Origin of the sequence: Micromonospora arida (assembly GCF_042873195.1) — a bacterium.
Lineage (GTDB): Bacteria > Actinomycetota > Actinomycetes > Mycobacteriales > Micromonosporaceae > Micromonospora > Micromonospora arida.
The window spans coordinates 154329-211999 of sequence record NZ_JBIALC010000010.1; the positions used below are offsets into that span (position 1 = coordinate 154329).

Below are 57671 nucleotides of genomic sequence, written 5' to 3' on the forward strand. Positions count from 1 at the left end.
GGTGGTGCTCGGCGGCCTGGCGCATGCCTGCGTGCGCCGCGTCGCCCACGCCGCGCACCTGCTGCGCACCGGCCTGCGGGTGTCCGGCGAGGTCGCCGTGCTGGGCAGCTTCCGGCCGCTGTCAGAGTGGGAACGCGGGACGCTGGCCGACGCTGGCCTGCCGGCCGAGGACACCGAGGTGGACGTGCTGGACTCGGCGGTCCGGCGGGTGTTCGGGGTGGCCGCCCCGACGGAGCAGGACGGCGTGGACGCCGGCCATCCGCACCATTCCTGGTCGTCGCGGACCTACCGGCCGGCTGGTCTGCCAGCGGTGCGGGTGCTCGCCGCGCCGTCGAGCGAACCGCACCGACGGCGGGCGCACACCGCCGACACGCAACGTTTCTGGGCCGGGCACGTCCAGCTCGCCCCCGACGACGCGGTGCTGCTGGTGACCGCGCCGATCTACGTGCCGTTCCAGCACTGCGACGCGCTACGTACCCTGGCCGTGCCGTACGGCTGCGAGATCGAGACCGTCGGGGTGGACCCCACCCTGGCGGACCTGGCCAGGCTGCCGGAGCAGACGCTCAGCCCCGGCCGCTACCTACAGGAGATCCGCTCGGCCGTCCGGTCGATGCGCGCCCTGCACGCGGCGCTGGTCGCCGGCTGACCCGCGCATGGTCGAGGGCCGGCGCACGACGGATTGCCGCACACCGGCCCGCTGGATCATGGTCAGTTCACGTAGACAGCGGCGTTGCCCTTGGTGCTGTCGCGCACCGGCGAGTACGTCGCCGAGAAGTACGCGGTGCCGAAGCAGAGGGACGGGCCGGAGAACTTGGTGAACGGCTGATTGGTGAAGGTGATCGAGTTGGTGGCGTTGGCTGCCGCGCCGGTGAGGCTGTTGGTGCTGGTCCGGTAGACGCAGGTGATCGTGCCGAGCAGCGAGTTCAGCACGACGGTGCTCTGGACCGGCGCCGCCGCGGTGCCGGAGATCTTGACCACGCCGGCGCTGGTGACGGAGGTGGCGTACGGCAGGTTGTTGAGGGCGATGCTCTGCACCCCGGTGGTGCCGAACACGTTTGTGGTGCAGGTGCCGAAGCTCTGGGCGGTGAGGCTCTCGGTGGCGGTGCCCGGGGCAGTCGGGTTGGTGAGCACCTTGGCGCTGAAGCTGGACGCGGCGCACTTGATGCCGGTGGTGCCCGAGGTGGAGTTGTAGAAGGTGGCGTTGGTGCCGGCCTTGAGGCTGGCCTGGATGACGTCGTTGACGGCGACGGCGGTGCCGCCGGCCGTGGGGTAGGTCAGGACGTTGCCGGCGAGCGCGGCCGACGGGTCCGCGGAGGCTGGCGGGGCGGCTACGAGACCGGTCAGCAGCGCGAGGGCGACGAGGCCCCCGCCGATTTTTCCGTACCTGAGCATGGTGCTTCCTTCCGGTGGTGGGACGGGAACGAGCGGACCGCGCAGGCGGTCACCGCCGGGCGGGTACGCCGGGCGGCGATTGTGGCCGTCCGATGTGGACGGTGGCGGTGGTGGTGGAGGCGCCGGGCGAGGGCGCGGGTGAGGGAGGTGCCGCGGATCAGCGGGCGGGTCGGCGTGGTGCACTGCGGCGTAGCCGCGTCACCTGCGCCTTTCCGGCATTGGGAGAGCGTTCGTGTTCGGCGATAATGACAACCATCGGGCCCTCCTTCGACGAGTCGGGGTGACCACCCGCGGTGATCACCAATGGTGACGGGGAGCGAGCTGAGCGTGAGGAAAGTTATAAACCCCGGAGGGTCGCAAAGTCAACGGATCGAAAGAGGCCAATGAGTTGACCACGCAGAGCCACCCTCAGCCGGTGCCGGCGCCCTTGCCGGGCGCACGCCCGGGCCGCGACCCGGACCGCGCGATCAAGCGCGGCCCGCGACGGGTCTCCGCAGAGGTCGTGGCCGCCACCCAGCGCGACCGCCTCTTCGACGGGCTCGTGCACGAGGTGGCGACGAAGGGCTACGACAACGCCCGGGTCAGCGACATCTGCCACGCCGCCGGCGTGACCCGGCCAGCCTTCTACGCCCTGTTCACCGGCAAGGAAGATGCCTTTCTCGCCGCGTACCGGCACGGGATCGCCGTGGTGTCACAGCTGATGGAGAGCGCCTACCGCGAGGCCGGCCCGACCTGGCCGGACGCGGCACGCGCCGCGCTGCGCACCCTGCTGGAGGTGCTGGCGAGCGTGCCGGCGTTCGCCCGGATGGCGCTCGTCGAGGTCGACGCTGCCGGCCCCGATGCCCGCCGCGAGCGCGACGCGCTGCTCAACAGCTTCCGCCGATTCTTCGCCGACGCCGGCCCGGGGCCGGCGCTCGCCGACGTGGACCGCGACGAGCTCGTGTCCACGGTGGTCGGCGGCATCTACGCCACCGTCCGCGGCCGTGTGGCGCGGGGCCGGGCGGCGGAGTTGCCGCAACTGCTGTCGGTGCTCACCTACGCGGCCACGGCGCCGTTCCTGGGCACCGAGGGTGCGATTCAGGCGACCCGGCCGATCAGGCCGGACGACGGCCCGAGGACGACCGCGCCCTGCGCACCGACCCACCACTCCTGATCACACGGTCGGAAACCGCAGCGGTTTTTCACTTTGGCCGCATTTAACAAATACCGCCCAAATGGCCGCCACGTGCCGTTGACCTCCCCTTTACTCGGCGGTAACTTCGGCTCTGCGCCCTAGAAGGGCAGGCCGGAGATGCAATTCCCATTGTCGCCGATGGATTGATCTTAAGGGGAGCCGCCATGTCGAAGGAAACCACAATCGCACCCGGACCGCCGCGCAGTGGCGTGCGCTGGCGCCGGTTCGCCGCCACGTTCGGCATCGTCGTGGCGGGTGCCGCTGGCATGATCATGCTCACCGCCCAGGGCGTGCTGGGCGCGCAGTTCGCCATCTCGGGCATGCCGTTCACCGTCACCGCCGACAGGCTCAGCGGCACCGGGTTCGAGCAGTTCGCCACCCTCGACCAGATGATCCCGGACAGCCCCAACCAGGGCGACACCGGCGGGCAGGTCCTGGTGATGGTCTCGGCGATCGACAGGGCGGAGCTGACCAACCTCTGCCAGAGCATCAACCTCGGCGGCGTCTTCCTGAAGATCACCGCCGGCGGCGGCGACACACCTGTCACCGCCCGGACCCTGGTGGTCGACGGCGACGAGATCGCCGGCAACGCCGCCTTCAGGAACATCGACATCGGGCAGGACGCCAGCACCCTGGACAAGGTGCCCGGTGTGAAGGGCAACCCCGGCGTCTTCTCCCAGCAGGCAGACTCGATCGTCATCGAGAACCTGCGGCAGAACAACTACGCCACCACCGCGGCCGTCTTCAACCTGCCCAACCTGCGCATGGCGTTCACCCCCGACGGGTGCTGACATGAGCAGCGAACAACACCAAACGGCGCCGGCCGTCCGCGGATCCCGCGGGCGGTGGCGCCGCTGGCGGCGGGCCCGCCCATTCGGCGCCGCCGTACTGATCACCCTCGGAGGCGCCGAGATGCTGGTGACCCTGCGCGCGCCGCTCGGGGTGCTGCTGCACATCGGACCGCAGGGGCTCGCCGCATACCTGGTACCCACCATCCTCGTGATCTGCGGCGTACTGCTGATCACCGCCCCGCAGCAGCGGGTCTTCTACGCCGTGGTCTCGCTGGTGCTCGGGCTGGTCTCCTGGTTGACCTCGAACCTGGGCGGCTTCGTGGTCGGAATGCTGCTGGCCCTCCTCGGCGGAGCACTCGCTTTCGCCTGGACTCCGGACAAGGACCACCCTGCCACCGGGGCCCCGACGGAACCCGCGAAACCCGCGTCGCCTGAGGATGAGAACGAGGACGCCGCCGACACCATGCTGCTACCCGGGATGCAGTCACCGGACCCCAGCCCGGCCGACCGGGGGTGAGTCAGCGGGCGGTGTCGGCGACTGCCTGCGCGAACACTTCGGAGCGGTGCTCGAAGTTACGGAACCGCCCGTAGCTCGGAGCCGCCGGGGAGAGCAGCACGACGCCGCCCGCCGGAGTCAGCTTGCGCGCCAGCCCGACTGCGGCCACCAGATCCTCGGCGAGCTCGGTACGAACCGCCGGCAGCCCGGCCAGCACCTCGATGATCCGGGGGCCGCTGTCCGGGATGCCGATGACCGTGATCTCCCGCTCCGCCAGGTGCTCGGCCAACGGCGTGTAGTCCAGACCCCGGTCGTTGCCCCCGACGATCACCGTCAACGGCCGCCCGTCGTACGCGTCGATGGCGTGCATGGCCGCGTACGGGCTGGTGGCCAACGTGTCGTCGACGAACGTCAGCCCGGACGGGTCGGTGATCTCGGTGAGCCGGTGGGCCAGCCCCTGGAACTCGGCGACCGCGACGGCGAGGTGGTCCTTACCGGCCACCACGTCGACGCCAAGAGCGTCGAGCACGGCGAGCGCGACACAGAGGTTGCCCTCGTTGTGCCGGCCGACCAGCGGCAGCACCGCACGCGGGAAGAGCGGCTGATCACCGAAATGGAACCACTGCGTACCGTCGGAGCCGGTGGCGACGTGGGTGGTGTCGGGGCGACCGGCGCGGACGGCCGGCAGCTCACCCAGCTCCGCGGCGAGCCGGGGGTCGCCACCGTTGACCACTATCGCCTGCGGGTCGTGGGCGAGCAGGTTGAGCTTGTCCCGGTAGTACTCCCGTTCCCCACCGTGCGCGTCCAGGTGCTCGGGGAAGAGCGCGGTGACCACCGCCACCCGCGGCGAGTCGGTGAGGTCGCTGCACTGGTAGCTGGACAGCTCCAACACGTACAGCTCGGCGTCCGGCAGGTCCAGAGTCGGCACCCCGATGTTGCCGCCGAAGACGTTCGGCCGCCCCATCGCGGTGAGCAGGTGACTGATCAGGCTGGAGGTGGTGCTCTTGCCCTTGCTGCCGGTGACCCCGACGGTGCGCGCGGCGTGGTCGGCCATCCACAGCGCGGTGCCCTGGGTCACCAGGATTCCGCGGCGGCGCAGCTCGATCAGCCACGGGTGGGTCTGGGGCACGCCCGGGGAACGGACGACCACGTCCGCGGCGGCCAGTCGCTCGAAGCCCGCCTCGCCGGTGACCAGCGGCGCCGCCTCGGCCAGGGGGCCGTCCCAGGGCAGCGACAGGAAGTTCGCGCTGTCGTCGACGGCGACCAGCTCGGCCGGGCCGTGCGCGGCGATGGCGGTCACAGCGGCCCGGCCCTCCCGACCGGTGCCCCAGACGGCGACGGTACGTCCGCGCAGGTCAGAAAGGCGCACGGGGCTCTCCTCGTGGGTCACGGCGGCGGCAGGGCGGGCCCGGTCCGGACACGGCCGGACGAACCAGGGCCTAGTATGGCGTGTGCCCAACGAGCAGCTCCGGCGGATGGACGCCTTCACCTTCCCGTCCTACTCGATCGACTTCGCCACCGGCGAGGTGTTGTTCGACTACGCCCTGACCGGCCCGGCCGGTGAGCAGCGGTTCACCGAGGTGGTCACACTTCCGCTGCCGGCGGAGCCGCCCTCCGACGAGACGGTGGCGACCCTCAACCGGGTGCTGGAGGTGCTGCACCTCGTCGCCGGGGTCAGCTACTACAAGGCCGCCGCGCCGCCCCGGCTCGTGCTGCCGGCGCCGCTGGGCGCGGCCACCGTCGACTACGTCACGGCCGTCTACACCAGGGGCCTCGCGGAGTACGCGTACCGCAACCAACTGCCGCACGTGCTCGAGCTGCGCCCGGAGGTGCCGGCCGGCACGCCGGAGTCACCCCGGGTGTACGACGACTCGGACCGTCGCCCGCTCTCGGCGGTCGGCGGCGGTAAGGACTCGATCGTCAGCCTGGAGGCGCTGCGTCGCGCCGAGCTGGACCCGGTGCCGTTCTCGGTCAACCCGAACCACGTGATCGTCGCCGTCAACGAGGCGTCCGGGCTGGTCCCGCTGGCCGCCCGGCGGCGCATCGACCCGGTGCTGTTCGACCTGAACGCGGCCGGCGCGCTGAACGGGCACATCCCGGTCACCGCCATCAACTCCCTGATCGCGGTGGCCACCGCCGTCCTGCACGGGCTGGGCCCGGTGGTGATGTCCAACGAGCGTTCGGCCTCCGACCCGAACCTGGTCTGGAACGGCCACGAGATCAACCACCAGTGGTCCAAGGGCGTCGAGGCGGAAGGGCTGCTGCGGGCGTCGCTGGCCGAGCACGCCGGCCTGACCGACCCGTACTTCTCCCTGCTGCGTTCGCTGTCCGAGCTGCACATCGCCCGGCTGTTCGCCGAGTTCACCCGGTACGACGACGTGGTGACCAGCTGCAACCAGGCGTTCAAGCTGCGCGACGCGAGTGAGCGCTGGTGCCGTGACTGCCCGAAGTGCCGCTTCGTCTTCCTGGCCATGGCGCCGTTCATGCCGCGGGAGCGGGTCACCCACATCTTCGGCGGCGACCTGCTGGCCGACGAGTCACAGATCCCCGGCTACCGCGAGTTGCTGGGCGTGGACGGGCACAAGCCGTTCGAGTGCGTGGGCGAGGTCGAGGAGTCGGTGGTGGCGCTCGGCCTGCTCGCCGAGCAGGACCAGTGGCGCGACGCCCCGGTGGTCCAGGCCCTGGTCGACGCCGTCCCGGAGACGGCCTGGTCCGCGGTGGCCACCTCGGACGTCTTCACCCCCGGAGGCCCCAACCACATTCCCCCGAGTTACGCAAAAGCTCTGAACCACCTCATGTGACGCGCTAGACGTTCAGGCCCGCGCTCCGGCCCCCCGCGCCGGCGTTGCGCACCCCTCCCTCCGGGGGTCCCATGATCGCGACAGCTAGCCGGTGGAGTGTGTCGCGCTGCCCCTTTGGAGCTGATGTCGTAGACGAATCGAGCGAGGCGGGCCGAGCCGCGGCCGGGACACGTCGAGCCCGGACACGTCGAGCCCGGACACGTCGGGGCGGACCATGGCCGAGCGGACCCAGGGGCCGGGCCATGACCGGGCCGGGCCATGACCGGGCCGGGCCATGACCGGGCCGGGCCATGACCGGGCCGGGTAAGGCCAGGGGGATGATTCGTTTACGACATCAGCTCCAAAGCGTGCCCGACCCAGATGCCCACCCCTACGCCGAGCCGTCCGCCGTCCAATCCGCAACACGGAGCCGTGTCAGGGCGCTCGGACCGCTTCCAGGGCCAGTAGGGCTACGTGTAGGGACAGGGCGGCCTCTACCGAGTCGAGGTCCACGTCGAGGATCCGGGCGATGCGGGCGAGGCGTTCGTAGAAGGCCGGTCGGGAGAGGTGGGCGGCGGCGGCCGCGGCAGACTTGTTGCGACCCTGCTCCAGGTAGGCCCGCAGGGTGTCGAGCAGCTGCTCCCGGGGGTGCCGGGCGTCGTACTCCAGCAGCGCCCCGAGTTCGCGCTCGACGAAGGTCTGCAACCGGGGCTCGTCGCGCAGCAGGTGCAGCAGCCCGGCCAGCCCGACGTGGGGCAGCCGGAAGATCGGCAGGTCACGCCGGTCCCGGCGCGCGGCCTCGGCGATCTGCCGCGCCTCGACCAGCGACCGGCGGGCCTCCCGCGGACTGCTCACCCCCGATCCGGCGGCCACGATCACGGCACCTGGACCGCCACCCCGGAACGGATCGACACCGGACGTGGCGCGGCCGGTGCCGGCGTCGAGGCGTACCCGACGAAGGGCGCTGGCGAACGCGGACAGCGCGCGGTCCTCGGCGGCCGCGTCCGGGAGGGCCAGCAGGGCGCCCACCGAGTTGTCGTCGACGGCGCTGGTCAGCGCGGTCAGCTTCGCCTCCCGCAGGGCCTGGCCGACCGCCTCGGAGAGATCGCGCAGCCGGGCCTGGCCGGCCTCGGGGCCGATCTCCCCGGCGGGGTCGTCGGCGCGGTGCCGGACCATCACGCCGACCAGGTGCCGCCGGTCGAGCACCACGCCGAGCGCCTTGGCCCGCAGCCCCACCTCGTCCACCGGGCGGGAGTGGTCGAGCAGCGCGGTGAGCAGGGTGCGATGGATCTGCCGCTCCAGGCCCTCGGCGTCGCGGCGGATCAGCCGGCCCAGCGCGAGGGTGGACGCGGCCCGCTCGATCAGGATGGTGAGCCGGGTGGGCGAGCCCGCGTTCGGTTCGACGGCCCGGGCGCTGGGCACGTCGCCGCTGGCCGGCCAGCGCAGCAGCAGTCGGCCCCAGTCCTGCCCCCGGGCACCGACGGTGGTCACCAGCCAGCCGCTGTCCGGGTCGTACGCGGTCCGCCCGGCCGGGCGGATCCGCCGGGAGTGCTGCTCCCAGCCGTCCAGCAGCAGCTCGGCGCTCTCGCCCGCCGGGTCGTACCCGAGCACCTGCCGGGACAGGTTCTCCAGCACCACGGGGCAACCGGACAGCTCGGCGGCCTGTCGGATCACCTCGGTGGCGTCGGCGCCCTCGACGGACAGGTCGTTGAACCGCTGGTGGATCTCCTCGGTGGCGCGCAGCTCGGTGAGCTGCGCGTCGACGATCAGCGCGTGCACCGCCTCGGTGATCCGGACGAACGGGGTGGCCCGGCGCAGCTCCACCAGGGGCAGCCCGCGCCGCTCGGCGGCGGCGGCCATGACCCGAGGCACACCGCTGACGTACCGGCGGCCCAGCTCGACGACGAGCCCGGAGACTCCGACGTCGGCGAGGTCACCGATGAACGCGCGCAACCCGGCGTCGTCCCCGGGCAGACCGATGCCTGTGGTGAGCACCAGTTCGCCACCGCCGAGCAGGGTGGCGATGTCCGGCACCTCGGCGACGTGCACCCAGCGGACGGGTCGGTCCAGCCCCTCGTCGCCGGCGACCACGCGGGGCGCACCGTGGCGGACCGGGTCCAGGGCGAGGACCTCACGGACGGTAGGGAACACGGCCGCCACGCTACCGTCCGTGACGCCGGAACTCGACTTGCCACCGGCGCGAGGGGTCAGTCGACGCCGAACTCCATCGCGGCGCGGTCGAGCGCCTCGTCCTCCGCCGAGGCGACGCCCCGGGAGGCGATGGCTTCCGCACCGCCCTCGGGCATCGCGCCGATCAACCCGGTGGAGGCGGCCTGCGCGGCCCCGATCATCCGCTGCGGGTTCCCGCCACCGACCAGGCCGAGGGAGGCGTACTGCTCCAGCTTCGACCGCGAGTCGGCGATGTCCAGGTTGCGCATGGTGAGCTGGCCGATCCGGTCCGACGGGCCGAACGCCGAGTCCTCGGTACGCTCCATCGACAGCTTGTCCGGGTGATAGCTGAACGACGGGCCGGTGGTGTCCAGGATCGAGTAGTCCTCGCCCCGGCGCAGCCGCAACGTCACCTCGCCGGTGACCGCCGTGCCGACCCACCGCTGCAACGACTCGCGCAGCATCAGCGCCTGCGGGTCCAGCCAGCGGCCCTCGTACATCAGCCGACCGAGGCGGCGACCCTCGTTGTGGTAGTTCGCCAGGGTGTCCTCGTTGTGGATGGCGTTGACCAGCCGCTCGTACGCGTAGTGCAGCAGCGCCATCCCGGGCGCCTCGTAGATGCCCCGGCTCTTGGCCTCGATGATCCGGTTCTCGATCTGGTCCGACATGCCCAGGCCGTGCCGGCCGCCGATGGCGTTGGCCTCCAGCACCAGGTCGACGGCGCTGCCGAACTCCTTGCCGTTGATCGTGACCGGGCGGCCCTGGTCGAAGCCGACGGTGACGTCCTCGGTCGGGATCTCCACCGACGGGTCCCAGAAGCGGACGCCCATGATCGGGCTGACCGTCTCGATGCCGGTGTCCAGGTGCTCCAGGGTCTTCGCCTCGTGCGTGGCGCCCCAGATGTTGGCGTCGGTCGAGTACGCCTTCTCGGTGCTGTCCCGGTAGGGCAGGCCGCGTTCGAGCAGCCACTCGGACATCTCCTTACGCCCACCCAGCTCGGTGACGAAGGCGGTGTCGAGCCACGGCTTGTAGATGCGCAGCATCGGGTTGGCCAGCAGGCCGTACCGGTAGAACCGCTCGATGTCGTTGCCCTTGAAGGTCGAGCCGTCGCCCCAGATCTGGACGTCGTCGGCGACCATCGCCCGCACCAGCAGGGTGCCGGTCACGGCGCGGCCCAGCGGAGTGGTGTTGAAGTACGCCCGCCCGCCGGTGCGGATGTGGAAGGCGCCGCAGGTCAACGCGGCCAGGCCCTCCTCGACCAGGGCGGCGCGGCAGTCGACCAGGCGGGCGACCTCGGCGCCGTAGCTGAGCGCGCGGCCGGGCACCGAGGCGATGTCGGGCTCGTCGTACTGGCCGATGTCGGCGGTGTAGGCGCAGGGAATGGCGCCCTTGTCGCGCATCCACGCGACCGCGACCGAGGTGTCGAGGCCGCCGGAGAAGGCGATGCCGACACGTTCGCCGGTGGGCAGGGAGGTGAGAACCTTGGACACGGGGAAAATTATGCAATAGAACGCATGGCCATGCAAGCCGATGCGGTCTACTCGACGCCGAACGGCGGATCGTCGCGGCCCAACTCCCAGAACGCCACCGCCGCCGCGGCGGCCACGTTCAACGAATCCACGCCGCGGCGCATCGGTAGGACCACCCGCACGTCGCTGGCGGCCTGGGCCGCCGCGGTGAGGCCGGGCCCCTCGGCGCCGAGCAGCAAGGCCGCCCGCTCGCGCTGCGCCGGGGTCAACCGCTGGATCGGTACGGCGTCCGGCGCGGGCGTCATGGCGAGCACTGTGAAGCCGGCCTCCCGTACCTGGTCCAGGCCCTCGGGCCAGCGGTCGAGCTTCGCGTACGGCATGGCGAAGACCTCACCCATGCTGACCCGGACGCTGCGCCGGTAGAGCGGGTCGGCGCAGGTCGGCGAGAGCAGCACCGCGTCGATGCCGAGCGCGGCGGCGCCCCGGAAGATCGCGCCCAGGTTGGTGTGGTTGTTCACGTCCTCCAGGACGACGACCCGGCGCGCGGTGGCGAGCACCTCGGCCGCCGTCGGCAGCGGCCGGCGGTGGAACGATGCCAGCACCCCCCGGTGTACGTGAAAGCCGGTGGCCCGCTGCAGCACGTCCTGGGTCGCGGCGTAGACCGGCGCGTCGCCGGTGTCCAGGTCGGCGAGCTGGTCGACCCGCTTGGCGTCGACCAGGTACGACCGGGCCGGGTAGCCCGCGCGCAGCGCCCGGCGCAGCACCAGCTCTCCCTCGGCGATGAACAGGCCGTGCGGTGGTTCCCAGCGGGTGCGCAGCTCGACGTCGGTGAGCGCCCGGTAGTCGGCGATCCGGTCGTCGTCAGGGTCGGTGATCTCGTGGACGGACACCCGACGATTCTGCCGGACGCGGAGCAGGGCACCTCGACGCCCGTCCGACGGGGTGTTTTGTCCGAAGAAGAAGGGGAATGACCGGCGGGGATCGGGACGCGACGGGAAGGACCAGCCAGGTGAGCGCAGACGACACCACGGCGGGCGAAGCGGGCGCCCTGCCCCGGCGTCCGACCGTCGCCGACCACATCGTGTCGCGACTGTTCAGCTGGGGCGTACACCGCTACTTCGGCTATCCCGGCGACGGCATCAACGGCCTCACCTCCGCGCTGCAACGCACCAACGGCCGCGCCCAGTTCATCCAGGTCCGCCACGAGGAGACCGCCGGCTTCGCCGCCTCCGCCCACGTCAAGTACGGCGGCGGGCCGCTGGGCTGCGCGCTGGTCACCAGCGGGCCGGGCGCCATCCACCTGCTCAACGGCCTGTACGACGCGAAGCTCGACCATCAACCGGTGGTCGCCCTGGTCGGTCACACCGCGACCACCGCCGAGGGCGGCGGCTACTACCAGGAGGTCGACCTGCTCGCCCTCTACAAGGACGTGGCAGCGGCGTTCCTGGCCCAGCTCGACCACCCGGCGCAGGTACGCCACCTGATCGACCGGGCGTGCCGGACGGCGCTGGCCCGGCGTACCGTCACCGCCCTGATCCTGCCGCTGGACCTGCAGGACGAGCCGGCCGTACCGAACCCGCCGCACGCGCACGGCTACTACCAGACCAGCAACGCGCCGAGCAGCACGCCGACGGTGCCGCCGGAGGCGGACGTGCGCCGGGCGGCCGAGGTGCTGCGCGGCGGGCAACGGGTGGCCATGCTGGTCGGCCAGGGGGCCCTCGGCGCGCGCGACGAGGTCCGCGAGATCGCTGATCGCCTCGGAGCCGGCGTGGCCACCGCGCTGCTCGGCTTCACCGCCGTCGACCACCGCGAACCGTGGGTGACCGGCGCGATCGGGCTGCTCGGCACCCGACCGAGCTGGCAGCTGATGAGCGGCTGCGACCGACTGCTGATCGTGGGCAGCAACATGCCGTACTCGGAGTTCTACCCGCAGCCCGGGCAGGCCCGCGCGGTGCAGATCGACCTGGACGGCACCCAGCTCGGGCTGCGGTACCCGACCGAGGTGAACCTGACCGGCGACGCCCGCCCCACGCTGCTGGCGTTGCTGAACGAACTGGGCCCCGGCCCCGGGCCGACCGCCTGGCGGGCGGAGGTCGCCGAGGCCACCTCGGCGTGGCGCCGGGTGCAACACGACCTGGCCGAGCAGACCGCCGACCCGGTCAACCCGCAGTTGCTCTTCCACACGCTGAACGAGCGGCTGCCCGACGACGTGCTGCTAGCGGTCGACTGCGGCACCACCACCGCCTGGTACGCCAGACACATCCAGGTACGCCCCAGCATGCTGGCCAGCCTCTCCGGCACGCTGCTGTCCATGGGCGGCGCCATGCCGTACGCGTTGAGCGCCAAGTTCGCCCACCCGGACCGGCCGCTGGTCGCACTGATCGGCGACGGCGCCATGCAGATGAACGGCGTCAACGAGCTGATCACCGTGGCGAAGTACTGGCGCAGCTGGGCCGACCCGCGCTTCGTGGTGCTGGTGCTCAACAACCGGGATCTGGCGTTCGTCAGCTGGGAACAGCGCTCCACCGAGGGGACGCCGATGTTCCCGGACAGCCAGCAGTTGCCGGACATCGCCTACCACCAGTGGGCAGAGGTGCTCGGGCTGCACGGCGAGTTGATCGACTCACCGGATCAGGTGCGCGACGTCTGGGACCGGGCCCTCACCGCCGACCGACCGGTGGTGATCAACGCCCTGGTCGATCCGGCGGAGCTGATGCTGCCACCGCACTTCACAGTCGAGCAGGCCCGCAAGACCGCCGCGGCGGTGCTGCGAGGCGACACCGACTGGGCCGGAATCATCCGCCGCGGCCTCCCGTCGACGCTCGCGAGCTACCGCCCCCGCCGCCGCAAGGACTGACCGGGACCTCCGGAGGCGCCGGCACGTTGCCGGATCAGCCGCGGCGGTCGAGCCAGCGTTGCAGGGCCGAGCGGGGGTCCTGGGTGGGCTCCTGCCGACGCTCTGGAACGGCGGGGCGCTCCACCGGGCGGCGCGCGTCGCCGGCCAGCTCACGGCTCGGTGCGACGAACGCCTTCTCCGGCTGGCCCTTCACGGCGGTGGCGATGACCCGGGCCACCGCGTCGATCACCTTGCTCTGCACCGCAGACCCCACCGAGTCGGCCGGGTCGTCCGGGTTGGCGGCGATACCCGCCACCGCTACCTGCGGGGTGAAGCCGACGAACGTCTCGGTGGAGTTCTCCTCCGAGCTACCCGTCTTACCAGCCACCGGTCGGCCGTCGAGGATGTCGTTCACACCGGTGGCGGTGCCACCGTTGCACTGCCCGAACGCCGACTGCTGACCCACCGGGCAGCGGGCCGCGTCGGTCGCGGCACGGGCGACGTCGGCGTCGAGCACCCGCTTGCAGGAGGGCTGCCCCACCGGCACCTTCGTGCCGTCCGCGCCGGTCACCGAGACCACCGGCACCGGTGTGCAGTAGGTGCCCTCGGCGGCCACCGTGGCGTACGCGTTGGCCAGGTCCAGCGGAGTGGTGGCCGCCACGCCGAGGGTGAACGAACCCCAGTCCGCGGCGTTGTTCTTGGCGAAGTTGGCGTCCGAGTCGGCGCGGAACGTGATGCCGAGCCGCTGCGCCATCTCGACCACCTTGTCCTGGCCGACCTGCTCGGCCAGCCAGACGAAGTAGGTGTTCACCGAGCGGCCGAAGCCGTCCCACATCATCCGGTACCCGTCCATCCAGTCCGGGTTGGCGTTCGCCGGGCACCAGCGGCCGTCGCAGCTGCCCGGCCCCTCGGCGGCGTACCGGGTGGGCAGCTTGGCGGGCGCGTCGAACCCGGTGGAGAGGGTACGGCCCGACTCCAGCGCGGCGAGCATCGTGAACAGCTTGAACGTGGAACCCGCCTGGTACCCGTCGACGCTGGCTCCGCCGGAGATCAGCGGGTTGACGGTGTTCGGGTGGTTCGCCTGCCCGCCCGGGTTGTCGGCGAGGCTGTAGTGCCGGTTGACCGCCATCGCCAACACCCGCCCGGTGCCCGGCTGAACCGCAGCGATCGGCAGGGCGCGCTTGTTGTCGTACCCGTAGACCTTGGTGGCCTGCTGCTGCGCGGTGGCCTGGATCTTCGGGTCCAGCGAGGTGACGACGGTGTAGCCGCCCGAGCGCAGTGCCTGCTCGCGCTCCGCGACGGTCGCCCCGAAGGCCGGCTGGGTCAGCCACCACTGGCGCAGGTAATCGCAGAAGAAGCCCCAGTCGTCGTGGCCCTGGGAGACGGCGGTGCAGCCGTTGGGCTGGGCGGTGGGGTGCAGGGCCAGCGGCTCCACCTTGGCCTGGGCGGCCTGCGCGGCGGTGATGGCGTTGGTGGCGACCATCGAGTCCAGCACGTACGACCGGCGGGCCAGCGCCTCGTCCTTGTCGCCGCTGATCGGGCTGTACGCGTCCGGGGACTGCACCAGACCGGCCAGCAGGGCCGACTCGGCGAGGGTCAACTGCGCCGGAGGCTTGCCGAAGTACCGCTGGCTGGCCGCCGCGATCCCGTACGCGCCGGAGCCGAAGTAGGCGATGTTCAGGTACCGGTCGAGGATCTCGTCCTTGCCGAGGCTCTTGTCGAGCGCGCTCGCGTACCGGATCTCCTGGATCTTGCGACCCACGGTGGGATCGGTGGCGGCGGCGCGCTCCTCGGCGGTGCGGGTGGGGTCGGTCTTGAGCACGTTACGGACGTACTGCATGGTCAGCGTCGAGCCGCCCTGCTCGGTGCCGCCACCCTTGACGTTGGCCACCAGCGCCCGGGCCAGGCCGCGCAGGTCCGCGCCACCGTGGTCGTAGAAGCGCCGGTCCTCGGCCGCCACGATGGCCTGCCGCATGACCGGGGCGATCTCCGACAGGGGGACGTCGGTGCGGTTCACGTCGTAGAACGTGGTGATCAAAGTCTTGCCGTCGTTGGCGTAGAGGTACGAACGCTGCGGCGTGGCCGGGGTCTTCAGCGAGGCCGGCAACGCGGCGTACGACCCGAGCGCGGAGCGGGCGGTGAGCCCGAGCAGCAGGTTGCCAGGCAGCGCGGCGACTGCCAGGACAAGCCCGGCCAACACGCCGGCGAGCAGCACGGTGAACAGCCGCGACAGCGGCGAGCGGGGGGCGGCCATGCTCCCCAGGATTGCCATGAAAGCCGCCAACCGACCACCCTCACCCCGCGATTGTCAGCAACTTCACGCCCACCCACCAGCCAACTCCCACCCCAGTTCCCCCGCGCCGCCCCACCCCCGCCCCGCCCGCGTGGCTCCGGTGATCATGGGGTTAGCGGGAGGTTTGATCACGGAATCGCCCGTCAACCTCATGATCACCGGAGCTGGCCGAGGGCAGGTGGGGGGCGGGGTGGGGGCCGGTGGGTGGGGTGGGTGGGTGGGGGTGGGTGGGTTAGGGGTTTGGGGTACTCAGGCTGGCGGTGGCGGCGTCTCTGGCGGTTTCGCGGGGCATCAGGCGGCCGGAGCGGTAGCCGATGCCGATGCCGGCGATCAGGACGAAGATCGCGCCGAAGGTCTGCAACGAGCCGATCAGGGCACCGCCGAGGCCGAGCAGCGGCGCGGCGATGATCAGCATGACGCCGTCGCCGAGGCTGAAGGTGCCCGAGCGGGCCACCGCCCAGCCGGTGAGGAACCAGCCCGCGCTGTAGAACGTCGCGCCGACGAGGACCAGCGACCGCGCGGTGGCGCCGAAGACCGGCGTCTGCTCCTCGAACCCGGCGAACGGCAGCATCAGCACGGTGCCGGCGATGCTGACCAGCAGGCCGGCGGCGGCCACCCGGCGGCTGCGGGTCGCGGCCAGCAGCCCGGTGAGGGCCAGCAGCGCGAGCAGGCCGAGCCACACCGCGGCCACCCAACCGATCAGGTACACCGCCCGGCCGTCGGCCGGATAGGGGTCGTTGCCCACCCCTCCGTCGCTGGCCATCGCCACCACGCCGTAGAGGATGGCGTACGCGGGCAGCAGCCAGACCGCAGCCCGCGCGAACCGACGCAACGACCAGGCCCAACTGGCGTTCGTGGCGGGGGCGCCCGGGGTCGGCTCGCCGACGAAGGGCAGTACGCCGAACCCGCCACCGCTGCGCCGGGAGCCCAGTGGGGCGACCGGGTCGTGCGCGCCGGGCACCGGGGCCGAGGACCACATCCGATTCGCCGGATCCTTCATGCGTCACCTCGCTCGTCGTCGAGCGGTGCACCGACGCGCCGGGGCGCCCCGATTGCCTGGTCACCACCCGTCCTAGGACCGATCGTGGCAGGCGTCGGAGCGCCCCATGAGTCTTTCTCGTATTTAGCCGACCGGGCGGCCGGCGTACGGGATCAGCCGCGCTCGCGCTGGTCGGCCGGGTCCTCGACGAGGCTGGTCGGCGACACCGGCTCCGGTGCGGGCAGCCCCTTCGACCCCTTGCCGCCGGTGGCCTGCGCCTCGGCGACGCGTACCTCGTCGTGGATCTGCTGGGCGGCGTCCGCCGCGGCCTGCGCCGCCTCCGCGGCCTCGCGCTCGACCTGGCTCGCCTGGTCCGCGGCCTCCGGTGCGGGCAGATCCCCCACCATCTGGCTCAGCCCACCGAGCGCGCCACCCATCCCCTCCAGGGCCTTGGTCAGCTCGGCCGGCACGATCCAGACCTTGTTGGCGCTGCCCTGGGCGATCTGCGGCAGAGCCTGCAGGTACTGGTAGGCGAGCACCTTCTGGCTCGGGTTCGCCTGGTGGATCGCGTCGAAGACCGTCCGGATCGCCTTCGCCTGACCCTCGGCCTGCAGGATCCGGGCCTGCCGGTCACCGTCGGCCCGCAGCACCGCCGACTGCTTGTCACCCTCGGCGGTGAGGATCACCGACTGCTTGTGCCCCTCGGCGGTCAGGATCGCCGCACGGCGGTCCCGCTCGGCGCGCATCTGCTTCTCCATCGAGTCGCGGATGCTGGCCGGCGGCTCGATCGCCTTGATCTCGACCCGGGTCACCTTGATGCCCCAGCGACCGGTGGTCTCGTCCAGCACACCCGAGAGGTGCCGGTTGATCTCGTCCCGGCTGGTCAGCGCCCGCTCCAGATCGAGCGAACCGATCACGTTACGCAACGTGGTGACGGTCAGCTGCTCGATGGCCTGGAGGAAGCTGGAGATCTCGTAGGTCGCCCGGACCGAGTCGACCACCTTGAAGTAGAGGACCGTGTCGATCGAGACCACCAGGTTGTCCGAGGTGATCACCGGCTGCGGCGGGAAGCTGACCACCTGCTCCCGCATGTCGACCTTGGTACGAACCGCGTCGATGAACGGCACCAGCAGGTTGAGGCCGGGGCTGAGGGTGCGCTTGTACTTGCCGAGCCGTTCCACCACGTCCTGACGTTGCTGCGGCACGATCCGCACAGCCTTGGCCAGCGTTATCACGGCGATCAACGCCACCGCGATCAGCACCACCCCGATTAAGGTCATTCCGTTCACCCTCTCGATTCCGGCAGCTCGCCGGCGGAAGAAACATCGTCCTGCCACACCAGGGCGGTAGCGCCCCGGACCTTTATCACCCGAACCCGTTGACCGGGGTCGTAGACCTGTGTCGTGTCGTACGACCGGGCGCTCCACAGCTCACCGTCGATCTTGACGAGGCCCTGCTCGGCGTCCACCCGTTCCAGCACCAGCGCCGTGGAGCCCTCGATCGCCTCCACGCCGAACGGCTGCTCGCCACTCTCCAGCGCGGAGCGGCTGTGCCGCCGGATAACCGGTCGGACCACCACCAGGCTCAACGCCGACACCACCGCGAAGACCAGCGCCTGCACGGCGACCGGCGCGCCCAGGGCGGCCGCACCGGCGGCGGCGAACGCACCGACCCCGAACATGATCAGAAATAGCGTCGTCGTGAAAATCTCGGCGACGGCCAGCAGCACACCCAAAACGATCCACACCACGGCGTCCACCACCCAATCGTGACACGTAATTGCACGCGCGACCTTCCCGGGAAGATCAGTAGGCTCTGCGAGACCCTTTCCGGCCCGTCAGAGACACCACGAATCGGCGGCCCGACCCGAGGAGATCCCGTTGAGCCTGCTCCCCGAGACCGCCCGACAGATCGAGACCCGAGTCGCCCAGGCACAGGCCGACGGTCACACCCCGTCAGTGGTGCTGGGCGTGGTCCGCGACGGCACGCTGGCGCACGTGGCCGCCGCCGGCGAACACCCCCGCCCGGATGTCGACCTGCAGTACCGGGTGGGCTCGATCAGCAAGACGATGACCGCCACCCTGATCATGCAGTTGCGCGACGCCGGCCGACTGGCCCTGGACGACCGACTGGAGCAGCACCTGCCGGGCACCGGTGTGGGCGATCTCACCCTGCGCCAACTGCTCGGCCACGCCAGCGGCATGCAACGCGAACCCGAGGGCGACTGGTGGGAGCGGGCGGCGGGCGTCGATCTGACCACCCTGCTCGCCGACGTCGGCGCCGACAAGATCGCCTACCCGCCGCACCGCGCGTACCACTACTCCAACCTGGCGTACGGGCTGCTCGGCGGGTTGCTCGAACGGCTCACCGGGACACCCTGGGCCGACCTGCTCGACGAACGGATCCTCACCCCGCTGGGCCTGCGTCGCACCACCTACGCGGCCACCGAGCCGTACGCCCGCGGCTACGTCGTCCACCCCTGGCACGGCACGCTGCGCGAGGAACCCCGGACCGACACCGGCGCCATGGCCCCCGCCGGGCAGCTCTGGTCGACGATCGAGGACCTCGGCCGCTGGGCCGCGTTCCTGGCCGACCCCGACCCGTCGGTGCTCGCCGCCGAGACGCTGACCGAGATGTGTGCCCCCGTGGTGATCAGCGACCTCGACTCCTGGACCGGCGGGCACGGCCTGGGGCTGGAGCTCTACCGCGACGGCGAGCGCGTGTACGTCGGGCACGGCGGCTCGATGCCCGGGTACGTGGCCGCCCTCGTGGTGCACCGGCCCACCCGCACCGCCGTGGTCGGCTTCGCCAACTCGTACGGCTTCCCGATCACCGGGCTCAGCCGCCAACTGCTGACCACCGTGCTGGACGCGGAGCCGGCGTTCGCGCAGCCGTGGCGGCCGGCCACCGTCGCGCCGGATGCCGAGTCGGCCGAGCTGACCGGCCGCTGGTGGTGGATGGGCACTTCGCTGGACCTGACCTGGGACGCGGGTGACCTGGTGGCCCACGTACGCGGTGAGCGGGCGAGCCGGTTCACCGCCGAGGGAACGGACCGCTGGCGGGGACGTTCCGGCCCGGAGAACGGCGAGGTCCTGTCGGTGCTGCGCGACGACAGCGGACGGGCGGCGGCGGTCGACATCGCCACGTTCGTCTTCACCCGCAGCCCGGACGAGGTCCCCTGACCCGTGGGAAGGATCGGGCGGGTCAGGGGGCTTCGGTGACGAAGTCGATAAGGCGTTCCATGGCGTTGATCAGAGGGGTCTCCACGTCGGCGAAGCTGTTCACCCGGGACAGGATGTGCCGCCACATGTCGGCCGGCTCAGCCACCCCGAGGGCCGCGCAGACCCCCTCCTTCCACGGGCGCCCCGGCGGCACCACCGGCCAGGCCGCGATGCCCAACGCGGCCGGCTTCACCGCCTGCCACACGTCCACGTAGGGGTGCCCGGTCACCAGCACGTGCGGCGAGTTCACCCGGGCGACGATCCGGCTCTCCTTGCTGCCCGGCACCAGGTGGTCGACGAGCACGCCGAGTCGGCGGGTCGGGCCGGGGCCGAAATCGCGTACCTCGGCGTCGAGGGCGTCGATGCCGTCCAGCGGCTCGACCACCACGCCCTCGATCCGTAGGTCGTCGCCCCAGATCCGCTCGACCAGAGCGGCGTCGTGGATGCCCTCCACCCAGATTCGGCTGGCCTTCGCCACCTGGGCCCGCACGTTGTCCACTGCGACCGAGCCGGACGCGGTCCGCCGACGGGCCGTCGGCACCGCCGCCCGGGTCGGGCGGCGCAGCGTCACCGGGCGGCCGTCGAGCAGGAACGCCGCCGGCAGCAGCGGGAAGTTGCGCCGTTTACCGTGCCGGTCCTCCAACACCACCGCGCCGGCCTCGAAGCCCACCACCGCTCCGCAGAACCCGGAGTCGGCATCTTCGACCACGAGATCCGGTTCGGCGTCCACCTCGGGGGTGACCTTGCGCCGTCGCCAGTCGCCCGCCAACACGTCCTCGCCGTATCGCCCCGCCATGTCGATCACGCTAAACCCAGCCCGCCCCCACCCCGGCCCCCGACACACCGCCCTGCCCTCTGACCGCCGACCACAGGGGGCGGGGATTGGGGCGAACAGGGCAGTTGGGGGCAGGCCGGGCGACCGGAGCGGCAGCCGAGACAGGGCCGGTCGTGACCACGTACCCTTTCGGCATGTCCACCCCCGCAACGGGCGCGGCCACTCTCGCGCCGCGCCGGTCCAGCCGGTTCGTTGCCTGGGTGCGCGCGTGGCGCGCCGGGTTGGTGCCCTACGACGAGGTCGCCGACGCCATCGCCGGCGACGAGGAACACCTCGTTGCGGACGCCCCGGGCACCTGGACCGACGTTCCGCTGGGCGCCGCGCTGCCCACCCTGGCCAAGCTCTCCCCGGACGAGATCCGCCTGGTGCTGCCCGCGCCGGGCGACCCGAGGGGTTTGCCCGGCCCCGGCGACTTCGCCGGTGCGGCGCTGGTCACGGGCGAGGCGGTGGTCGCCGGCGGGCTCGGGCTGATCCCCCAGGTGCGGCTGCACACCTCCGGCTCGGGAGACTGTTTCGAGACGGTGCTCTGGCGGGTCTACCCGCTGCCGGCCAACGCCCCCGCCGCGTCACTCTCGTTGCCTGGTGCCGCCGAGGCGGAGGCCGAGTTGGCCGCCGCGCTTGCCGAGACGACCGCCGTGCTGACCCGCCTCGACGTGGCCCAGTGGCGGCCCGAGCTGGCCGGTGCGCTGGCCGCGCTCCGCCGCCCGGACGGCACCACCGATCTCCCACCGGGCTTCGACCCGCGGGCCCGCCGGCTCTTCGCCCGGGCCGCGGTGCTCGACCGGGTGCTGGCGTTGGCCGGGCACGCCGCCCCGGGCGGTGCGATCAACAACTACGAGGCGCAGCAACGGGACGCGGCACTTCGCCCCCTGACCGCTGCCTGCCGGCAGGCGCTGGTGGCCGCCTGCAACGCCCCCCTGCGCCCCTGACCGGACCGTCCCCGCACGCGCCCCACCACCGGCCGTCGCCGATCTTGCAGTTTCGGTTGTCGATATAAGGGGGAATGCCCTTTGTGTCGCGACAGCAAGTGCAAGATCGCGGGACGGGGTGGGGTGGGGTGGGGTGGGTCAGATCTCGTCGAGCAGGTCCGCGACCGAGTTGATGATCCGGGACGGGCGGTACGGGTAACGCTCCGCCTCGGTGCGACTGCTGATCCCGGTGAGCACCAGGATGGTCTCCAGCCCAGCCTCCAGGCCACACAGGATGTCGGTGTCCATCCGGTCACCGATCATCGCGGTGCTCTCCGAGTGCGCGTTGATGGTGTTGAGCGCCGAGCGCATCATCATCGGGTTGGGCTTGCCCACGAAGTACGGCTCGACCCCGGTCGCCTTGGAGATCATGGCGGCGACCGAACCGGCGGCGGGTAGCGCGCCCTCCACGGACGGGCCGGTCACGTCGGGGTTGGTGCAGATGAACCGGGCACCATCGTTGATCAGGCGGACGGCCTTGGTGATCGCCTCGAAGCTGTAGGTGCGGGTCTCGCCGAGCACCACGTAGTCGGGGGCGAAGTCGGTCAGCACGTAGCCGACGGCGTGCAGGGCCGTGGTCAGCCCGGCCTCACCGATGACGTACGCGGTGCCACCCGGCCGCTGGTCGGCGAGGAACTGGCCGGTGGCCAGGGCGGAGGACCAGATCGACTCCTCCGGCACGTCCAGCCCCATCCGGCTGAGCCGGGCCGTCAGGTCCCGCGGGGTGTAGATCGAGTTGTTGGTCAGCACCAGGAACGGCTTGCCGGAGGCGCGCATCCGGTTGATGAACTCCGGCGCGCCGGGCACCGGCTGGCCCTCGTGCACCAGCACGCCGTCCATGTCGGTCAGCCAACTCTGCACGGGCTTGCGGTCATGCATGATGATCCTCAGAGGTCAGGGACGACGGGTCGGCACGCAACAGACGGTGGGGCAGGTGTCCCACATGGGCAGCTCACCCAGGCGGCGGCGTAGCTGCGCGCCGTCCGGGTCGGTCCGCTCGGTGACCAGCTCACGCACCATGGTCACGAAGCGCGGGTCGGTGCCCGGCGTGCCGGCCCGGACGAAGTCCAGGCCGAGCTGCTTCGCCGTCTCCAGCGCTTCGGTGTCCAGGTCCCACACGACCTCCAGGTGATCGGAGACGAACCCGATCGGGCTGACCACCACACCGGTGGTGCCGCCCTGCGCGAGGGTGGCCAGGTGGTCGTTGATGTCCGGTTCCAGCCACGGCACCTGCGGCGGGCCGGAGCGGCTCTGCCAGACCAGGTCGTACGCCAGGTCGGGTGCGGCGGCCGCGGCGACGAGCCGGGCGGTCTCGTGCAGCTGCGCCTCGTACCGGCCGCCGTGCGGGCCGGCGCTGGCCGCCATCGAGTTGGGGACGGAGTGGGCGGTGAAGACCAGCCGGGTGGTGTCCCGCAACGCCTGGTCGAGCTGGCCCAGGGCCGCGCGGACCGCGTCGACGTGCGGCTCGACGAAGCCGGGGTGGTCCCAGAACTGGCGCAGCTTCTCGATCACCGGGGCGTCCGGGCCGACGGCGGCACGGGCGGCGGCGATGTCCTCCTGGTACTGCCGGCAGGACGAGTAGCCGCCGTACGCGCTGGTGACGAAGGCCAACGCCCGGGTGATCCCGTCGTCGCGCATCTGGGTCACGGTGTCGGCGAGCATCGGGTCCCAGTTGCGGTTGCCCCAGTAGACGGGCAGGTCGACACCGTGCGCGGCGAAGTCGGCGCGGACGGCGGCCAGCAGGTCCCGGCACTGCTGGTTGATCGGGGACACCCCACCGAAGTGCTGGTAGTGCTCGGCGACCTCGACCAGTCGTTCGGGAGGCACACCCCGGCCCCGGGTCACGTTCTGCAGAAACGGCATCACGTCCTCGGGCCGTTCGGGCCCGCCGAAGGACACCAGCACCAGCGCGTCGTACGACATGGGGTCATTCTTGCCCCTCGGCCGGGACGACCCGGCGACGCCCCCTGGTCCGGCCACGTGGATCACGCGGACGGTGACCAGGGAGCGTCACGGTGCGGCGTCAGGAGCCGATGGCGTGGTAGCCGCCGTCGACGTGGACGATCTCGCCGGTGGTGGCCGGGAACCAGTCGGAGAGCAGCGCCAGGCAGGCCCGCGCGGCGGGCTCCTGGTCGGTGAGGCTCCAACCCAGCGGGGCACGCTCGGCCCAGGCGTCCTCGAACTGGTCGAAGCCGGGGATCGACTTCGCGGCGATGGTGCGCAGCGGCCCGGCGGCGACCAGGTTACTGCGGATGCCCTGCTTGCCCAGGTGCAGCGCCAGGTAGCGGGACGCGGACTCCAGGCCGGCCTTGGCCACGCCCATCCAGTCGTAGACCGGCCACGCCTTCGTCGCGTCGAAGGTCAGGCCGACCACCGCGCCACCGGGCGACATCAGCGGCAGCGCCGCCATGGCGAGGGACTTGTACGAGAAGGTGGACACGTGCAGGGCGGTCGCCACGTCCTCCCAGGGCGCGTCGAGGAAGCCGCCGCCCAGGCAGCTCTGCGGGGCGAAGCCGATCGAGTGCACGACGCCGTCGAGGCCGTCGACGTGCTCGCGTACCCGGTCGGCGAGGCCGGCCAGGTGCTCGGTGTTGGTGACGTCCACCTCGATGACCGGGGCGGGCTCGGGGAGCCGCTTGGCGATCCGCTCGACCAGGGAGAGCCGGCCGTAGCCGGTGAGCACGACCTGCGCGCCATTATCCTGAGCGAGCTTCGCCACCGAGAAGGCGATCGAGGCGTCGGTGATGACACCGGTGACGAGCAGTCGCTTACCGGCGAGCAGTCCGGACATCGCTGATTTCCTCCGTAGTCAAAAGGGTTAGTGACCCATGCCGAGGCCGCCGTCGACCGGGATGACGGCGCCGGAGACGTACCCGGCGCTGTCCGAGGCCAGCCAGGTGACCACGGCGGCGACCTCGTCCGGGCTGGCCATCCGGCCGGCCGGGATGGACTTGAGGATCTCCGCCTTGCGGTCGCCGGAGAGGCCGGCGGTCATGTCGGTGTCGATGAAGCCGGGCGCCACCACGTTCGCGGTGATGTTGCGGCTGCCCAGTTCCCGGGTGATCGAGCGGGCGACACCGACGAGGCCGGCCTTGCTGGCGGCGTAGTTGACCTGCCCGGCGCCGCCGGCGAGGCCGACCACCGAGGAGATGAAGATCATGCGGCCCCACTTGGCGCGGAGCATCTTGCCGGAGGCCCGCTTCGCGACCCGGAACGCACCGGTGAGGTTGGTGTCCACCACGTCGGTGAACTGCTCCTCGGACATCCGCAGCAGCAGCGTGTCGGCGGTCATGCCGGCGTTGGCGACCAGCACCTCGACCGGACCCAGCTCGGCCTCGACGGCGGCGAACGCGGCGTCGATCGAGGCGGCGTCGGTGACGTCGGCGCGGACGCCGAACAGCCCGTCGGGTGCCTCGCCGCTGCGGTGGGTGACCGCCACCCGGTCGCCCTGCTTGGCGAAGGCCTGCGCGATGGCCAGGCCGATCCCCCGGTTACCCCCGGTCACCAGCACGGTACGGGCCACTGTTCCCCCTTGCGAATGGTCAGCACGGACGCGTCGGAGCCTAGGCGTTACCGGCAGGTAAGCGCTAACGGGGATCGCGTCACACTGGGGTACGACACCGGGATCAACCCCTGGTGGCACGCCTCGCGGCGGGTCGGCCCGTAGCCTCCGGGTGGTGAACCGGCATCCGATCGCGGTGGCCTTGCGGTCCCTACGGCAGACCCTGCTCGGCCCGGACGCCCGGCCCGAACGGCCGCTGCTGGCCCGCTGGCCCCGGCTGGACCGGTACGCCGCCCCGGTCGGGCTGCTCGCCGCGCTCGGCCTCTTCCTGATCACGTTTACCGTGGAGAGCGAGTGGGGCCTGGCGCCGCCGATCGCGCTGCTGTTCGCGGCGATGACAGTGGCGCCGCTGCTGGCGCTTCCCCGGCGTCCGCTGCTGGCCTGGCGGCTGACCGTGCTGGCCCTGCTGATCTGCACGTTCAACGCGCCAGCCGACCAGTCCTGGCCGTGGACCCCGCCGCTGGCGCTGGGGTCGATCGCGGTACTGGCGGTGGTCGTCGCCCGGGTCGACCGGCCGGTGCTGCTCTGGGTGGTGGCGATCAGCACGGTGCCGGTGCTCACCCTGGTCGACCCCGACAACCGGGTGCCCGTCCTGCTGCTGCTCGGCGCGCTGGCGATCGTCGGTGACCTGATCCGGCGTAACCGGTTGTCCCGGCACGCGCTGGCGGCGCAAGCCGAGCTGAGCGAGCGGGAGCAGGAGCGTCGCGCGGTGCTGGAGGAACGCACCCGGATCGCCCGGGAACTGCACGACGTGGTGGCCCACCACATGTCGCTGATCGCGGTGCAGGCGGAGACCGCCCCGTACCGGCTGACGGACGTGCCGGCCCCGGCAGCCGCGGAGTTCGTCGCCATCGCCGCGTCGGCCCGCGACGCGCTCACCGACATGCGGCGGCTGTTGGGGGTGCTGCGCAGCGAGACGACCGGACCGCAGACCGCGCCGCAGCCGGACCTCACCGACCTTGGCGCGATGGTGGACGCGGCCCGCCGGGCCGGGCTGCCGGTGACCCTGGACGCCGAGCTGGTGGACGACGACCGGGTGCCCGCGCCGGTCGGGCTGGCCGCGTACCGCATCGTCCAGGAGGGCCTGGCCAACGCGGCCCGCCACGCTGCCGGCGCCGCGGTGCGGGTCACCGTCCGCACCAATCCGTCTGGTCTGGGGGTACGCGTCGAGAACTCCCCGGCCGACGTCCGACCGACCGCCGACGGCGGCTCCGGGCACGGGCTGACCGGCATGCGGGAACGGGCCACCTCGCTGGGCGGTACGTTCACCGCCGGGCCGCTGCCCGACGGGGGTTACGCGGTGGCGGCCGAGTTGCCGTACGACGCGGAGGGCGGGGACCGATGATCCGGGTGCTGATCGCCGACGACCAGGCGATGGTCCGGCAGGGTTTCGGCGCGCTGCTCGCCGCCCAACCGGATCTGCTGGTGGTGGGGGACGCCGCCGACGGCGCGCAGGCGGTGGCCGCCGCCCGCCACCTCGACCCGGACGTGGTGCTGATGGACGTGCGGATGCCGGTCATGGACGGGCTGGAGGCCACCCGCAAACTGCTCGGTGACCGGTCGACGCAGCGACCCCGGGTGCTCATCCTCACCACCTTCGACCTGGACGACTACGTGTACGAGGCGCTGCGCGCCGGGGCCAGCGGGTTCCTGCTCAAGGACGCCCCCGCGGCCGACCTGGTGCAGGCGGTGCGGGTGGTGGCGGCCGGGGACGCGCTGCTCGCCCCGGGGGTCACCCGTCGGCTGATCGCCGAGTTCGCGGCCCGTCCGGACCGCCGTCGCCCGCGCCCCACCGACCTGGCCGGGCTCACCCCGCGCGAGACCGAGGTGCTGCGGTTGATCGCCCGGGGCCGCAACAACGCGGAGATCGCGGGTGACCTGGTGGTGGCCGAGCAGACCGTGAAGACCCACGTCGGGCGGATCCTGGCCAAGCTGGGTCTGCGCGACCGGGCCCAGGCCGTGGTGCTGGCGTACGAGACGGGTCTGGTGGCCGCCGGCGAGTAGCCCTGTGGAGCCAGCCCGGGAACGGCTCTGCGGGACGACGACCGGGCCCCGCCCCTGGGCGCACTCTCCCTCCGGACGACATTCCGGAGGGAGAACGTGATGCGACGACGAGGTGCCAGCCGGGTGGCGATGGCCGCGCTGCTCGGCGTGAACCTGGTTCTGCCGACCCGACCCGAGCCGGCCACGGCGGCGGGGTTCGTCGAGGCGTACCCCGTGACGGCGGCGGCGATGCGCGCGGCCGGCCCCCCGTACGCGGACTGGGCGGCCGACGGACGCCGGTTCCTGCTGTTCGACGAGCGCGGTGACGGCCGCGCGGTCGAGGTGTTCGGCGACCTCGCCGACGCGGACCGGATCGCGGTGCTGGTGCCGGGGGTCGGCAGCACCCTCGCCGACTTCGACCGGGGTTTGGGCGGGGTGGCCCGGCGGGCGCCGGCGGTGCAGGCCGGGCAGCTCTACCGGGAGCTGCGGGCGACCGACCCGAAGGCGCGGGTCGCGGTGCTGGCCTGGCTCGGCTACGACCCGCCCGACGGGGTGTTGACCGCCGCCGGTGGCGTCAGCGCGCGGCGCGGCGCGGCCGGGCTGGCCACGCTGCTGCGGGAGCTGGCCGGGCGGCGTCCGGCGGCGACGATCACGCTGGTCGGGCACAGCTACGGGTCGCTGGTGGTGTCACTGGCGGCGGCGGACGCACCGTCCCAGGTCGCCGACGTGGTCAGCCTCGGCGGCGTCGGCGCCGGGGTGCAGCGCGCCGGCGACCTGCCCGGCGGGCGGCGGTTCTGGGCGGCCGAGGCGCCGACCGACTGGATCCGCCGGGTACCGCCGGTGCGCCTGCCCGGCCTGGGTTTCGGCCGGCGACCCGGTGATCCGGCGTTCGGTGCCCGACCTCTGCCGGTGGGTGGGGTAGCGGGGCACGACGGCTACCTCACGCCGGGCAGCGCCGCGCTGGTCGCGGTGGCGGCGATCGTGCTGGGCGGCGTCGACGCCGACCGGATCGGGGACGCCCGGTGAGCCGGGACCGTGCCGTCGACGCGCTGCGGGCGTACGCCATCGGCGGGGTGGTGCTGGGGCATTGGCTGGTCACCGGGTTGGTGTTGACCGGCGACGGCGGGCTGCACCAGGCCAGCCCGCTGACCGCCCTGCCCGACCTGGCGCCGATGACCTGGGTGTTGCAGACGCTCGGGTTGTTCTTCTTCACCGCCGGGTTCGGCTCGACCCGGTCGCTGGCCCGCTGTCCGGGCGGCGCGGGCGGTTGGCTCGCCGGGCGGCTGCGGCGGCTGCTGCTGCCCACCGTAGCGCTGCTCGGTGTGGGGGCCGCCGTGCTGCTCGCCGCCACCGTCCTCGGCACCTCGGACGACACGCTCGCCGTCGCGCTGCGGCTGGCGGTCAGCCCGCTGTGGTTCCTGCTACCGCTGGTGATCCTGGTCGCGCTGACCGGCCCGCTGCGCGCCGCCGTACGCCGGTGGGGGGTGGCGCGGTGCGGGGTGCCGGCGGTCGCCGTGGTGGCCGCGGTCGACCTGGCGGTCCGGCTGCTGCCGCCCGGCACCGACCTGCCCCCGGTCACCGTCCTGGCGGCCTGGTCGGTGCCGTACCTGCTGGGTGTGGCACACGCCGACGGACGGTTGGACGGCCGGCGGGCGGGCGGCACGCTGGCGGCCGGTGGGGCGGTCGCGCTGGCGGCGCTGCTGGCACTCGGCTACCCGGTGAGCGCGGTCGGCGTGCCCGGGGCCGGGGTGTCCAACCTGAACCCGCCGTCGCTGCTGGTCGTGGCGCTGGCGGTGACCCAGGTCGGGCTGGGGCTGCTCGCCCGGCCGGCACTGCACCGGCTGCTGACCCGGCCGCTGCCGGGCGCAGCGGTGACCGAGGTGAACCGGTCCGCCGTCCGGATCTACCTGTGGCACCAGCCGGTACTGGTGGCGGTGACCGCGCTCACCGCCCGCGGCGGGCTGGCCCTGCCCGGTCTGCACACCGCCCCGGACGGTCCGGGGTGGGTGCTGGCGCGCTGCTGCTGGCTGCCGTTGCTCGCCGTGGTGCTGGTCACGGTGGTGCGGGTCGGGCAGCCGAGGTCGTTCCGGCGAGGCGTACGCGCTGGTGGCGAGCGGCGTCGCCAACCGGGCGGTGGAGGGGTCGCCGGCCGGTCGGCCGAGTGCGTTCCGCCGGCACCGCACGTGTACGATCATCGACGTTCCGGCCCGCCCGACTTGCAGGAGGTGATCGCTGTGCGAGATAGCGATCCTCCCAGTCGTGGCCGGGCCGATGGTCAGTCCCGCTGAGCCACGACTCAGTCTGGTGAGCTGACCCCGCTCCGCTCCCCACCACGTCGGCAACTGCCGAGGTGAGTGCGCCGCGCCGCCCGATCCCGGGCGAGCGCCGGGAGCCGCCCGGTCACGACTTCGTGTGCGCGTCCCCACCCCCTGCGGTCCGCCCCCGCACGCGGACCGTCCAGCCGCCACCCGGAGCCGTCCATGAGCCGCTACGTCGCCCCGCTGGGCTTCACCCTCGCCGCCGTCTGGGTGGCCATCGTCTTCGTGCTCGCCGGTGGCGGTCACTGACCGCTCCGGGCCGGCCGCGGTCGCTGAGCCGCGCCACCCGGCGGTCGACGCTGCCCCGTGCCGGTAGGGGCCGCGTCGACACCGTCAACTGCGCCCGCTGACTCGGTTCGTCAACTCGGTGGCGGAGGTGTGGTCGTTACCGCCCGCCACGGTGCTCAGGGTGAGGTGGTTGGGGGCTGGTCCGCTGACGGAGAACCGCCGGGAGAGGCGCGGCGACGTGTGCGGTTCCGCAGCAGGCCGGCTCCGATGAGCGCCACGACGATCGGGACGACCACCTGCGCCAGGACCAGGACGACCCGGTCGAACGTGGACGGCCCGGCGTCGCCTTGAGTGGGCTGGGCGGCCACCTGACTCGTGGCCGGCGGGCTCGGCGAGGCAGAAACGGTCGGGCCTCCACCGGTTTCCCCAGAACTCGGCTGGGTGTTGGCCGCAACCCGCCGTGCGGTGAGCTCGATCGGGAGGTAGTCGTCGGGCACCAACGGGTTGTCACTCTGTCCGTCCAGGAGGCGAACTATCAACAACATCGTGTAGGTATCGGGCGTCTTCGCCTCCGCCTCCCAGGTCCAAACCCCGACGTCGCCAGGACCGGTCAACGGCTGCGGCTCGTCCTGGGCGGGATCAGCACCAACGACCCGGAGGTGATCGTCGGTCGAGACCAGGCGTACCTGAACACGGCCTCCGAGCAGAACCTTCCCAGCCGGGGACTGACCGACGCCCGATGGCCCAACCTCACTGGCACACCACGCCCGCTCGCGAGCCTCCGGACCGCAGAGCCCGACCCGGACCAGAAACGACCGGCCTACCTCCACCTCTCGATTGGCTGTGACATACACGTTGCCTTCGAAAAGTGCTCGCCGGCTGTCCTGCAACTTGATCTGGTACTCGAACTGCTCGGACGGGCTCGTGTTGGCGGAACCACCGGTCGGCTCGGGCGTCGGACGTTTACCAGGGTTTGGTATCAACCAGACGAGCCCGGTGGCGACGACGCTCATGATGAGCGCTGCCACTGTGAGCACCGTCTGTGAGCTTGGCCGGTGCCGGCCCTCCCTGCCCGTGGTTGCCACCGTGCGCCCCCTGAGATAGTCAAGTCGCACCAGTGTGGAGGAGGAACGCACATCCGGCGAGCAGCGGCCGACCCTGCCCGCCGCCCGCACGCACCGGCTACAGCATCCGGGACGACCAGAGCAGACTGAGTGCGCCCGCGCAGAGCGCCAGCAGCAACGCCACACCGGCGTACCACTGGGTCACCTCACGCGGCTCTGTGCGGAACCCGATCGAGCTGCCCATGTCCTGATAGACCTGCTTCAGCTCGCTCACCGAGGCCGCCTCGTAGAAGTAACCCTCGGTGGTCTCGGCCAGCTCGGCGAGGGCCAACCGGTCCACCGGGACCCGCTGTAACTGCCCGCCGATGTCGACCTGGCCGGTGTCGGTGCCGAAGGCGATGGTGGAGACCGGAACGTTGGCCGCCTGCGCGGCCGCCGCCGCCTCCTCCACCGCCCGACCGGAGGTCCGGAAGCCGTCGGAGAGCAGCACGATCCGGGCCGGCGGGATGCCCGCCGCGCCGTCGGTCGGCACCGACCGGATCGCCTCCAGGCAGGTGAAGACCGCCTCGCCGGTCGCGGTCGCCTCGGCCAGCACCAGCCCGTCGATGGCACTGGTCACCGCGTCCCGGTCCTTGCCCGGCGGCACCAGCACGTTGGCCGCCTTGGCGAACGACACGAGGCCCAGGTTGTAGCTCTCCGGCAGCTCACTGACGAACTGCTTGGCCGCCTCCTGGGCCGCCTCCAGCCGGTTCGGCGCCACGTCGTCGGCCTGCATCGACAACGACACGTCGATGGCGAGCATCACGGTGGCCCGCTCCAGCGGCTCCTTCGTGTCCACCGCGGGACGGGCCAGCGCGGTAGCCAGCACCAGCAGGCAGAGCAGGAACGCGGTCGCCGGGACGTGCCGACGCCAGCCCAGGCCCTTCGGCGCGACCGTACGCAGCAAATCCACGTTGGTGAACCGCATGGCGTACGCCCGGCGGTGCAGCTGCCGCCAGACGTAGAACGCGGCGAGTGCGAAGACCGGCAGCACAGCCAGCAGCCACCACGGTTGCAGAAAACGGATCATCGTGTCGTCCCCCGGGTACGCGCGTGCCGCTGCGCGGCCACGAATCGCACCATGTCCAGCAGCCAGTCTCGGTCGGTACGCAGACGCAGGTGGGCCGCGCCGGCGCCGCGCAGGGCGGCGGCGATCGTGGCCCGTTGGGCGGTGGCGGCCTCGGCGTAGCGCTGCCGCAGCCGCGGGTCGGCGGTCTGCACCTCGTGCAGTTCACCGCTCTCCGGGTCGACCACCGGCAACACGCCCACGTCGGGCAGCTCCAGCTCACGCGGGTCGACCACCTCGATCGCCAGCACGTCGTGGCGGACGCGCAGCTTGCGCATCGGCCGCGCCCACTGCTCGGCCGGCGCGAGGAAGTCCGAGACCACCACGGCCACCCCGCGACGGCGGGGCGGACGGTTGAGCATCTCGATCAGGGCGCCCAGATCACCACGGCCGGGCTGGATGGCGGTGCCGGCGACGGCACGCAGCAGGCCCTGCGCCTCCTTGCGCCCGGAGCGGGCCGGCAGCCGGGTGAGCACCCCGGGCCCGGACGGCGGTGGTCCACCCCGCCACCGTCGGGCCGGGGCGGACGCCCCGCCGCCGGTGCCGATCACGGCGCCGATCCGGTTACCCCCGCGCACGGTCAGGTGGGTGATGGCGGCCGCGGCGGCCACCACGACCTCCCGTTTGAGCCACTGCCCGGTCCCGAAGTCCAGGCTGGCGGAGAAATCCAGCGCGAGCCAGGTCTCCAGCTCCCGGTCGGCGACCGTACGCCGCACGTGCGGTGTGGTGGTCCGGGCCGTGACCGGCCAGTCCATCCGGCGCACGTCGTCGCCGGGGCGGTACTCCCGGGACTCACCCGCCTCACTGCCCGGTCCCGGCAGCAGGCCGGCGTAGTCGCCCTGGAGCAGACCGTCGAGCTTGCGGGTGACGAGCAGCTGAAGCCGGGACAGCACGGCCTCGCTACGGTCGGCGAGGGGGGCCGGACGAGGGGTGGGTGAGGTCACGGGCGCTGCCCGGGCCAGCCAGCGCCCGGCGGCGGCGCGATCGACGGCGGGGTGGCCTGCTGCCGGGGGGCGACCGCCGGGAGCGGGATCGTCGACATCACCCGCTGCACGATGTGGTCGGCGGGCACGTCGTCGGCGAGCGCGTCGTAGCTGAGCACCAACCGGTGCCGCAGGATGTCCGGCGCGATGTCCTGCACGTCCTGCGGCAGCGCGTAGTCACGCCCGCGCAGCAGCGCCAGGGCGCGGGTGGCCCGGACCAGACCCAGCGAGGCGCGCGGGCTGGCCCCGTACTGGATCAGTTGCGCGACGTCGGGCATGCCGTGGTCGGCCGGGGCCCGGGTGGCCAGCACCAACCGGACCGCGTAGTCGACCAGGGCGTTGTGGACGAAGACCTGGTCCGCCTTGCGTTGCAGGGCGATCAGCTCCGGGGTGTCGAACACCGCGGTCGGCTCGGGCGCGGCCACGCCCATCCGGTAGACGATCTCCCGTTCCTCCGCGTCGGTCGGGTAGCCCACCACGATCTTCATGAGGAACCGGTCCCGCTGCGCCTCCGGCAGCGGGTAGACGCCCTCCTGCTCGATCGGGTTCTGGGTGGCCATCACCAGGAACGGGTCCGGCACCCGGTGGCTCTCCCCACCGATGGACACCTGCCGCTCGCTCATGACCTCCAGCAGCGCGGACTGCACCTTCGCCGGGGCCCGGTTGATCTCGTCGGCGAGCAGGAAGTTGACGAAGACCGGGCCCAACTCGACGTCGAACTTCTCGCTCGACTGCCGGTAGATCCGGGTGCCCATGATGTCGGCGGGCACCAGGTCCGGGGTGAACTGAACCCGGGCGAAGGACCCACCGACGACCTTGGCGAGGGTCTCCACGGCGAGGGTCTTGGCCACCCCGGGCACGCCTTCGAGCAGGCAGTGACCGCGGGCGAGCAGCGCGACGAACATCCGCTCCACCATCCGGTCCTGCCCGACGATCACGCGTTTGATCTCGAACAGGCCCTTCTCCAGCAGGCTGGCGTCCTGCGCGGGGGTGGTCACCGGGGCAGGTGCCGCTCCGTTCGGCGTCGGGGCGTCGGGCATGGTCGGCTGGGCCACCGGTCCTCCACAGCGTTTGTCGGTCGTCGCGGCTCGTGCGGTATCAAGACTCGCACGCCTTGCTGAGTGTCGAGGTGGGGAGAAGCCGATTTTGACCGCGCCGTCCCCAGCAGCCGAATCCCGCATCGCGGGTATGCACGAAGCGGCCCGCCGCGTGTACGATTCACCCCGTCGCCGGGCGGCTCCCCCCGTGGTCGCCCGGCGCTCAACTTCTCCGTCCCGCCGCCCTAGACTGGCCGGGATGAGCATCCCCTCCCCCACCGACGAGGCCCTGGTCTGTTCGGCCCGGGGCTGCCGGTCCGCCGCCATCTGGGCGCTGGAGTGGAACAATCCCCGTCTGCACGACGCCGATCGGCGCAAGACCTGGTTGGCCTGCGCCCAGCACCGGGGCAGCCTCGGTGACTTCCTCGACGCTCGAGGCTTCCTGCGTGCCGTCACTCCGGTGCCCGGATCGCCTACGCTCGACCTGTGAGCGGCGACCCTCCGGCTTCCCCCGGCCCCACCTCCCCTTCCTGGCCGCCCACCCCGGCCACCGCACCACCCGGCGTCGAACCGCCGCCCGGCGCGTTCCCGGCACCCGGCACGCTCGGCCCGGAGCCCACCGCGCCGGACGTCTCGACGCCCGCGCCACTGCCACCGGGCGCGCTGCCGCCCGGTCACCGGCCGGCACCCGCCGCCGACCATCGCGCGCCCGACCTGCCGCCCCCGGGTCTCCTGCCGCCCGACCCCGCAGCGCTGCTGACGGCTGCGCCGGGTGGCCGGGGTCCGCTGGAGCCCTGGCCGGACACGGTCCACTGGCAGTCCATCTCCACCGACCTGATCTGGGTGGAGCTGATCCGGCTGGCGATCGTGGTCGCCATCGGGCTGGCGGTGACCGGAGCCGGCTGGGCGTTCAGCGGCCACTGGTTGTTCGGGCTCGCCGTGGCCGTCGTGCTGGTGCTCGGCGCGTGGCGGGCCGTCGCGATCGTCCGCGCGGTCCGGGTCTGGGGGTACGCCGAGCGGGAGAACGACCTGCTGGTCCGGCACGGCCTGCTGGTCCGCCGGCTCTCCATCGTGCCGTACTCGCGGATGCAGTTCGTCGACGTGAGCGCCGGGCCGTTGGAGCGCGCCTTCGACCTGGCCACCGTGCAGTTGCACACCGCGGCGGCGGCGAGCGACGCCCGGGTGCCCGGGCTGCGTCCGGCGGAGGCGTCCCGGCTGCGCGATCGGCTCACCGCGCTCGGCGAGGACCGGGCGGAGGGGCTGTGAGCACCCGCGCGGGCAGCCGCCGACCGCGCCGAGGGCCGCTCCGATGAGCGACGGGCCCGCCGAGCCGAGCACCCTGCCACCCACCGGCCCGACGCCACCGGGGCCGGTGCTGCCCGCTGGCTCGGCACCCGCTGGCGCGGCACCTGATCGGCGGGTGCCGCCCGGCACGCCCACGCCGTGGCCGGCGCCACCGGGCGGCGGCGAGGGCGAACCTCGGCAGCGACTGCACCCGCTCAGCCCGGTGCTGCACGGCGCCAAGTCCCTGGTCGTGGTGATCGCCGGGCTGTCCTGGTCAACGCTGTCCCGGGTGGGCTTCGGCTGGTTCGCCGCCATGGTGGCGGTGCTGGCGCTCGGCGCGACCGTGCTGTCGGTGGTCAGTTGGTACAACACCGGCTACCACGTCGTCGGCCGGGAACTACGGGTGTACGAGGGGCTGCTCTGGCGGCGTACCCGGGCCATCCCGTTGGAACGGTTGCAGGCCGTGGAGGTGGTCCGGCCGCTGCTCGCCCAGTTCACCGGCCTGGCCGAGCTGCGCCTGGAAGTGGTCGGCGGAGGCAAGACCGAGGCGCCACTGGCGTACCTCGGGGTGGCCGACGCGGCAGTGCTGCGCGAGCGTCTGCTGGCGTTGGCCGGGCGGGTGGCGCAGCAGCCCGCGCCCGGCGACGCGGTGGCCCCGGGTGCGACGGCGCCACCGGCGGCCGTGCCGGGCCGGCCACTGCACGCGGTACGCAACCAGAACCTGCTGATCAGCCAACTGCTCACCCCGCAGGCGTTCCTGCTCCCGTTCGGTGTGGCCTTCGTCGTGGTGCAGTTCCTCACCGCCGGTTCGTGGTCGTTCGTCGCGGTGGCGAGCACCCTGACCGCGATGGCGGGTGTGCTGCTGCAACCGATCCGCCGGGTCCTCGACGACTGGAACTTCCGGCTGGCCCGCGTCGGCAGCACGCTGCGGGTGCACAACGGCCTGCTGGAGACGCGGGCGCAGACCGTGCCGCTGGAGCGGGTGCAGACCGTGCGGGCCACCTGGCCGTTGCTGTGGCGGATGAAGGGCTGGCTACGGCTGCGGCTGGAGGTGGCCGGCTACTCCGTCGCGGAGGCCGACGACCGCAACCGGCCCGACCGGCTCCTGCCGGTCGGCGACCTGCCGACGGCGACGATGATCGTCGCCGAGGTGCTTCCCGGGGTACGCCTCGACACGCTCGCGCTGAGCCCGCCGCCGCGCCGGACCCGTTGGCTGCACCCGCTGGGCCGTGCCGCGTTCGGCGCGGGGCTGTTCGAGCGGGTGTTCGCCACCCGGTCCGGGCGGCTCACCCGGCAGTTGGTGATCGTGCCGTACGCCCGGATCCAGAGCGTGCGAGTGGTCCAGGGGCCTGTCCAGCGCCGTCTCGGGTTGGCCACCGTCCACGCGGACACGGCGGGCGGCTCCGGCGCCACCGCCCAGGACCGCGACCTGGCAGAGGCCTGGGCCCTGGCAGCCGACCTGACCGCAAGAGCACACCAAGCCCGCACCCAATCCTGACCCCGCCCCGGCCCCCTGGGCCTGGTGTCAGTGGTCGGCGGGGACTGCGGGGTGGGTGGTGGTGTCTGGTTCCCGTGGCGTTGGGGGCTCGGGTTGGCCGGGCGGGGGGTCGGTGGGCTGCTCCGCGGGCCGTGCCGCCTTGGCGCTCGGGTGGCGGGCCCGCCATGCCGCCCAGCCGCGCTCCGCCAGACCGACCACCAGGAAGGTCAGGCCCACGTAGGCCCAGCCGACCAGCACGTCGATCACGTAGTGCTCACCCGAGTAGACCAGGGTGAAGGTCATCGCCAGCGGGTACGCGAGCAGCAGCGGCCACCAGCGACGACGGGTGGCGGTCAGGAAGAACAGCACCACGAACAACGCCCACGCGGTGTGCAGCGACGGCATCGCGGCGACCGGGTTGGAGGCGATCTGACCGGCGTTGAGAACGTTTCCGGCGCCGTGCATGCCGAACGCCTTCCAACCCCGGGTCGAGATGCGGGCGACCTCGGTGAGCAGGCCGTTCTGCGCCGCCCACCAGGGCGGGGCGGCCGGGTAGACGAAGTAGGTGACCAGGCCGGCTGCACAGAGGAAACCCCAGCGCCTCATGTACGCGGCCCAGCGGTGCCGGTCACGCAGCCAGAGCACCGCGGCGGCGGCCAGCGCCACCACGAAGTGGGAGAAGTACACCCAGCTCGCGGCGACATCCCACCAGTGCACCTGCGGGTGGTAGAGGTGCTGCTGCAACCAGACGGTGGGCACCTCACCGCCGGTGGCCCAGCCGAACATGAACCGGTCGGCGACGATCAGCTCCATCGCGTGCGGCGTGGCCCCGTTGTCGGCGAACCCGCGCGAAAGGTTGTAGAGCACGAACAGCAGCACCACGGGCACCCAGTCCCGGGCGAAGCGCAGGTGGCTGCGCCACGGCCGCTCGCTGTTCCAGGCGATGGTCGCGAGCCAGATCCAGACGAAGGCGTACGCCGGGTCGGTGGGCAGCCCGATGGCCAGCCACGCGGCGACGAAGGCGACCGCCCAGACGGTCATGGCGACGACGCGCCGACGACCCCCGTCCGGGGACGCGGGCGGGTCGGTCCGGGCGGGGGGCTGGGGGTCAGTCACGACGGCCATCGGGGTCAAGGTTAACGACGGGGACGGCATCGACCGACGGGGACCACCCGTCGACCGTCGGGGATGGCCGCGCCCGGATCGTCGGGCGCGTGCTCGACGCGTCCGGCGAGCACCTAGGCTGACGACCATGCAGGAGCAGCCCGAGCCCGCCTTCGCACCGGGTCTGACCGCCCAGGTCGAGTTGACCGTCACCGACGCGGACACCGCCCAGGCGGTCGGTTCCGGGGACGTACCGGTGCTCGGCACTCCCCGGGTGCTGGCGCTGGCCGAGGCGGCCACCGTCGCGGCGACGGCGATCGGGATGCCGCCCGGTTCGACGACAGTGGGCACCCGGGTCGAGTTGGAGCACCTGGCGCCGACCGTGGTCGGCCGGACGGTCCGCGCGCAGGCGCTGCTGGCGACCGTCGACGGTCGCCGGCTGTCGTTCGAGGTCACGGTCAGCGACGGCGACCAGACGGTGGCCCGGGGCCGGGTGGACCGGATCCTGGTCGACCGGGGGCGCTTCGTCGAACGCGCCGGGCGGGCGTCGTGAACGCCGGTTTCGTCGAGGTCGCCGACCGGGTGCACGTGCTGGCCGAGCCGCTGCTGCGGGTCAACGTCACACTGATCGTCGGCGACGACGAGGCGCTACTGGTGGACACGCTCTCGTCGGCCGCCCAGGCCACCGAGCTGGCCACTGCCGTCCGGGCGGTCACCGACCGTCCGTTGACGCTGGTCAACACCCACCACCACTACGACCACTGCTTCGGCAACGCCGTCCTGGGCGGCGACCCGCCCCGCCCGGTGTACGCGCACGAACTGGCCGCCACCGCCCTCCGCGAGGAGTCGGAGCGGCTGCGCCGGGAGGCGTACGAGGAGTTGCGCACGGAGCACCCGGCGCTCGCCGCCGAGCTGGCCGACACCCCGCTGCTCGCCCCCACGCACACCGTGCACCTCGAGACGGCCCTCGACCTGGGCGGTCGACGGGTGCTGCTGCGCCACCCGGGGCGGGGGCACACCGAGGCCGACCTGGTGGTGCACGTGCCGGACGCCGACGTGCTGGTGGCCGGGGACCTGGTGGAGCAGAGCGGCCCGCCCGCCTTCGAGGACTCGTACCCCTTGCAGTGGCCGGACGCGGTCGCGGACCTGCTGCGACTGACCACCGCGCGCACGGTGGTGATCCCGGGCCACGGCGACCCGGTGGACGTCGACTTCGTCCGGGCCCAGCACGCGGAGCTGGCGAAGCTGGCCTGGCTGATCCGGGCCGCGCACACCGGCAGCGCCCCGCCGGAGCGGGTGGCCGCCGAGGCCCCCTTCGGGGCCCGCCCAGCCCTGGTCGCCGCCCACCGCGGCTACCTGGAACTGACCGGCACGGCCTGACCCACCCAACGTAGCTGCCGCGATCTTGCACTTTGTGCAGGGCCAAAGGCGAGCAAAGCGGACCAAACGTCGACCGAAGATGCAAGATCGGCGCGGGGGTGGGGTGAGGGCGGCGGGGGGGGTTAGGTGTTGAAGCGGTTTTGGACGGCGGCGCGGGTGGGCATGGCGGTCGCGCCGCCCGGGAATTCGCAGACCAGGCCGGCAACCCGCAGCGCGAAGGCGACCCGGTCGGTCCAGCCCGACGGGTCCTCCGGCTCACCGTCGACGAGCAGATCGGCGATCAGCGCGGCCATCACGGAGTCGCCCGCGCCGGTGGCGTCGATCGCGTTGACCTTGGGGGCCGGCACCCGGACCGGGTCGGCGTCGGCGGCGGCCAGCACCGCGCCGGCCGCGCCGAGCGTCACCACCACAGTGGCCGCCCCCAATTCACGCAGGTACGCCGCCACCCCCTCGACCGGCTCACCGGGATAGAGCAGCACCGCGTCGGCGGCGCTCAGCTTGACCAGGTGCGCGCCGGCGGCGAACTCGGCCACCACCTCGCGCAGCCCTTCCAGCGCGGCCGGCCCGTTCAGCAGCCGGGGACGTACGTTCGGGTCGAAGACCCGCAGGCCGGTGGCGAGCCCCCAGGCCCGGCGGGCGGCGGCCAGCGTGTCGGGGCGGAGCAGCACGATCGAGCCGCAGTAGAGCACGTCGGCGCCCTCCAGCAGCGCCCGGTCCAGATCGTCGGGGCCGAGCAGCCCGTAAGAGGCCGGCTCGCCGTAGAAACGGAAGTCCGGCTCCGGCCCGGCGTACGTGACCACCGCGAGTGTGGTCGGCGCCGGGACCGTGATCGCACCGGCAACCCCGACGTCGGCAGCGGTGAGAAAGGCCCTGATCCGGCCGCCCAGCGCGTCGTCACCGAGTGAGCCGACGAACTGTGCCGCACCGCCGAGTCGGGCCACCCCGACGGCGACGTTCAGTGGCCCGCCGCCGATGGCCTGCCGATAGACCCGTTCCCCGTCGAGTTCGCTGTCGAGCAGGTCGACGAGCGCTTCACCGAGCACCACCGCGTATCCCATGCCGATCCTCTCGTCGTCGCCACCGGCCGCCGATCGCCGAGCCGATCTCCGTGGCACCAGGCTGGCACAGCGCACGGCCCGATGGGCGCCGAAGGCCACGCACCGACGGGCGCGCTACCCCGGCTGGTGGATCGGCCCGTCGAGCACCGCGAGGGGGCGACCGGTGCCGCCCCACCGGGCCGCGACGATCTGCGCGGCCACACTCACGGCGGTCTCCTCGGGGGTACGACCACCGAGGTCCAACCCGATCGGGGAGGCGAGCCGGGCGAGCTGCGCCGGGCTGAGCCCCGCCTCGCTCAGCAGCTTGTGTCGCTCGTCGTGGGTGCGTCGCGAGCCCATCGCGCCGACGTACGCCAGCGGGTGGCGCAGCGCCAGCTCCAGCAACGGCACGTCGAACCTGGGGTCGTGGGTGAGCACGCACAGCACCGTCCGCTCGTCGAGCCGATCAGCCGCCAACTCGGTACGCAGGTAGCGGTGCGGCCACTGCACCACCACCTCGTCCGCCTCGGGAAAGCGCCGCGCGGTGGCGAAGACCGGCCGGGCGTCGCAGACGGTGACCCGGTAGCCGAGGAACGCGCCGATCCGGGCCACCGCGGCGGCGAAGTCGATCGCCCCGAAGACGATCATCCGGGGCGGTGTGGCGTACGCGGTCACGAAGAGGCTGATGCCGCCGCCTCGGCGCTGCCCGTGGTACCCGTACCGGAGCATGCCGCTGCGCCCGGCGGCGAGCAGCCCGAGGGCGTCGGCGCTGGCGGCGTCGTCGAGCCGGTCGTCGCCGAGCGAGCCGACGGACCGCTGGCCGGTCAGCACCAGCCGCCGGCCGAGCCGCCGGGCCGGGTCGGTCGGTCCGGTGCTGGGAGAACTGCCGGCGTCGGTGGGTGGCTCGTCGTTGACGTCGGCGGCCACGCAGGTGACGATCGCCGCCGGGTGGCCGCTGCGGCGGGCGGCGGCGACCGCGTCCAGCGCCGGCAGGGCGCTCGCGTCGACGCGTTCCACGAACACGTCGAGGATGCCGCCGCAGGTCAGGCCCACGGTGTACGCGTCGTCGTCGCTGATCCCGTAGCGGCACAGCTCGGGTTGGCCGGTGTCGAGCACACGGCGGGCCCGTTCGTAGAGATCGGCCTCGACGCAGCCGCCGGAGACGCTGCCGATGACCGTGCCGTCGGTGGTGACCACCATGGCGGCACCGGGTGGCTGCGGGGCGGAGTGCCAGGTGGCCACCACGGTGGCCAGCGCGACCGGCTCGCCGTCGCCGCACCGGCGGTGCACCTCGTCGAACACGTCCGGCACCGGCTGCCGCCTCTCCGTTCCCGCTCCCCGTACGCAGGATATGGCGTCCAGCCGCGACCGGCGGGTCTTCTCATGCATCGAGGAAGGCCTATTGCGCTCGGCCGCTGCGGCGTGGTGGGATGACGCGTACCGGGCGGTGCGAGGGCTGCGGCACCGCCGGTTGCCGGGTTGGTTAGACGCGAGGGCACCGGTCCAGGACAGGACCGTCGACGGCGCACGTCCACTGGCTGTTTCCGCCGGGGCACGTCGCCGTGATCGTCGCACCGCTCACGACAGCGGGGCGATCACGCCACATCCCACCCGATTGCGGCGGGGCGGCTCAGCCAGCGCCCCTCGCGAGTCAGGAGAACCCGTGAACCGTTCCCGTATGGCCGCGTTGCTCACCGCGGCCATGACCCTCGCGCTCGGCGCTGTCGCCCTGGCATCCACTCCACAGCCGGCCGCCGCGCACGGCGCGGCGATGACGCCCGGCAGCCGCACCTACCTGTGCTGGCAGGACGGCCTCAGTACGACCGGTGAGATCAGGCCGACCAACCCCGCGTGCTCCGCCGCCGTGGCCCAGAGCGGGACGAACTCCCTCTACAACTGGTTCAGCGTGCTGCGCTCCGACGCTGGCGGCCGGACCACCGGCTTCATCCCGGACGGGCAACTGTGCAGCGGCGGGGCCACGGGTTTCCGCGGCTACGACCTGCCCCGCACCGACTGGCCGCTGACCCACCTGACCGCCGGGGCACGGTTGGACTTCAAGTACAGCAACTGGGCGCACCACCCGGGCACGTTCTACTTCTACGTGACGAAGAACAGCTGGAGCCCGACCCGGGCCCTGGCCTGGAGTGACCTGGAGGAGCCGTTCCTGACGGTGACCAACCCGCCGCAGCGCGGCTCGGTCGGCAGCAACGACGGGCACTACTACTTCAGCGGCAACCTGCCCTCGGGCAAGAGCGGCCAGCACATCATCTACTCGCGCTGGGTCCGCTCGGACTCACAGGAGAACTTCTTCGGCTGCTCCGACGTGGTCTTCGACGGTGGCAACGGCCAGGTGACCGGCATCCGGGGTGGCACGACGTCGCCGACCCCCACGCCGACCACGCCGACGCCGGGTCCGACCGACCCGCCGCCGACCACCACCCCGCCGCCGCCGGCCGGTGGCGCCTGCACGGCCAGCTACAAGGTGACGGGTTCCTGGCAGGGTGGCTTCCAGGGCGATGTCACGATCACGAACAACGGCAGTTCGGCGTTGTCCGGCTGGACCGCAAGCTGGACCTGGCCCAACGGGCAGGCGATCAGCCAGATCTGGGGCGCGACACAGACGTCGTCCGGCTCGTCGGTGACGGCGACGAACGTGGCCTACAACGGCACTATCGCGCCGTCGGGGACCGCGACGTTCGGCTTCCTGGCCAGCTCCACAGGAACCAACAGTTCCCCCACGGTGAGTTGCGCCGGCCGCTGAGGCCCGACCCCGGCTAGATGATCAAGAGGTTTGCGTCACCTGGAGCACTCGGGTGACGCAAACCTCTTGATCAATGTTGGAGACGTTGGGCCGGGTCAGCGGACCATGGAACCGACCACCGGCTTCGTGAGCAGGGCGGACTGGTTGCGCTGGATGCCCGGGTCGAGGGTCTTGGCCACGAAGATCGCGTGCCAGATGCAGAAGATCAGCACCGTCCACACCTTGCGGGAATGGTCGGCCTCCTCCCGCTTGTGCTCGTCGAGCAGGCGCAGCGCGTACGACAGGTCGAGCAGGTCACCCGCACCCGAGGTGCTGAGCACGTGCCGGGCCCACTCGTACATCTCGCCACGCAGCCAGACCCGGGTGGGGGTCGGGAAGCCGAGCTTCTTGCGGTTGACGATGGCCGGCGGCACGACACCCTGCAACGCCTGCCGCATCGCGTACTTCGTGGCGTCGGAGCGCGGCGGCAGCTTCAGATCGACCGGAATCTTCGCCGCGACGTCGAAGACCTCCCGGTCGAGGAACGGCACCCGCACCTCCAGCGAGTGCGACATCGAGATCCGGTCGGCCTTGACCAGAATGTCGCCGCGCAGCCAGGTGTAGAGGTCGACGTACTGCATCTTGGTGACGTCGTCCAGTTCGGTGCACTCGGCGTAGATCGGGGCGGTGACGTCCGTGTAGCGCACCGAGGGGTCGTAGCGGCGCATCAGGTGCTGCTTCTCCTCCTCGGTGAACATCCGGGCGTTGCCGTAGTAACGCTCCTCGATCGGGGTGGTGCCACGCTCCAGGAAGCTCTTGCCCTTGACCCCCTGCGGGATCGCCTTGGAGACCGCGCGCAGTCCCTTCTGCACACCACCGGGCAGACCGTTGACGGTGCCCAGCGACAGCGGCTCCCGGTAGATCGTGTACCCGCCGAAGAACTCGTCCGCGCCCTCACCGGAGAGCACCACAGTGACGTGCTCGGCGGCCTTCTTTGCCACGAAGTAGAGCGGCACCAGCGCCGGGTCGGCCACCGGGTCGTCCAGGTGCCAGACGATCTTCGGCAGCGCGTCGATCATGTCCTGCGGACCGATCTTGGTGGGGATCGTGGTGACGTCCAGGTGCCGGGCCGAATCCTGGGCGACGTCGATCTCCGAGTAACCCGGCACGTCGTAGCCGACGGTGAAGGTGAGGATGTTCGGGTTGAACTCCCGCGCCAGCGCCACCACCGCGGTCGAGTCGATGCCACTGGACAGGAACGAGCCGACCGGCACGTCGGAGCGCATGTGCATGCGCACGCTCTCCCGCAGCGTCTCGCGGATCTCGTGGTAGAGCTTCTGCTCGTCGTCGACCGGCGCCGGCCGGAACACCGGCCGGTACCACCGGCGTACGTCGATCCGGCCGCCCGGGGTCCAGTTCAGGTACTCCCCGGAGCCGATCCGGCTGATGCCCTTGTGCAGGGTGCCGGGCTCGGGAACGTACTGCAGGGTCAGGTAGTGGCTCAGATTCGCCGTGTCGACGCCCGCGTCGCCCTGGTAGTTGCTGTGCGCGAACGGCAGCAGCGCCTTCTTCTCCGAGGCCAGGTAGAGGCCGTCGGCGGTCTCCAGGTAGTGCATCGGCTTGATGCCGAAGTAGTCGCGGGCACCGAACGCCCGGCGCTCCTGCCGGTCCCAGATGACGAAGGCGAACATGCCCCGAAGTCGGGTGAGCACCTGCTCACCCCAGAAGTGGTAGCCCGCGACGATCACCTCGCCGTCACCGGCGGTGGCGAACTGGGCACCGAAGTTTCTGATCAACTCCTCGCGCAGCTCGATGTAGTTGTAGATCTCGCCGTTGAAGGTCAGCAGGTAACGGCCGTTCGCGTAGGGCAGTGGCTCGTGGCTCGACGCGACGTCGATGATGGCCAGCCGCTTGTGGGCGAACACGCCGTCCGCGTACCGGCCGGAGGCGTCGCCGACCACCTCGACCCCGGTCTCGTCGGGGCCGCGGTGGTGCAGGCATTCCAACGCTCCGGCGATGTGGTCGCGATGGGCGGCGGCGTTGCCGTTCGCGCTGAAGAAGGCCAGAAGTCCGCACATGGTGGCCATCTTTCCACGCGCGCTGTCGGCCCTTGCAGCCGTCCGTCGATCCGCCCGACTCCCAGGGGGCGTCACCGCCAACCGGACGCGCGGTACCGTCGGGACCAGCAACGAAGCGGAGGGAGCGGCGCAATGACCGAGGGACAGACCGACGGTACGCCGACGGACGGTACGGAATCGCACGATCCGGACTTCCCGGAGGCGTTCCTGTCCTTCATGCGGCAGGGCTGGAGCGACACCGCGCTCCCCGTGACGCCCCGCCCGGAGACGCCCAACTACGCCAAGCGGCGGGCGGCCCTCTCGGCGGCCTTCCCCGGCGAGACGCTGGTGATCCCCACCGGCACCGAGAAGGTCCGGGCCAACGACACCGACTACCCGTTCCGGCCGGGCAGCGACTTCGCCTACCTGACCGGCGACCACGACGCCGACAGCGTGCTGGTGCTGCGCCCGAACGGCTCGGGGCACGACGCGATGCTGTACATGCGGCCCCGGTCCTCCCGCGAGACCGACGAGTTCTTCCGCAGCCGCAACGGCGAGCTGTGGGTGGGCCGGCGGCACACCCTCGGCGAGAAGTCGACCGAGCTGGGCCTGCCCACCGCCGACCTGACCGGCCTGGAGGCGACGCTCGCCGACCTGGCTCCGGGGCGTACCCGGGTGTTGCGCGGTTTCGACGCCCAGGTGGACGCGGCCGTCCGCCCCTACGACGGGCCTCGCACCGAGGGCCAGCCGGCCCGGGACCGTGAGCTGGCCATCGCCATCTCGGAGATGAAGCTGGTCAAGGACGAGTGGGAGATCGGCCAACTCCAGGAGGCGATCGACGCCACCGTACGCGGCTTCGAGGACGTCGCCCGGATCCTGCCGGCCGACCGGGCGGTCTCCGAGCGACTGCTGGAGGGCGTCTTCGCGCTGCGGGCCCGCCACGACGGCAACGACGTCGGATACAGCTCGATCGTCGGCGCCGGCGAGCACGCCACGATCCTGCACTGGGTGCACAACCACGGCGCCACCCGACCGGGTGACCTGCTGCTGATGGACATGGGTGTCGAGGGCCGCAACCTCTACACCGCCGACGTCACCCGGGTCCTGCCGGTGAGCGGCCGGTTCACCGCGCTACAGCGCCAGGTCTACGACATCGTGTACGCCTCGCAGCAGGCCGGCATCGAGGCTATCCGCCCCGGGGTGAAGTTCAAGGACGTCCACCTGACCTGCATGCGGGTGCTCGCCGAGGGCCTGTCCGAGCTGGGTCTGCTGCCGGTGAGCGTGGACGAGGCGATGGACGAGAAGTCGACCGTCTACCGGCGGTGGACGCTGCACGGCTTCGGCCACATGCTCGGCATCGACGTGCACGACTGCTCCAACGCCCGCAAGGAGACCTACCGCGACGGCGCGCTGGGCGAGGGCTACGTGCTCACCGTCGAGCCCGGTCTGTACTTCCAGCCGGAGGACGAGCTGGTCCCCGCCGAGCTGCGCGGTGTGGGCATTCGCATTGAGGACGACGTGCTGGTCACCGCCACCGGCGCGGTCAACCTGTCGGCCGGGCTGCCCCGCACCTCCGACGAGGTGGAGACCTGGCTGGCCGAGCAGCGCGAAGCCGGCCCCCGCCTGCCCAGCTGAGCTGGCTGCCTGCCGGGGCTGCCGGATCAAGCCCCGCCCCTGGCCCGCCCGCCCCTTTTGAGGGCTGGCGGGCCAGGGGCTCGGTCGTGATCCACTCGGCTTCCTTGAAGTCGCGCTATCCCGGCCGCTCGGACACCGCGTATTCAAGAAAGCCGAGTGGATCACGCCCCGGCGGCGTTCAAGGTGCGGTATCCGCACGCCGTTGGGCGTGCGAGGTGTCCAGGGTGCGGTATCCGCACGCCGCGACGGCGGCATCCGCGACAGCGGGACCCCACCACAGAATGACCTCGCCGCAGCTTGACCTCGCCGCGGGTGACCTCGCCGCGGGCTGACCTCGCCGCAGCTTGACCTCGCCGCGGGTGACCTCGCCGCAGGCTGACCTCGCCCCAGGCTGACCTCGCCGCGGTTGACCTCGCCGCGGTTGACCTCGCCGCGGTTGACCTCGCCGCGGTTGACCTCGCCGCGGTTGACCTCGCTGCGGTTGACCTCGCTGCGGGTGGGCTCGCCCCAGGCTGACCTCGCTGCGGGTGACCTCGCCGCAACGTTGAAAGCGTCCGGCTCAGCCCTCATCGACCCGCGCCCAACAGCGCTTTACGCCCGACCCAACGCCCTCCCGGCCCACGCCGCGCCCGATCCAACAGCGCTGACCAACCCGAGGCCGCGGGCAGGTGATCCACTCGGCTTCCTTGAAGTCGCGCTATCCCGGCCGCTCGGACACCGCGTATTCAAGAAAGCCGAGTGGATCACCCCCGCAGGCCCAGCAACGTTCGGTGTTCGTGCTGCTCGGGTCCTTTCTACCGGCCCGGACCGGTTGGCCGCCCTCACCCGACCTGCGCCAAATGCGTGGTTGTCTCGGATAAGTCCGCATCGCGAAGATGGTTCTCATACGGTGAGGATCAGAGGCTACAACCCATTTGTAGCTGGTCGTGGCGCCTCGGGCGGTGCGATCCCGTCTGGTAGCAGGAAAGGGCGGAAGGCTCTGATGTCCAACGACGTAACGAGTACCGACGGCGGGGCCTCGACGGCTCCGCCAACACGGCGAAGGCGGGCGCTCTGGGTCGCCGGCGTGGCCGGGCTGACCGGCGTGGTCGGCCTGGCGGCCCTCGGCGGCATCGCCGCTCGGAACGACAAGCCAAAGTCCGACCAGGTGTCCGACGCGCAGCCGTCGACCAACCGGCAGAACGTCAGCGACGACGGCGGCGCGGCCAAGGGCGGCGCCACGGACGACGGCGGTCAGGACGACGACTGGAGCGGCGACGACTGGAGCGGCTTCGACGACCGGTCCGGCAAGGACGGCAAGCACGACGAGAAGGACCGCACCAAGCAGGTCCCGTGCGACTCCGACAAGCTGATCCAGGCGATCACGTTCGCCAACAACGAAGACGGCGGCGTGCTGGAGTTGGCCAAGGGCTGCACCTACACCCTGACTCGCAACCAGGACGGCAACGGCCTGCCGGTGATCACCGAGCACATCACCCTCAAGGGTGAGCACACCACCATCGGTCGCGAGGCCACGGCCGACTACTTCCGTATCCTCAACGTCGGCGCTGGCGGACACCTCACCCTCAAGGGCCTGAGCATCAAGGGTGGCCAGACCCTTCGGTCCCCGGCAACCGCCGACCCGGCGACGGTCTGGGCGCCGTACTCGACCCAGGGCCGCTCGACCGTGGCCGAGCCACCGGCCGTGGCGGCGCCCGCCACGAAGCCGGCGACCGCGGCCGGCGCCGGGCCAGCGGCAGCAGCGGCAGCGAAGCCGTCAGCAACCGCCGCTAAGCCGGCCACGAAGGCCGCCGCCAAGGCAGCGCCCGCCAAGGCCACAGCGAAGGCGGCGGCCCCCAAGGCCACCGCCAAGCCGGCCGCGAAAGCAGCGCCAGCCAAGACCGCAGCGGCAGCGGCGAAGGCCGCCCCGACTGCCACCAAGGCCGCCACGGCCAAGCCGGTAGCCGCGGTGGCGAAGCCGGTGGGTGCCGGTACGACGGTCGTGCCGCTGGTCGAGCAGCCTGGGTTCACCGACGGCGCCGGGGTGCTGGTGCAGCCCGGTGGTCGCGCGGAGATCCTGGACAGCGAGTTGCTCTACAACCAGTCCGGCAGCAACGGCGGCGGGCTGGCCAACTTCGGCAGCACCAGGCTCAGCAAGACGACGGTTGCGCACAACACCGCCTTCCTCTTCGGTGGCGGCATCTTCAACGCCGGGGTACTCCAGGTCGACGAGTCGAAGATCAAGGACAACACCGGGATCATCGGCGGCGGCGGCATCTCCAACGGTGCGGCGCGGATCTTCACCGATGACGTCGACGGCGGCTCGGTCTGGGTCTACAAGAGCGAGATCACCGACAACGAGACGCTCGGCTTCGGCGGCGGCGTCCTCGATGTCCGGGGCACCACGACGTTGCACCAGACGACCGTCAGTGACAACACCGCGCTCCTCGCCGGTGGCGGCGTCGCGGTGGCCGACAGCCAGCTCACCCTCAAGGACGCCACGGTGGCCAAGAACAGCACCGCCGGTGTGGGTGGCGGCCTGGCGGTGACCTTCGACAGCGTCGCGACGATCGAGAACAGCAGGATCAAGGACAACACAGCAGGGTTCTTCGGTGCCGGCCTCTTCAACGAGGACAGTGTCACCACGCTGCGCGAGAGCGAGGTGTCGGGCAACCGGGCCGTCGGCCCGTTCGGCAGCGGCGGCGGCATCTACAACACCGACGGCGGCGAGGTCAGCCTCTACCGGACGAAGGTGACGCACAACTTCGCCACCCTGCCGCCCGGCGGTATCTCCAACGGCCTCGGCAGCTTCGTGAGGCTTGACGACGAGTCCGCGGTGTCCGCCAACCGCCCCACCAACTGCCTGAACGTTCCCGGGTGCTTCTGACCGGAACGGGTGGCTGATCCACATAGAGGGTGCGCCCCTCCGAGCCGTGACCGGTTCGGAGGGGCGTACCCATTTGGGCAGGTCAGGCGCGTGCAGGCCGGCTTGGGCGGCGGTGTGTCGGTCCGGGCCCCACTGGGGGCAACATGAACCGAATGTGGGCTTCTTTCGGATAAGCCCGCGAGGCGAGGAACCTTCTCATACGGTGGTTTTGGGAGCTACAACCGATTTGTAGCAGGGGACGCCCGTCTGACGGCGGCGACCCTGTCTGGTACGAGGAGAGGGCAGAGAGCTCCGATGTCCAACTACCTAACGAACAACGAAGCCTCCGGGCGGGCGGCGGGCAAGCGCCGCCGCAAGCTCTGGCTCGCCAGTGGCGTGGCCGGTTTGACGGGCGTGATCAGTCTCGCGGCGGTGGGCGTCGCGGGCAGCGCCGGTGCGGGTGGCCTCAACTGGAACACCGCGCAGGTCAGCAAGGACGGCGACCAGCGGGGTGACGAGGCGCGCGACTGGAACAAGGACGAGGACCGGAACAAGGACCGGGACAAGGACAAGGACAAGGACCACGAGCGCGGGAAGGAGGTGCCCTGCGACACCGACAAGCTGATTCAGGCGATCGTGTTCGCCAACAACAAGCACGGCGGTGTGCTGGAACTGGCCAAGGGCTGCACCTACAACCTGACCCGCAACGACTACCAGGGCAACGGCCTGCCGGTCATCACCGAGCGCATCACCCTGAAGGGTGAGCACACGACGATCGCCCGGGAAGCCACGGCGGACTACTTCCGCATCCTCAACGTCGGCGCCGGTGGCCACCTCACGATCAAGGGCCTGACCATCAAGGGTGGGCAGACCCTCGAGTTGTACAACTCCGTCGAGCCGGCGGCCGTCTGGGCGTCCTACTCGGACTCCGAGGCGATCGCGGCGCAGGTGAAGGCGGGCGTTCCGCTGGACCAGGCGCTCACCGCCCGACAGGCCAACCCGAAGGCGGGCCTGAAGGCGGCACCCAAGGCCACGGCCAAGGCCGCGCCGGCCGCTCAGGGGGGCGTCGTCACGCCGCTCGTCGAGTACCCGGATTCCACCGACGGTGCCGGGATTCTGGTTCAGCCGGGTGGCACCGCCGAGATCCTGGAGTCCGAGGTCGTCCTGAACCAGTCGGGCGGCAACGGTGGTGGTGTGGCCAACTTCGGCACCACGAAGATCTGGCACAGCACCGTCACCCGTAACACCGCCTTCTTCTTCGGCGGCGGTGTCTTCAACGCCGGCCTGCTCAAGGTCGAGGAGTCGAAGATCAAGGACAACACCGCCATCATCGGTGGTGGCGGTATCTCCAACGGTGCCGCAAGGATCTTCGCCGACGACGTCGACGGCGGGACGGTCGAGCTCAAGAAGGCCGAGCTCACCGACAACGAGACGTTGGGCTTCGGTGGTGGATACCTCGACATCGAGGGCAACACCACGGCGTACGAGACCAAGTTCGTCTCGAACACCGCGGTTCTCGCTGGCGGCGGTATCGCCGCGGCGAACAGCCAGCTGAACCTGCACAACGTGTCGGTGGAGCGGAACAGCACCGCCGGTGTCGGTGGCGGTGTCGCCATCGCCTTCGGCAGCGCGGTCACGTTCGAGAAGAGCAGCATCAAGGACAACACCGCCGGCTTCTTCGGCGGCGGGCTCTTCAACGCCTTGAGCGTCACCACGCTGCGCGACAGCGAGGTCGTCGGCAACCGGGCCATCGGCCCGATCGGGGTCGGCGGCGGCATCTTCAACATCTTCGGCGAGGTCAACCTGTCGAAGACGAAGGTCGCCCACAACTTCTCCACCTTCGCTCCGGGCGGTGTCTTCAGCTTCTTCGGGGACGTGAACGTGGACGACAAGTCCGCCATCACCGCGAACCGTCCGACCAACTGCCTGGCAATCCCGGGCGGCACCATCGAGAACTGCTTCGCCTGATCACCCTCGGGTGACCACAGCGCAGCGCCAGCATCACCGGCCGGCCCCCTTCCGCGAGACGCGGAAGGGGGCCGGTTCACGTCACTTCTGGACGAAGACCGCCACGCTGCGCGCCGGCACGGTGAACGTGCCGGCCGCCCGGTCGAACGAGGCGGTACGCAGCGCCGGGTCGGCCGAGTCGACCAGCACCGGGTGCAGTGCCACGTCCGATCCGCGCAGTCCGGTCAGCGTCTGGTCGGCCGCCGACGGGGTGCTGTTGAAGACGACGGTCAGCGACTTCCACGGCCCGCCCAGCCCACGGGCGTCCAAGGTCATGGTCAGCACACCCGGTGTCTCCTGCGCACCGGACAGCGGGAACGCCACCCTCCGCTGCACCTGCTCGGCGGTGGCCAGCCCGAACACCGGCGACGATGCCCGGATGCGCAGCAACTCGGCGTACCGGGCGTCGGTCGTGTTGATCGCCGCGCAGTCCGGCACCAGCGCCGGGTCGGCCAGCAGCGGCTTCGCGTACGACCACTTGTCCTCGTTGTCGGGCGCGGGCGGCAGACCGGCACCGAACCCGTTGCCCCGTTCACAGCCCCAGCGGATCTGGTTGAACCAGTCACCGGAGTTGTACGAGTTGCGGTCCAGCGACTTCGACCGCAGCCGTTCGGTGCCGGTGGTGACGAACCCGGTGCCCTGTCCCAGCACCACAGTGCCCAGCGCCAGCACCTGCATCCGGGAGCGGTCCGCCGCCGTCGTGACCTGCGGCAGTTTGTACGCCAACGCGTCGTACAGGATCTCGTTGTCGTGTGCGTCGGCGTAGGTGACGGCCTCCCCCGGCGCGGCGGTGTAGCCGGCCGGGGAGCCGTTGTAGTCCACCTGCGCCCCGGTGACCTCACTCCCGGCGGTGTCGGTGAACCGGTAGCTGCGCAGGTTGCCGGTGAGCCCCACCTTGATCAGGTCGTGGGCGTGCAGCAGCCGGGCCTTCTGCTCGGCCGGTGACCCGTTGACCGCGTCGCCGTTCGGGTCGGTGTAGAGCCCCGAGGCGAAACCCTGCACACGGGGGTTGGCGTCGAACGGCCCGCCGCCGCGCACCGCGTCGCGCAGCCGGTCGTTGAAGGTGCCGATGCCGGTGCCGGCCATGTTGGCCTGGGTGGCCTGGACGAAACGGGCGTCGTTGGCGACCTCGCCGAAGTTCCAGCCCTCGCCGTAGAGCATGATCGCCTTGCCGTCCACGCCGTCGGGGGCGACGGTGAGCCGGTCCAGCGCCGCCCGGACGGCCAGGACGTTCGCCTTCGGGTGGTGACCCATCAGGTCGAAGCGGAAGCCGTCCACCTTGTACTGCCGGGCCCAGGTGACCAGCGAGTCGACCACCAGTTTGCCCATCATGGCGTGCTCGGGAGCGGTGTTGGCGCAGCAGGTGGAGTTGGCCACCGTGCCGTCCTCCAGCAGCCGGTGGTAGTAGCCGGGCACGATCTGGTCGAGCACCGACTTCGCGTCGGTACCGGCCGCCGACGTGTGGTTGTAGACCACGTCCATGACCACCCGCAGCCCGGCCTCGTTCACCCCGGCGACCATCCGCCGGAACTCGGTGGTCCGCGCCGCGCCGACCGGGTCGACGGCGTAGCCGCCCTCGGGCACGGTGTAGTGCAGCGGGTCGTACCCCCAGTTGTAGCCGTCGGTTTCGGCGACCGCCGCCACGCACTTCTGCTGCTCGGCCGAGTCCGGCGGCAGCGCTGCCAGGTCGCAGGTCGGCTGGCGCTGGTCGGCCCGCTTCTCCGGGATCGTCGCGAAGTCGAACGCCGGCAGCAGGTGCAGGTGGGTGACCCCGGCGTCGCCGAGCGCCCGCAGGTGGGTCATGCCGGCGGTTCCCGGGTCGGTGAACGCGAGGAAGGTCCCCCGCCGCTCGGCCGGCACGGTGTCGTCGGCGATGGAGAAGTCCCGCACGGACAGCTCGGTGATCTGCGCCTTCGCGGCCGGCACCGGTGCCGGTTTGCGCAGCGTACGCCAGCCAGTCGGGGCCAGCGCCGGGTCTTTCAGGTCGACGAGCTGGCTGTGTGTGGAGTCGGCGGCGAGGGCCACCGAGTACGGGTCGGTCACCGACGCGGTGACCATCCGCTGTGCCGCCGGCTGCCACGCCCGCACCTCGTACCGGTAGAACTTGCCGGTCCAGGTGTGGTCGCCGCGTACCGACCAGACGCCGGTGCGGTCGTCGCGGCGCATCGGCACGGTCCTCGGCGCGGCGGTGGGCGAGTCGAACAGGTGCAGGCGCACGCTGTGGGCGGTCGGTGCCCAGAGCGCGAGGCTCGGCGTCCGCCCCGCGAACGTGGGCCCGAGGGTGGCGTCGGTCGCCCGGGAGTACACGTCGTCGAGCACGCCGGGGATCTGCACGCCGGTCGCGGCGAGCAGCTTCCCCTCGGCGTCGCGTTCGGTCACCAGCAGCTGCCCCCGCAGCGCCGCCGGGACCTTGGCCAGGTCCGCCCGGTCCAGGGCGAACCTACGGTACGACCACAGGTGCGGGAACCTGTCGCGTTGGGCCTCGGTGAGCCCGTTGCGCTGCGCCCGCAGCGGCAACGTGGTGTACGTGCCGGTCAGCTCGCCGTCGACGAGGCTGACCCCGCCGGTGGGCGCGGTGACCAGCGCGTACGTCCTGCCGTCGGTCGGCGGGGTCTGCCACGCCACTGTGGACCGGTCGATCCAGTGCGCCTTCTGCTTGCTGATGTCGGTGTCGCCGCTGGCGGTGGTGGCCGTCGACGGCAGCAGGCGGCCCGGCGTGGCGGCGAGCAGCCACACCTCCCGGCCTGCGCTGGCGAAGTCGAGCCGCTGGTCGTCGGGCAGGTCCTTGGTGTCGCCCTGGTGGATGATGTAGTTCAGGCCGGTGGCACCGGCCGTCAGCGGCACCCGGAACACCGCCCCGAACGCGTCGACGGAGGTCGGCCGCAGCGGGGCGGACCACTCGGTCGGGTTGGCCGCGCCGTCCCACAGGTGCAGGCCCCAGCCGTCGTAGTTGCCGTCGGCCCGCCGGTAGTGGAGCACGGCGGTGCCCTCCTCGACCGGCGGGTCCGGTTCACCGGCGGCCGCCTGCCGGCTCGGGTAGATCGCCGGGTCGCCCTGCTTGAGCCAGATCTCGCCGGTCCGGGTGACGTCGATGCTGCGGTCCTGGGCGACGTCCTTGGTGCCGCCTGCGTCGACCACCAGGAAGTTCACCGACGTCGCGCCCGGCTTGAGTTTCACCCAGGCGAACCGGCCGTAGGAGTCCTCCCCGGCGAACGGCTGCCCCTTCGGCCACTCGGTGACGTACGCCGGGTCGACGTCCCCCCAGGCGTACAGCCCCCAGTCGTCGTACCCCCCGGCCGGGCGCTGGTAGTGCACCACCGCCCACTCCCGGGAGCTGCCCTGCGCCGGGGTCCCCACGACGGCGGTGGACCGGGCGGTGGCGGTACGGCCACGGCCGTCGCGGACCACCGCCTTGTACTCGACCCGGGTGCCGCCGGCCAGGCCGGTCAGGTCGTGCTGCACGGTGTACGGGGCGTGGTCGGCGCTGCCCAGCAGCGTCCACCGGCCGCCGGCCACCCGGGCCGCGACGGTGACGGTGGCCAGTGGGTCGCCGGTCACCCGGGCGGTGACCGCCGCCCGGGTGGCGACCGACGCGTCCGGAACCGGGCTGGTGATGGTGATGGTCGGCTTGTCGGCCGCCGGTGCGATGGGGTTGCCGGCCCGGTACACCGCCGCCGACAGCGGCGGCACGGTGAGGGTCAACTCGCCGTCACCGCCGGCCTGTTCGTCGCCCGAGCCGCCGTAGATGCCGGTGAAGGTGGCGCCGGCCGACCAGGTGTCCACGGTGACAGTCTGCGCGGTGTCGGCGTTGTTCACGGCCACCACGTACTCGGTGCGGTCGGCCGGGGCGATCCGGGAGGCGGCGAAGACGCCGGGCCCGTCGGCCGCGTACCGGGTGACCTGCAGACCGTCGCGCAACGCTGGGTGGGCCTGGCGCAGCCGGCCCAGGTCGGCGATGGTCCGATACAGCGGGTGGGTCGGGTCGAACTGGTCGCTGGCGTGGGTGCGGTCGGTGCCGAGCAGGTCGTCGTCGAGGTAGTCGGGAACCTTCGACGCGAACATGTCCTGGCGGGCGTCCTTGTCCCCGCCCGGGCCGGTGAAGCCCTGTTCGTCGCCGGAGTAGACCACCGGCTGGCCCCGGGTCAGGAACATCAACTGGTGCGCGAGCTGGTCACGACGCAGGTGGCTGGTCGGGTCGCTGCCACCACCGGCGATGAACGATCCGATCCGGCCCATGTCGTGGTTGCCGAGGAAGGTGGTCAACCGGCCGGCGTCGGTGTCCCTGGCCGCGTAGAGGTCGTCGCGGGCGTACACGTCGGCGAGCGCCTTCGCGGAGCCGGCGCCGGCGGTGAAGCCCCGCGCGGCCTCCTGGAAGGCGAAGTCGAGGGTGGCCGGCAGGCCACCCTGGCGGACGTAGCTGGAGCTGATCTCCGGGTCGGCGCTGTACACCTCGCCGAACATGAAGAAGTCCTTCTTGCCGGCCTTTTCCGCGGCCCGCTCGATGCCCTGGCTGAACTGCGGCCAGAAATCCATGTTGACGTGCTTCACGGTGTCCAGTCGGAAGCCGTCGACGCCGGTCGCGCCGATCCAGTCCCCGTACGCTTTGGTCAGGCCCCGGACCACCTCGGGACGCTCGGTCCACAGGTCGTCGAGGCCGAAGAAGTCGCCGTACTCGCTGTTCTCGCCGGCGAAGGTGGAGTCACCCCGGTTGTGGTACATGGTGGCGTCGTTCAGCCAGGCGGGGACCTTGACGCTCGCGTCCTTCGGTTCGGCGAACGTCGGCGTGTACGGGAAGGACTCCTTGTCGACCGGCGGGAACGCACGGGAGCCGTCGGCGTAGTTGCGGTCCTCGAACGCCCGGCCCTGCGCGTCGGTGTACGGCGAGGTCGCCTTGTCCACGTACGCGTACTTGTCCTCGGCGTACTTGATCACGTCGGCGGTGTGGTTGACGATCACGTCTAGGTAGATCTTGAGGCCGCGCTGGTGGGCGAGCTTGACCAGCCGCTTCATCTCTTCCATCGTGCCAAAGTGCGGGTCCACCTGGGTGAAGTCGGTGATCCAGTAGCCGTGGTAGCCGGCCGAGATGTCGTTGCCGGCACCCTGCACCGGCCGGTTCTTGAAGATCGGGGCGAGCCAGATGGCCGTGGTGCCCATCCCCTGGATGTAGTCCAACTTGTCGATGACGCCCTTGAGGTCGCCGCCGTGGTAGAAGCCCTTGTCGGTCGGGTCGAGGCCGGTCCGCAGCCGGTCGCCGTCGAGGCCGCCCCGGTCGTTGCGGGGGTCTCCGTTGGCGAACCGGTCCGGCAGGACGAAGTAGAACTGCTCGGCTCGGGCGGAGTTGCCGCCGGCCTTCAGCAGCGCCTCGGCGGTGGGTTCGTCACGCCACTGGGTCGCGCCGCCGATCGCGAGCGGGGCGCCGTCGGACGGCCGGGGGCCCGCGGCGGCGGGGTGCACGGCGACCGGAGCGCCGACGAGCGTGACGGTGAGCAGGGAGGCAAGGGCCAGCAGGGCAGTGCGCGGTATCGGCGGGGGTTTCATCGACGCCTTCCTCTGGTCGCTGATTGGCCGCACGCTAACCCTTGCCGAAACATTCTGCAATACCTTGCAAACATGGTCGCAACAAAGCAGCATCCTTGCGGAAGCGCCGCTCAGAGACCGTTGCAGCGGACCCCGTCCACCGTGCACTCCCTCGGCGTGCTGGGCGCCCGCTCCATGTGGAACCGCAAGGACACCGAACCGCCGGGCGACACCTCCACCCCACTGACGTACGTGAAGCCGTCATCGGACCGGCGGACCGTCCCCTGTGGGACGCCCTCCACCCAGGCGGTCACCAGCCGTCCACCGGAGAACTCCAACCGCACCGTCCAACCACGGCTCCGGACGGACGTGTTGACCATCGCCACCTCGCCGATGAAACCCCCGTCGAAGCTCTGCACCACCCGGTACCGCCCGGTCATCGCCGGCTGCACCGGCGCGGCCCGGCTCGGCGACCGCGTCGCCGTCGGCTTCCCGATCGGACCGACCGTCGGGTCGGCCGATGGTGACCCGGCCGTGGCACTCGGCGGCAGCCCGCTCGCACGGCCGGATATCCCCGGCAGCACCGGCACCGGAGACGGCACCGAGGTGGGCACGCTCGGCGCCACCACCGCGGATGGCACCGGCAGCGCCGGCGGTTGCGCGCCGTCCGGCGCAGGGCTACGTCCCCGGTACGCGCCGAGGGCCACGATGAGCAGGACCACCATCACGACGACACCGGAACCGACCACGATCCAGGGCGACGTGGCGATCGCCACCGGACCGTGTGGCGGGCGCGGAACACGGCGCATGCCGGACATGTACCTCCTTCAGCGGACCGTCCGCGCAGCGTAGCGATCGGCGGCCCGGCCCGGAAAGCCTTGCCGGTGCACCGGTGCGGCTTTGCA

General features: G+C 71.8%; 45 protein-coding genes (1 of these 45 only partly in view). 21 read left to right on the plus strand and 24 right to left on the minus strand.

Annotation, left to right across the window (positions count from 1 at the left end; all coding sequences use genetic code 11):
* Positions 1-646: the 3' portion of a hypothetical protein gene (locus ACFYP0_RS25820; RefSeq protein WP_355494745.1), read on the plus strand. It extends 323 nt beyond the left edge of the window; the window shows 646 of its 969 coding nt (coding positions 324-969); the start codon falls outside the window, past its left edge; it ends in the stop codon at positions 644-646.
* Positions 647-708: 62 nt separating this feature from the next.
* On the opposite strand, the gene ACFYP0_RS25825 is transcribed toward ACFYP0_RS25820, so the two are convergent.
* Positions 709-1392 (minus strand): Tat pathway signal sequence domain protein, encoded by a 684-nt coding sequence (locus tag ACFYP0_RS25825; protein WP_355494747.1) that lies wholly within the window; start codon positions 1390-1392, stop codon positions 709-711.
* Between the two features lie 415 nt (positions 1393-1807).
* Between ACFYP0_RS25825 and ACFYP0_RS25830 the strand changes: the two genes are divergently transcribed.
* From ACFYP0_RS25830 to ACFYP0_RS25840, 3 genes are all read left to right on the plus strand, one after another.
* Positions 1808-2545, plus strand: a complete 738-nt coding sequence (locus ACFYP0_RS25830; RefSeq protein ID WP_355494749.1) for a TetR/AcrR family transcriptional regulator — start codon at positions 1808-1810, stop codon at positions 2543-2545.
* A gap of 185 nt (positions 2546-2730) precedes the next feature.
* The gene (locus ACFYP0_RS25835) at positions 2731-3357 is read left to right on the plus strand and encodes a DUF6230 family protein (RefSeq protein WP_124858468.1); all 627 of its coding nucleotides are present in this window, start codon (positions 2731-2733) and stop codon (positions 3355-3357) included.
* A gap of 1 nt (position 3358) precedes the next feature.
* Positions 3359-3874: a DUF6114 domain-containing protein gene (locus tag ACFYP0_RS25840; protein ID WP_355494751.1), complete on the plus strand. Its 516-nt coding sequence runs from the start codon at positions 3359-3361 to the stop codon at positions 3872-3874.
* 1 nt (position 3875) lies between these two features.
* Here ACFYP0_RS25840 and murD read toward each other — a convergent pair whose 3' ends face one another.
* Complete coding sequence (gene murD, locus ACFYP0_RS25845) at positions 3876-5222, minus strand: UDP-N-acetylmuramoyl-L-alanine--D-glutamate ligase (protein ID WP_356978998.1); 1347 nt, start codon at positions 5220-5222, stop codon at positions 3876-3878.
* Positions 5223-5304: 82 nt separating this feature from the next.
* Between murD and ACFYP0_RS25850 the strand changes: the two genes are divergently transcribed.
* Positions 5305-6654 (plus strand): hypothetical protein, encoded by a 1350-nt coding sequence (locus ACFYP0_RS25850; RefSeq protein WP_356978996.1) that lies wholly within the window; start codon positions 5305-5307, stop codon positions 6652-6654.
* Positions 6655-7068: 414 nt separating this feature from the next.
* Here the strand turns inward: ACFYP0_RS25850 and ACFYP0_RS25855 are convergent, their stop codons facing one another.
* From ACFYP0_RS25855 to ACFYP0_RS25865, 3 genes are read right to left on the minus strand one after another with little or no spacing between them, the layout of a single operon-like run.
* Positions 7069-8784 (minus strand): PucR family transcriptional regulator, encoded by a 1716-nt coding sequence (locus ACFYP0_RS25855; RefSeq protein WP_449289056.1) that lies wholly within the window; start codon positions 8782-8784, stop codon positions 7069-7071.
* A 56-nt stretch (positions 8785-8840) separates the two neighbouring features.
* On the minus strand, positions 8841-10292 hold the full coding sequence (gene argG, locus ACFYP0_RS25860) for an argininosuccinate synthase (protein WP_124858460.1): 1452 nt from the start codon (positions 10290-10292) through the stop codon (positions 8841-8843).
* 47 nt (positions 10293-10339) lie between these two features.
* Complete coding sequence (locus tag ACFYP0_RS25865) at positions 10340-11188, minus strand: TrmH family RNA methyltransferase (RefSeq protein ID WP_356979075.1); 849 nt, start codon at positions 11186-11188, stop codon at positions 10340-10342.
* 92 nt (positions 11189-11280) lie between these two features.
* Between ACFYP0_RS25865 and ACFYP0_RS25870 the strand changes: the two genes are divergently transcribed.
* Positions 11281-13128, plus strand: a complete 1848-nt coding sequence (locus tag ACFYP0_RS25870) for a thiamine pyrophosphate-requiring protein (RefSeq protein ID WP_355494759.1) — start codon at positions 11281-11283, stop codon at positions 13126-13128.
* A gap of 34 nt (positions 13129-13162) precedes the next feature.
* Here the strand turns inward: ACFYP0_RS25870 and ACFYP0_RS25875 are convergent, their stop codons facing one another.
* The 4 genes from ACFYP0_RS25875 to ACFYP0_RS25890 all read right to left on the minus strand — a co-directional run bounded on the left by ACFYP0_RS25875 (position 13163) and on the right by ACFYP0_RS25890 (position 18138).
* Positions 13163-15361 carry a transglycosylase domain-containing protein gene (locus tag ACFYP0_RS25875; protein ID WP_355494761.1) on the minus strand — a complete coding sequence of 733 codons (2199 nt, stop codon included), beginning with the start codon at positions 15359-15361 and terminating at the stop codon, positions 13163-13165.
* 271 nt (positions 15362-15632) lie between these two features.
* Positions 15633-16400 (minus strand): hypothetical protein, encoded by a 768-nt coding sequence (locus ACFYP0_RS25880; RefSeq protein WP_355494762.1) that lies wholly within the window; start codon positions 16398-16400, stop codon positions 15633-15635.
* A gap of 152 nt (positions 16401-16552) precedes the next feature.
* Positions 16553-17659 (minus strand): SPFH domain-containing protein, encoded by a 1107-nt coding sequence (locus tag ACFYP0_RS25885; RefSeq protein ID WP_124853345.1) that lies wholly within the window; start codon positions 17657-17659, stop codon positions 16553-16555.
* A gap of 5 nt (positions 17660-17664) precedes the next feature.
* Entirely contained in the window at positions 17665-18138 is a 474-nt protein-coding gene (locus tag ACFYP0_RS25890; protein WP_124853346.1) for an NfeD family protein, read from the minus strand.
* Positions 18139-18259: 121 nt separating this feature from the next.
* Between ACFYP0_RS25890 and ACFYP0_RS25895 the strand changes: the two genes are divergently transcribed.
* Positions 18260-19561 (plus strand): serine hydrolase domain-containing protein, encoded by a 1302-nt coding sequence (locus ACFYP0_RS25895; RefSeq protein WP_355494765.1) that lies wholly within the window; start codon positions 18260-18262, stop codon positions 19559-19561.
* Between the two features lie 22 nt (positions 19562-19583).
* Here ACFYP0_RS25895 and ACFYP0_RS25900 read toward each other — a convergent pair whose 3' ends face one another.
* Entirely contained in the window at positions 19584-20396 is an 813-nt protein-coding gene (locus ACFYP0_RS25900; RefSeq protein ID WP_124853348.1) for a DUF3097 domain-containing protein, read from the minus strand.
* Between the two features lie 173 nt (positions 20397-20569).
* Here ACFYP0_RS25900 and ACFYP0_RS25905 point away from each other — a divergent pair, with 173 nt between their 5' ends.
* Positions 20570-21364, plus strand: a complete 795-nt coding sequence (locus tag ACFYP0_RS25905; RefSeq protein WP_350853834.1) for a hypothetical protein — start codon at positions 20570-20572, stop codon at positions 21362-21364.
* 138 nt (positions 21365-21502) lie between these two features.
* Here the strand turns inward: ACFYP0_RS25905 and ACFYP0_RS25910 are convergent, their stop codons facing one another.
* The 4 genes from ACFYP0_RS25910 to fabG form a co-directional block, all read right to left on the minus strand.
* Positions 21503-22282, minus strand: a complete 780-nt coding sequence (locus ACFYP0_RS25910) for an HAD-IIA family hydrolase (protein WP_091403868.1) — start codon at positions 22280-22282, stop codon at positions 21503-21505.
* A gap of 15 nt (positions 22283-22297) precedes the next feature.
* Positions 22298-23326 (minus strand): ferrochelatase, encoded by a 1029-nt coding sequence (locus ACFYP0_RS25915; RefSeq protein ID WP_355494767.1) that lies wholly within the window; start codon positions 23324-23326, stop codon positions 22298-22300.
* Positions 23327-23426: 100 nt separating this feature from the next.
* The gene (gene fabI / locus ACFYP0_RS25920) at positions 23427-24194 is read right to left on the minus strand and encodes an enoyl-ACP reductase FabI (RefSeq protein WP_355494769.1); all 768 of its coding nucleotides are present in this window, start codon (positions 24192-24194) and stop codon (positions 23427-23429) included.
* Positions 24195-24221: 27 nt separating this feature from the next.
* Positions 24222-24926, minus strand: a complete 705-nt coding sequence (gene fabG / locus ACFYP0_RS25925; protein ID WP_091403857.1) for a 3-oxoacyl-ACP reductase FabG — start codon at positions 24924-24926, stop codon at positions 24222-24224.
* Positions 24927-25080: 154 nt separating this feature from the next.
* Here fabG and ACFYP0_RS25930 point away from each other — a divergent pair, with 154 nt between their 5' ends.
* The 4 genes from ACFYP0_RS25930 (at position 25081) to ACFYP0_RS25945 (ending at position 29236) form a co-directional block, all read left to right on the plus strand.
* Positions 25081-26310: a sensor histidine kinase gene (locus ACFYP0_RS25930; RefSeq protein WP_386997890.1), complete on the plus strand. Its 1230-nt coding sequence runs from the start codon at positions 25081-25083 to the stop codon at positions 26308-26310.
* The gene (locus ACFYP0_RS25935; protein WP_091403852.1) at positions 26307-26969 is read left to right on the plus strand and encodes a response regulator; all 663 of its coding nucleotides are present in this window, start codon (positions 26307-26309) and stop codon (positions 26967-26969) included. The genes ACFYP0_RS25930 and ACFYP0_RS25935 overlap by 4 nt, the downstream gene beginning before the upstream one ends.
* Before the next feature lie 99 nt (positions 26970-27068).
* Positions 27069-27974: an alpha/beta hydrolase gene (locus tag ACFYP0_RS25940; RefSeq protein WP_386997892.1), complete on the plus strand. Its 906-nt coding sequence runs from the start codon at positions 27069-27071 to the stop codon at positions 27972-27974.
* Positions 27971-29236 (plus strand): acyltransferase family protein, encoded by a 1266-nt coding sequence (locus tag ACFYP0_RS25945; protein ID WP_386997894.1) that lies wholly within the window; start codon positions 27971-27973, stop codon positions 29234-29236. Before ACFYP0_RS25940 ends, ACFYP0_RS25945 begins: the two co-directional genes overlap by 4 nt.
* Before the next feature lie 434 nt (positions 29237-29670).
* Here the strand turns inward: ACFYP0_RS25945 and ACFYP0_RS25950 are convergent, their stop codons facing one another.
* The 4 genes from ACFYP0_RS25950 to ACFYP0_RS25965 form a co-directional block, all read right to left on the minus strand.
* The gene (locus ACFYP0_RS25950) at positions 29671-30522 is read right to left on the minus strand and encodes a hypothetical protein (RefSeq protein WP_386997896.1); all 852 of its coding nucleotides are present in this window, start codon (positions 30520-30522) and stop codon (positions 29671-29673) included.
* Between the two features lie 154 nt (positions 30523-30676).
* Entirely contained in the window at positions 30677-31627 is a 951-nt protein-coding gene (locus ACFYP0_RS25955; RefSeq protein WP_386997898.1) for a VWA domain-containing protein, read from the minus strand.
* The gene (locus tag ACFYP0_RS25960) at positions 31624-32625 is read right to left on the minus strand and encodes a DUF58 domain-containing protein (RefSeq protein WP_386997921.1); all 1002 of its coding nucleotides are present in this window, start codon (positions 32623-32625) and stop codon (positions 31624-31626) included. Before ACFYP0_RS25960 ends, ACFYP0_RS25955 begins: the two co-directional genes overlap by 4 nt.
* Positions 32604-33701: an AAA family ATPase gene (locus ACFYP0_RS25965; protein ID WP_386997900.1), complete on the minus strand. Its 1098-nt coding sequence runs from the start codon at positions 33699-33701 to the stop codon at positions 32604-32606. The genes ACFYP0_RS25960 and ACFYP0_RS25965 overlap by 22 nt, the downstream gene beginning before the upstream one ends.
* 241 nt (positions 33702-33942) lie before the next feature.
* On the opposite strand from ACFYP0_RS25965, the gene ACFYP0_RS25970 reads away from it, so the two are divergent.
* The 3 genes from ACFYP0_RS25970 to ACFYP0_RS25980 all read left to right on the plus strand — a co-directional run bounded on the left by ACFYP0_RS25970 (position 33943) and on the right by ACFYP0_RS25980 (position 36465).
* Positions 33943-34173, plus strand: coding sequence for a hypothetical protein (locus ACFYP0_RS25970; RefSeq protein WP_124862233.1), 231 nt, complete (start codon positions 33943-33945; stop codon positions 34171-34173).
* A 224-nt stretch (positions 34174-34397) separates the two neighbouring features.
* Complete coding sequence (locus ACFYP0_RS25975; protein ID WP_386997923.1) at positions 34398-34949, plus strand: PH domain-containing protein; 552 nt, start codon at positions 34398-34400, stop codon at positions 34947-34949.
* 43 nt (positions 34950-34992) lie between these two features.
* Positions 34993-36465 (plus strand): PH domain-containing protein, encoded by a 1473-nt coding sequence (locus tag ACFYP0_RS25980; protein WP_386997902.1) that lies wholly within the window; start codon positions 34993-34995, stop codon positions 36463-36465.
* A gap of 27 nt (positions 36466-36492) precedes the next feature.
* Here the strand turns inward: ACFYP0_RS25980 and ACFYP0_RS25985 are convergent, their stop codons facing one another.
* Positions 36493-37569, minus strand: a complete 1077-nt coding sequence (locus tag ACFYP0_RS25985) for a phosphatase PAP2 family protein (protein WP_356978969.1) — start codon at positions 37567-37569, stop codon at positions 36493-36495.
* Between the two features lie 127 nt (positions 37570-37696).
* Between ACFYP0_RS25985 and ACFYP0_RS25990 the strand changes: the two genes are divergently transcribed.
* A complete protein-coding gene (locus ACFYP0_RS25990; RefSeq protein ID WP_196924354.1) occupies positions 37697-38101 on the plus strand; it encodes a thioesterase family protein in 405 nt (134 codons plus the stop codon).
* Positions 38098-38928, plus strand: coding sequence for an MBL fold metallo-hydrolase (locus tag ACFYP0_RS25995; RefSeq protein WP_356978966.1), 831 nt, complete (start codon positions 38098-38100; stop codon positions 38926-38928). The genes ACFYP0_RS25990 and ACFYP0_RS25995 overlap by 4 nt, the downstream gene beginning before the upstream one ends.
* A 122-nt stretch (positions 38929-39050) precedes the next feature.
* Here the strand turns inward: ACFYP0_RS25995 and ACFYP0_RS26000 are convergent, their stop codons facing one another.
* Complete coding sequence (locus ACFYP0_RS26000) at positions 39051-39986, minus strand: carbohydrate kinase family protein (RefSeq protein WP_356978964.1); 936 nt, start codon at positions 39984-39986, stop codon at positions 39051-39053.
* A 114-nt stretch (positions 39987-40100) separates the two neighbouring features.
* Positions 40101-41354, minus strand: a complete 1254-nt coding sequence (locus ACFYP0_RS26005) for an XdhC family protein (RefSeq protein WP_386997906.1) — start codon at positions 41352-41354, stop codon at positions 40101-40103.
* Positions 41355-41643: 289 nt separating this feature from the next.
* Between ACFYP0_RS26005 and ACFYP0_RS26010 the strand changes: the two genes are divergently transcribed.
* Positions 41644-42726 carry a lytic polysaccharide monooxygenase auxiliary activity family 9 protein gene (locus ACFYP0_RS26010; RefSeq protein WP_356979070.1) on the plus strand — a complete coding sequence of 361 codons (1083 nt, stop codon included), beginning with the start codon at positions 41644-41646 and terminating at the stop codon, positions 42724-42726.
* Positions 42727-42821: 95 nt separating this feature from the next.
* On the opposite strand, the gene asnB is transcribed toward ACFYP0_RS26010, so the two are convergent.
* Positions 42822-44783 carry an asparagine synthase (glutamine-hydrolyzing) gene (asnB, locus tag ACFYP0_RS26015; protein ID WP_091405235.1) on the minus strand — a complete coding sequence of 654 codons (1962 nt, stop codon included), beginning with the start codon at positions 44781-44783 and terminating at the stop codon, positions 42822-42824.
* 132 nt (positions 44784-44915) lie between these two features.
* Between asnB and ACFYP0_RS26020 the strand changes: the two genes are divergently transcribed.
* From ACFYP0_RS26020 to ACFYP0_RS26030, 3 genes are all read left to right on the plus strand, one after another.
* Positions 44916-46397: an aminopeptidase P family protein gene (locus tag ACFYP0_RS26020; RefSeq protein ID WP_355494789.1), complete on the plus strand. Its 1482-nt coding sequence runs from the start codon at positions 44916-44918 to the stop codon at positions 46395-46397.
* A 982-nt stretch (positions 46398-47379) separates the two neighbouring features.
* A complete protein-coding gene (locus tag ACFYP0_RS26025) occupies positions 47380-49263 on the plus strand; it encodes a hypothetical protein (RefSeq protein WP_356978959.1) in 1884 nt (627 codons plus the stop codon).
* Between the two features lie 294 nt (positions 49264-49557).
* Positions 49558-51210: a hypothetical protein gene (locus ACFYP0_RS26030; RefSeq protein ID WP_356978957.1), complete on the plus strand. Its 1653-nt coding sequence runs from the start codon at positions 49558-49560 to the stop codon at positions 51208-51210.
* An 81-nt stretch (positions 51211-51291) separates the two neighbouring features.
* On the opposite strand, the gene pulA is transcribed toward ACFYP0_RS26030, so the two are convergent.
* Positions 51292-56787, minus strand: coding sequence for a pullulanase-type alpha-1,6-glucosidase (pulA, locus tag ACFYP0_RS26035; protein ID WP_356978955.1), 5496 nt, complete (start codon positions 56785-56787; stop codon positions 51292-51294).
* Between the two features lie 110 nt (positions 56788-56897).
* A complete protein-coding gene (locus ACFYP0_RS26040) occupies positions 56898-57584 on the minus strand; it encodes a cellulose binding domain-containing protein (protein WP_356978953.1) in 687 nt (228 codons plus the stop codon).
* Positions 57585-57671 lie beyond the last annotated feature (87 nt).

What these genes read in the sequence shown, in the direction of transcription:
- ACFYP0_RS26000 (WP_356978964.1), bottom strand. Translation starts at nt 39,986, where the DNA reads ATGGGATACGCGGTGGTGCTCGGTGAAGCGCTCGTCGACCTGCTCGAC.
- ACFYP0_RS25970 (WP_124862233.1), top strand. Translation starts at nt 33,943, where the DNA reads ATGAGCATCCCCTCCCCCACCGACGAGGCCCTGGTCTGTTCGGCCCGG.
- ACFYP0_RS25825 (WP_355494747.1), bottom strand. Translation starts at nt 1,392, where the DNA reads ATGCTCAGGTACGGAAAAATCGGCGGGGGCCTCGTCGCCCTCGCGCTG.
- ACFYP0_RS26030 (WP_356978957.1), top strand. Translation starts at nt 49,558, where the DNA reads ATGTCCAACTACCTAACGAACAACGAAGCCTCCGGGCGGGCGGCGGGC.
- ACFYP0_RS25915 (WP_355494767.1), bottom strand. Translation starts at nt 23,326, where the DNA reads ATGTCGTACGACGCGCTGGTGCTGGTGTCCTTCGGCGGGCCCGAACGG.
- ACFYP0_RS25980 (WP_386997902.1), top strand. Translation starts at nt 34,993, where the DNA reads ATGAGCGACGGGCCCGCCGAGCCGAGCACCCTGCCACCCACCGGCCCG.
- ACFYP0_RS25875 (WP_355494761.1), bottom strand. Translation starts at nt 15,361, where the DNA reads ATGGCCGCCCCCCGCTCGCCGCTGTCGCGGCTGTTCACCGTGCTGCTC.
- ACFYP0_RS25990 (WP_196924354.1), top strand. Translation starts at nt 37,697, where the DNA reads ATGCAGGAGCAGCCCGAGCCCGCCTTCGCACCGGGTCTGACCGCCCAG.
- pulA (WP_356978955.1), bottom strand. Translation starts at nt 56,787, where the DNA reads ATGAAACCCCCGCCGATACCGCGCACTGCCCTGCTGGCCCTTGCCTCC.
- ACFYP0_RS25955 (WP_386997898.1), bottom strand. Translation starts at nt 31,627, where the DNA reads ATGATCCGTTTTCTGCAACCGTGGTGGCTGCTGGCTGTGCTGCCGGTC.
- ACFYP0_RS26010 (WP_356979070.1), top strand. Translation starts at nt 41,644, where the DNA reads ATGGCCGCGTTGCTCACCGCGGCCATGACCCTCGCGCTCGGCGCTGTC.
- ACFYP0_RS25940 (WP_386997892.1), top strand. Translation starts at nt 27,069, where the DNA reads ATGCGACGACGAGGTGCCAGCCGGGTGGCGATGGCCGCGCTGCTCGGC.
- fabI (WP_355494769.1), bottom strand. Translation starts at nt 24,194, where the DNA reads ATGTCCGGACTGCTCGCCGGTAAGCGACTGCTCGTCACCGGTGTCATC.
- ACFYP0_RS25905 (WP_350853834.1), top strand. Translation starts at nt 20,570, where the DNA reads ATGTCCACCCCCGCAACGGGCGCGGCCACTCTCGCGCCGCGCCGGTCC.
- ACFYP0_RS25835 (WP_124858468.1), top strand. Translation starts at nt 2,731, where the DNA reads ATGTCGAAGGAAACCACAATCGCACCCGGACCGCCGCGCAGTGGCGTG.
- ACFYP0_RS25910 (WP_091403868.1), bottom strand. Translation starts at nt 22,282, where the DNA reads ATGCATGACCGCAAGCCCGTGCAGAGTTGGCTGACCGACATGGACGGC.
- ACFYP0_RS25935 (WP_091403852.1), top strand. Translation starts at nt 26,307, where the DNA reads ATGATCCGGGTGCTGATCGCCGACGACCAGGCGATGGTCCGGCAGGGT.
- ACFYP0_RS25840 (WP_355494751.1), top strand. Translation starts at nt 3,359, where the DNA reads ATGAGCAGCGAACAACACCAAACGGCGCCGGCCGTCCGCGGATCCCGC.
- ACFYP0_RS26005 (WP_386997906.1), bottom strand. Translation starts at nt 41,354, where the DNA reads ATGCATGAGAAGACCCGCCGGTCGCGGCTGGACGCCATATCCTGCGTA.
- asnB (WP_091405235.1), bottom strand. Translation starts at nt 44,783, where the DNA reads ATGTGCGGACTTCTGGCCTTCTTCAGCGCGAACGGCAACGCCGCCGCC.
- ACFYP0_RS25885 (WP_124853345.1), bottom strand. Translation starts at nt 17,659, where the DNA reads ATGACCTTAATCGGGGTGGTGCTGATCGCGGTGGCGTTGATCGCCGTG.
- ACFYP0_RS25900 (WP_124853348.1), bottom strand. Translation starts at nt 20,396, where the DNA reads ATGGCGGGGCGATACGGCGAGGACGTGTTGGCGGGCGACTGGCGACGG.
- ACFYP0_RS26040 (WP_356978953.1), bottom strand. Translation starts at nt 57,584, where the DNA reads ATGTCCGGCATGCGCCGTGTTCCGCGCCCGCCACACGGTCCGGTGGCG.
- ACFYP0_RS26020 (WP_355494789.1), top strand. Translation starts at nt 44,916, where the DNA reads ATGACCGAGGGACAGACCGACGGTACGCCGACGGACGGTACGGAATCG.
- ACFYP0_RS25985 (WP_356978969.1), bottom strand. Translation starts at nt 37,569, where the DNA reads ATGGCCGTCGTGACTGACCCCCAGCCCCCCGCCCGGACCGACCCGCCC.
- ACFYP0_RS26025 (WP_356978959.1), top strand. Translation starts at nt 47,380, where the DNA reads ATGTCCAACGACGTAACGAGTACCGACGGCGGGGCCTCGACGGCTCCG.
- ACFYP0_RS25880 (WP_355494762.1), bottom strand. Translation starts at nt 16,400, where the DNA reads ATGAAGGATCCGGCGAATCGGATGTGGTCCTCGGCCCCGGTGCCCGGC.